50 protein-coding genes and 1 tRNA gene (1 of these 51 cut by a window edge) are annotated in these 56,694 nt (G+C 65.2%); 41 read left to right on the top strand and 10 right to left on the bottom strand.

Going from position 1 to position 56,694, the window contains the following annotated elements:
- The 14 genes from uvrB to V9L21_RS08420 all read left to right on the top strand — a co-directional run.
- Window positions 1–985: the final stretch of an excinuclease ABC subunit UvrB gene (uvrB, locus tag V9L21_RS08355; protein WP_337310854.1), read on the top strand. Its footprint begins 1,133 nt before the window's first position; the window shows 985 of its 2,118 coding nt (coding positions 1,134–2,118); its start codon lies off the left edge, out of view; it ends in the stop codon at window positions 983–985.
- Between the two features lie 232 nt (window positions 986–1,217).
- Complete coding sequence (gene iscR / locus V9L21_RS08360; protein WP_093237517.1) at window positions 1,218–1,754, top strand: Fe-S cluster assembly transcriptional regulator IscR; 537 nt, start codon at window positions 1,218–1,220, stop codon at window positions 1,752–1,754.
- A gap of 84 nt (window positions 1,755–1,838) precedes the next feature.
- Window positions 1,839–3,059: an IscS subfamily cysteine desulfurase gene (locus V9L21_RS08365; protein WP_258505813.1), complete on the top strand. Its 1,221-nt coding sequence runs from the start codon at window positions 1,839–1,841 to the stop codon at window positions 3,057–3,059.
- 51 nt (window positions 3,060–3,110) lie between these two features.
- On the top strand, window positions 3,111–3,530 hold the full coding sequence (gene iscU, locus V9L21_RS08370) for a Fe-S cluster assembly scaffold IscU (RefSeq protein WP_153283850.1): 420 nt from the start codon (window positions 3,111–3,113) through the stop codon (window positions 3,528–3,530).
- A gap of 1 nt (window position 3,531) precedes the next feature.
- Window positions 3,532–3,855 (top strand): iron-sulfur cluster assembly protein IscA, encoded by a 324-nt coding sequence (iscA, locus tag V9L21_RS08375; RefSeq protein WP_007828190.1) that lies wholly within the window; start codon window positions 3,532–3,534, stop codon window positions 3,853–3,855.
- A 63-nt stretch (window positions 3,856–3,918) separates the two neighbouring features.
- A complete protein-coding gene (gene hscB / locus V9L21_RS08380) occupies window positions 3,919–4,437 on the top strand; it encodes a Fe-S protein assembly co-chaperone HscB (protein WP_337310859.1) in 519 nt (172 codons plus the stop codon).
- 9 nt (window positions 4,438–4,446) lie between these two features.
- Window positions 4,447–6,306 carry a Fe-S protein assembly chaperone HscA gene (gene hscA, locus V9L21_RS08385; RefSeq protein WP_337310861.1) on the top strand — a complete coding sequence of 620 codons (1,860 nt, stop codon included), beginning with the start codon at window positions 4,447–4,449 and terminating at the stop codon, window positions 6,304–6,306.
- 7 nt (window positions 6,307–6,313) lie between these two features.
- The gene (fdx, locus tag V9L21_RS08390) at window positions 6,314–6,652 is read left to right on the top strand and encodes an ISC system 2Fe-2S type ferredoxin (protein WP_126747248.1); all 339 of its coding nucleotides are present in this window, start codon (window positions 6,314–6,316) and stop codon (window positions 6,650–6,652) included.
- 12 nt (window positions 6,653–6,664) lie between these two features.
- Window positions 6,665–7,372, top strand: coding sequence for a DNA polymerase III subunit epsilon (gene dnaQ / locus V9L21_RS08395; protein ID WP_337310865.1), 708 nt, complete (start codon window positions 6,665–6,667; stop codon window positions 7,370–7,372).
- Window positions 7,373–7,450: 78 nt separating this feature from the next.
- A tRNA-Val gene (locus V9L21_RS08400) sits at window positions 7,451–7,525 on the top strand.
- Between the two features lie 170 nt (window positions 7,526–7,695).
- Entirely contained in the window at window positions 7,696–7,806 is a 111-nt protein-coding gene (locus V9L21_RS08405) for a stereocilin (RefSeq protein ID WP_082517415.1), read from the top strand.
- A 32-nt stretch (window positions 7,807–7,838) separates the two neighbouring features.
- The gene (locus V9L21_RS08410; RefSeq protein WP_337310867.1) at window positions 7,839–8,978 is read left to right on the top strand and encodes an NAD(P)/FAD-dependent oxidoreductase; all 1,140 of its coding nucleotides are present in this window, start codon (window positions 7,839–7,841) and stop codon (window positions 8,976–8,978) included.
- A 108-nt stretch (window positions 8,979–9,086) separates the two neighbouring features.
- Window positions 9,087–9,383: a glycine zipper domain-containing protein gene (locus V9L21_RS08415; protein WP_126747251.1), complete on the top strand. Its 297-nt coding sequence runs from the start codon at window positions 9,087–9,089 to the stop codon at window positions 9,381–9,383.
- Between the two features lie 48 nt (window positions 9,384–9,431).
- Window positions 9,432–10,154: a phage holin family protein gene (locus V9L21_RS08420; RefSeq protein ID WP_337310869.1), complete on the top strand. Its 723-nt coding sequence runs from the start codon at window positions 9,432–9,434 to the stop codon at window positions 10,152–10,154.
- 41 nt (window positions 10,155–10,195) lie between these two features.
- Here the strand turns inward: V9L21_RS08420 and V9L21_RS08425 are convergent, their stop codons facing one another.
- Window positions 10,196–11,275, bottom strand: a complete 1,080-nt coding sequence (locus tag V9L21_RS08425) for a quinone-dependent dihydroorotate dehydrogenase (protein WP_337310871.1) — start codon at window positions 11,273–11,275, stop codon at window positions 10,196–10,198.
- 40 nt (window positions 11,276–11,315) lie between these two features.
- Between V9L21_RS08425 and rpiA the strand changes: the two genes are divergently transcribed.
- Window positions 11,316–12,044, top strand: coding sequence for a ribose-5-phosphate isomerase RpiA (gene rpiA, locus V9L21_RS08430; RefSeq protein ID WP_337310873.1), 729 nt, complete (start codon window positions 11,316–11,318; stop codon window positions 12,042–12,044).
- A 48-nt stretch (window positions 12,045–12,092) separates the two neighbouring features.
- Here the strand turns inward: rpiA and V9L21_RS08435 are convergent, their stop codons facing one another.
- The 5 genes from V9L21_RS08435 to V9L21_RS08455 all read right to left on the bottom strand — a co-directional run bounded on the left by V9L21_RS08435 (window position 12,093) and on the right by V9L21_RS08455 (window position 18,935).
- Window positions 12,093–12,737, bottom strand: a complete 645-nt coding sequence (locus V9L21_RS08435; protein WP_337310875.1) for a glutaredoxin family protein — start codon at window positions 12,735–12,737, stop codon at window positions 12,093–12,095.
- A gap of 30 nt (window positions 12,738–12,767) precedes the next feature.
- Window positions 12,768–14,828, bottom strand: coding sequence for a M3 family metallopeptidase (locus V9L21_RS08440; RefSeq protein ID WP_337310877.1), 2,061 nt, complete (start codon window positions 14,826–14,828; stop codon window positions 12,768–12,770).
- 5 nt (window positions 14,829–14,833) lie between these two features.
- On the bottom strand, window positions 14,834–15,685 hold the full coding sequence (folD, locus tag V9L21_RS08445) for a bifunctional methylenetetrahydrofolate dehydrogenase/methenyltetrahydrofolate cyclohydrolase FolD (protein WP_337310879.1): 852 nt from the start codon (window positions 15,683–15,685) through the stop codon (window positions 14,834–14,836).
- A gap of 80 nt (window positions 15,686–15,765) precedes the next feature.
- Window positions 15,766–16,398: a response regulator transcription factor gene (locus tag V9L21_RS08450; protein ID WP_012747279.1), complete on the bottom strand. Its 633-nt coding sequence runs from the start codon at window positions 16,396–16,398 to the stop codon at window positions 15,766–15,768.
- Window positions 16,395–18,935, bottom strand: coding sequence for a PAS domain-containing sensor histidine kinase (locus V9L21_RS08455; protein WP_258505829.1), 2,541 nt, complete (start codon window positions 18,933–18,935; stop codon window positions 16,395–16,397). Before V9L21_RS08455 ends, V9L21_RS08450 begins: the two co-directional genes overlap by 4 nt.
- Before the next feature lie 216 nt (window positions 18,936–19,151).
- On the opposite strand from V9L21_RS08455, the gene aceE reads away from it, so the two are divergent.
- Genes aceE through lpdA (V9L21_RS08475) form a run of 4 tightly spaced genes read left to right on the top strand, consistent with a single transcriptional unit; the run spans window position 19,152 to window position 26,014 of the window.
- Entirely contained in the window at window positions 19,152–21,866 is a 2,715-nt protein-coding gene (gene aceE / locus V9L21_RS08460; RefSeq protein ID WP_337310881.1) for a pyruvate dehydrogenase (acetyl-transferring), homodimeric type, read from the top strand.
- 49 nt (window positions 21,867–21,915) lie between these two features.
- Complete coding sequence (gene aceF, locus V9L21_RS08465; protein ID WP_337310883.1) at window positions 21,916–23,604, top strand: dihydrolipoyllysine-residue acetyltransferase; 1,689 nt, start codon at window positions 21,916–21,918, stop codon at window positions 23,602–23,604.
- On the top strand, window positions 23,601–24,194 hold the full coding sequence (locus tag V9L21_RS08470) for an MFS transporter (protein ID WP_337310885.1): 594 nt from the start codon (window positions 23,601–23,603) through the stop codon (window positions 24,192–24,194). The genes aceF and V9L21_RS08470 overlap by 4 nt, the downstream gene beginning before the upstream one ends.
- Entirely contained in the window at window positions 24,191–26,014 is a 1,824-nt protein-coding gene (lpdA, locus tag V9L21_RS08475; protein ID WP_337310887.1) for a dihydrolipoyl dehydrogenase, read from the top strand. The genes V9L21_RS08470 and lpdA (V9L21_RS08475) overlap by 4 nt, the downstream gene beginning before the upstream one ends.
- An 89-nt stretch (window positions 26,015–26,103) precedes the next feature.
- Here lpdA (V9L21_RS08475) and V9L21_RS08480 read toward each other — a convergent pair whose 3' ends face one another.
- Window positions 26,104–26,688, bottom strand: a complete 585-nt coding sequence (locus V9L21_RS08480; RefSeq protein WP_337310889.1) for a C40 family peptidase — start codon at window positions 26,686–26,688, stop codon at window positions 26,104–26,106.
- A 274-nt stretch (window positions 26,689–26,962) separates the two neighbouring features.
- On the opposite strand from V9L21_RS08480, the gene V9L21_RS08485 reads away from it, so the two are divergent.
- Window positions 26,963–28,060, top strand: a complete 1,098-nt coding sequence (locus V9L21_RS08485; RefSeq protein ID WP_337311051.1) for a PQQ-dependent sugar dehydrogenase — start codon at window positions 26,963–26,965, stop codon at window positions 28,058–28,060.
- Between the two features lie 9 nt (window positions 28,061–28,069).
- Here the strand turns inward: V9L21_RS08485 and V9L21_RS08490 are convergent, their stop codons facing one another.
- Window positions 28,070–28,876, bottom strand: a complete 807-nt coding sequence (locus V9L21_RS08490; RefSeq protein WP_337310891.1) for an alpha/beta fold hydrolase — start codon at window positions 28,874–28,876, stop codon at window positions 28,070–28,072.
- A gap of 75 nt (window positions 28,877–28,951) precedes the next feature.
- Between V9L21_RS08490 and V9L21_RS08495 the strand changes: the two genes are divergently transcribed.
- The 7 genes from V9L21_RS08495 (at window position 28,952) to V9L21_RS08525 (ending at window position 39,217) form a co-directional block, all read left to right on the top strand.
- Window positions 28,952–29,554: an isochorismatase family protein gene (locus V9L21_RS08495; protein ID WP_337310893.1), complete on the top strand. Its 603-nt coding sequence runs from the start codon at window positions 28,952–28,954 to the stop codon at window positions 29,552–29,554.
- A 117-nt stretch (window positions 29,555–29,671) separates the two neighbouring features.
- A complete protein-coding gene (locus tag V9L21_RS08500; RefSeq protein ID WP_337311053.1) occupies window positions 29,672–31,624 on the top strand; it encodes a propionate--CoA ligase in 1,953 nt (650 codons plus the stop codon).
- 178 nt (window positions 31,625–31,802) lie between these two features.
- Window positions 31,803–34,679 carry a 2-oxoglutarate dehydrogenase E1 component gene (locus V9L21_RS08505; RefSeq protein WP_337310895.1) on the top strand — a complete coding sequence of 959 codons (2,877 nt, stop codon included), beginning with the start codon at window positions 31,803–31,805 and terminating at the stop codon, window positions 34,677–34,679.
- A gap of 55 nt (window positions 34,680–34,734) precedes the next feature.
- Window positions 34,735–35,997 carry a 2-oxoglutarate dehydrogenase complex dihydrolipoyllysine-residue succinyltransferase gene (gene odhB, locus V9L21_RS08510; RefSeq protein ID WP_337310897.1) on the top strand — a complete coding sequence of 421 codons (1,263 nt, stop codon included), beginning with the start codon at window positions 34,735–34,737 and terminating at the stop codon, window positions 35,995–35,997.
- Window positions 35,998–36,010: 13 nt separating this feature from the next.
- Window positions 36,011–37,441, top strand: a complete 1,431-nt coding sequence (lpdA, locus tag V9L21_RS08515; protein ID WP_157613537.1) for a dihydrolipoyl dehydrogenase — start codon at window positions 36,011–36,013, stop codon at window positions 37,439–37,441.
- 4 nt (window positions 37,442–37,445) lie between these two features.
- Entirely contained in the window at window positions 37,446–38,546 is a 1,101-nt protein-coding gene (gene zapE, locus V9L21_RS08520; RefSeq protein ID WP_337310899.1) for a cell division protein ZapE, read from the top strand.
- On the top strand, window positions 38,543–39,217 hold the full coding sequence (locus V9L21_RS08525; protein WP_337310902.1) for a hypothetical protein: 675 nt from the start codon (window positions 38,543–38,545) through the stop codon (window positions 39,215–39,217). The genes zapE and V9L21_RS08525 overlap by 4 nt, the downstream gene beginning before the upstream one ends.
- Before the next feature lie 37 nt (window positions 39,218–39,254).
- Here the strand turns inward: V9L21_RS08525 and V9L21_RS08530 are convergent, their stop codons facing one another.
- Entirely contained in the window at window positions 39,255–40,025 is a 771-nt protein-coding gene (locus tag V9L21_RS08530; protein ID WP_258505841.1) for a PP2C family protein-serine/threonine phosphatase, read from the bottom strand.
- A 106-nt stretch (window positions 40,026–40,131) separates the two neighbouring features.
- On the opposite strand from V9L21_RS08530, the gene V9L21_RS08535 reads away from it, so the two are divergent.
- Together V9L21_RS08535 and V9L21_RS08540 are read left to right on the top strand one after the other, a co-directional pair.
- Complete coding sequence (locus V9L21_RS08535) at window positions 40,132–40,335, top strand: DUF465 domain-containing protein (RefSeq protein WP_307700527.1); 204 nt, start codon at window positions 40,132–40,134, stop codon at window positions 40,333–40,335.
- Window positions 40,332–42,398, top strand: a complete 2,067-nt coding sequence (locus tag V9L21_RS08540; RefSeq protein WP_337310907.1) for an ATP-dependent DNA helicase — start codon at window positions 40,332–40,334, stop codon at window positions 42,396–42,398. Before V9L21_RS08535 ends, V9L21_RS08540 begins: the two co-directional genes overlap by 4 nt.
- A gap of 77 nt (window positions 42,399–42,475) precedes the next feature.
- Here V9L21_RS08540 and V9L21_RS08545 read toward each other — a convergent pair whose 3' ends face one another.
- Window positions 42,476–43,285: an outer membrane protein assembly factor BamD gene (locus V9L21_RS08545; protein ID WP_126747276.1), complete on the bottom strand. Its 810-nt coding sequence runs from the start codon at window positions 43,283–43,285 to the stop codon at window positions 42,476–42,478.
- A gap of 128 nt (window positions 43,286–43,413) precedes the next feature.
- Between V9L21_RS08545 and V9L21_RS08550 the strand changes: the two genes are divergently transcribed.
- The 12 genes from V9L21_RS08550 (at window position 43,414) to der (ending at window position 56,626) form a co-directional block, all read left to right on the top strand.
- The gene (locus V9L21_RS08550; protein ID WP_443304521.1) at window positions 43,414–44,325 is read left to right on the top strand and encodes an RluA family pseudouridine synthase; all 912 of its coding nucleotides are present in this window, start codon (window positions 43,414–43,416) and stop codon (window positions 44,323–44,325) included.
- Window positions 44,326–44,454: 129 nt separating this feature from the next.
- Window positions 44,455–45,381, top strand: coding sequence for an SMC-Scp complex subunit ScpB (gene scpB / locus V9L21_RS08555; RefSeq protein ID WP_337310909.1), 927 nt, complete (start codon window positions 44,455–44,457; stop codon window positions 45,379–45,381).
- Window positions 45,378–47,192: a pseudouridine synthase gene (locus V9L21_RS08560; RefSeq protein WP_337310911.1), complete on the top strand. Its 1,815-nt coding sequence runs from the start codon at window positions 45,378–45,380 to the stop codon at window positions 47,190–47,192. Before scpB ends, V9L21_RS08560 begins: the two co-directional genes overlap by 4 nt.
- Before the next feature lie 152 nt (window positions 47,193–47,344).
- Window positions 47,345–47,770, top strand: coding sequence for a nucleoside-diphosphate kinase (ndk, locus tag V9L21_RS08565; RefSeq protein WP_157613544.1), 426 nt, complete (start codon window positions 47,345–47,347; stop codon window positions 47,768–47,770).
- Window positions 47,771–47,791: 21 nt separating this feature from the next.
- Window positions 47,792–48,943 (top strand): 23S rRNA (adenine(2503)-C(2))-methyltransferase RlmN, encoded by a 1,152-nt coding sequence (gene rlmN / locus V9L21_RS08570; RefSeq protein ID WP_258505847.1) that lies wholly within the window; start codon window positions 47,792–47,794, stop codon window positions 48,941–48,943.
- A 4-nt stretch (window positions 48,944–48,947) separates the two neighbouring features.
- Entirely contained in the window at window positions 48,948–49,802 is an 855-nt protein-coding gene (gene pilW / locus V9L21_RS08575) for a type IV pilus biogenesis/stability protein PilW (RefSeq protein WP_337310915.1), read from the top strand.
- Window positions 49,795–50,781: a helix-turn-helix domain-containing protein gene (locus V9L21_RS08580; protein WP_337310917.1), complete on the top strand. Its 987-nt coding sequence runs from the start codon at window positions 49,795–49,797 to the stop codon at window positions 50,779–50,781. Before pilW ends, V9L21_RS08580 begins: the two co-directional genes overlap by 8 nt.
- Window positions 50,778–52,055 carry a flavodoxin-dependent (E)-4-hydroxy-3-methylbut-2-enyl-diphosphate synthase gene (ispG, locus tag V9L21_RS08585; RefSeq protein ID WP_337310919.1) on the top strand — a complete coding sequence of 426 codons (1,278 nt, stop codon included), beginning with the start codon at window positions 50,778–50,780 and terminating at the stop codon, window positions 52,053–52,055. Before V9L21_RS08580 ends, ispG begins: the two co-directional genes overlap by 4 nt.
- Before the next feature lie 15 nt (window positions 52,056–52,070).
- A complete protein-coding gene (hisS, locus tag V9L21_RS08590) occupies window positions 52,071–53,381 on the top strand; it encodes a histidine--tRNA ligase (RefSeq protein WP_337310922.1) in 1,311 nt (436 codons plus the stop codon).
- Between the two features lie 5 nt (window positions 53,382–53,386).
- Complete coding sequence (locus V9L21_RS08595; protein WP_337310924.1) at window positions 53,387–54,079, top strand: YfgM family protein; 693 nt, start codon at window positions 53,387–53,389, stop codon at window positions 54,077–54,079.
- 12 nt (window positions 54,080–54,091) lie between these two features.
- On the top strand, window positions 54,092–55,234 hold the full coding sequence (bamB, locus tag V9L21_RS08600) for an outer membrane protein assembly factor BamB (RefSeq protein ID WP_337310926.1): 1,143 nt from the start codon (window positions 54,092–54,094) through the stop codon (window positions 55,232–55,234).
- A 48-nt stretch (window positions 55,235–55,282) separates the two neighbouring features.
- Entirely contained in the window at window positions 55,283–56,626 is a 1,344-nt protein-coding gene (gene der, locus V9L21_RS08605; protein WP_126747287.1) for a ribosome biogenesis GTPase Der, read from the top strand.
- Window positions 56,627–56,694: the final 68 nt, after the last annotated feature.

Raw genomic sequence — 56,694 nt, forward strand, 5'->3', positions numbered from 1 at the left:
GTACAACGGCGACCGGGCGCGCAAGACCACGCTGGTCGAATACGGCTTCCGGCTGCCGAGCGCGCTGGACAACCGGCCGCTGAAGCTGGAGGAGTTCGAAACGCGCATGCGCCAGTGCATCTTCGTTTCGGCCACCCCGGCGCAGTACGAAAAGGACCATGCCGGCAACGTGGTCGAGCAGTTGGTGCGCCCAACCGGCCTGATCGACCCCGAAGTGGAGGTGCGCCCCGCCACGCACCAGGTGGACGACGTTCTGGGCGAGATCCGCATCCGGGTCGAAAAGAACGAGCGTGTGCTCATCACAACGCTCACCAAGCGCATGGCCGAGCAGCTCACCGACTACCTGGGCGACAACGGCGTGAAGGTGCGCTACCTCCACAGCGACGTCGACACGGTGGAGCGGGTCGAAATATTGCGCGACCTGCGGCTGGGCACTTTCGACGTGCTGGTGGGCATCAACCTGCTGCGGGAAGGCCTGGACATTCCGGAGGTGTCGCTCGTCGCCATCCTGGACGCCGACAAGGAAGGTTTTCTGCGCGCCGAGCGTTCGCTGATCCAGACCATCGGCCGCGCGGCCCGAAACCTGAACGGCAAGGCCATCCTCTATGCCGACCGGATGACCGATTCGATGAAAAAGGCCATCGACGAAACCGAGCGCCGCCGCGCCCGGCAAATTGCCCACAACGAGGCCAACGGCATTACCCCGCGCAGCATCGTCAAGCAGGTGCGCGACCTGATCGACGGCGTGTACAGCGAAAAGACCGGCAAGGAAATGGCCAAGCTCGACCTGGAACGCGCCAAGGTCGAGGACATGAGCGAAAAAGACATTGCCCGGGAGATCAAGCGGCTCGAAAAGCTCATGCTCGAGCACGCCCGCAACCTCGAATTCGAGAAGGCGGCGCGGGTGCGCGACCAACTGGCGCTGTTGCGGGAGCAGGCTTTTGGCGCCTCCGGCGGCGACAACATCGCGGTTCTGCCGTCGTAGGCCGGAGCGCCGGTTTCTTCAAGCGGTTTGCGCTGGGGTTTACCCGAGCAGAGTCCAGGGGCTTCTGCTATACTTGACCGAAACACTCAACAACAAAAAAAGAACTTCGCGATGAAGGACCGATCCCACTGGCTGGTTCACCAGCGTCAGGGGTCGGGCAGGGCGGAGACGAAGTCACCGCGGCCCCGGGCCATGGTGTCATTTCAACGGTAAGCACTTGAAGGAGCTTGCGATGCGTCTCACTACCAAAGGCCGTTTTGCGGTCACAGCAATGATCGATCTGGCGCTGCGTCAGAACACCGGTCCGGTCACGCTGGCTGCGATCAGCCAGCGGCAGCAGATTTCGTTGTCGTATCTCGAACAGCTTTTCGGCAAACTGCGCCGCCACGAGCTGGTCGAGTCGACCCGCGGCCCCGGCGGCGGCTACAGCCTCGGCCGCAAGGCTGCGGATATCACCGTCGCAGACATCATTGTTTCCGTCGATGAGCCCATCGATGCCACGCAGTGCGGCGGCAAGGAAAACTGCCTGGGCGAAGCCGGCCGCTGCATGACGCACGAGCTCTGGGCCTCGCTCAACCAGCGCATGGTCGAGTTTCTCGACTCCGTCACCCTGCAAAAGCTGGTCGACGACCAGATCGCCAAGGGCGTGCAGATCGAGAACAAGCCGGTCGTCAAGCGCGCCATTTCTGCGCAGCCGGTGGTCAAGCCGATTCGCGTGAACGCGCCGAACTCGGTCTTTGCCCTCGGCAACGTGTTCGCGAAGTCCTGATGTCCTGAGTGGTGGAGCGCCCGCGGGCGCTGCCACCAGAAGCGCAGATCAAAGAAACAACCCCCACGCCAGCCCGAGCCAGCCATGGACGTAACTCCTCATTTCCCGATCTATCTCGATTACGGCGCCACCACGCCGTGCGACCCGCGCGTGGTCGACGCCATGATTCCCTGGTTGCGCGAGCATTTCGGCAACCCGGCGTCGCGTAGCCATGCCTGGGGCTGGGAAGCCGAAGAGGCAGTCGAGAAGGCGCGCGGCCAGGTGGCCGAGCTGATCAACGCCGACCCGCGTGAAATCGTCTGGACGTCGGGCGCCACCGAGTCGATCAACCTGGCGCTCAAGGGTGCGGCCCACTTCTACAAGGGCAAGGGTAAGCACCTGATTACCCTGAAGACCGAGCACAAGGCCGTGCTCGACACCATGCGCGAACTCGAGCGCCAGGGCTTCGAAGTGACCTACCTCGACGTCGAGGAAAACGGCTTGGTCGACCTCGACAAGTTCAAGGCTGCGATCCGCCCCGACACCATTCTGGCAAGCGTGCTGTTCGTGAACAACGAAATCGGCGTGATCCAGGACGTGGTCGCGCTGGGCAACGCCTGCCGCGAAAAAGGCGTGATCTTCCACGTCGACTCGGCCCAGGCCACCGGCAAGGTAGAGATCGACATCACGAAGCTGCCCATCGACTTGATGAGCCTGGCTTCGCACAAGACCTACGGCCCGAAGGGCATCGGCGCACTTTACGTGCGCCGCAAGCCGCGCATCCGCCTCGAGGCGCAAATGCACGGCGGTGGCCATGAGCGCGGCATGCGCTCGGGCACCTTGCCCACGCACCAGATCGTGGGCATGGGCGAGGCCTACCGCATTGCCAAGCTCGAAATGAAGGACGACATCGCCCATGCACGCCGCCTGCAGAAGCGTCTGCTCGACGGCCTGAAAGACGTGGAGCAGGTGTTCATCAACGGCGACCTCGAGCAGCGTGTGCCGCACAACCTGAACATGAGCTTCAACTACGTCGAAGGCGAGTCGCTGATCATGGGCATCAAGGGCCTGGCGGTGTCGTCGGGTTCGGCCTGCACCTCGGCCAGCCTGGAGCCCAGCTATGTGCTGCGCGCCCTCGGCCGCAGCGACGAACTGGCCCACAGCAGCCTGCGCATGACCATCGGCCGTTTCACGACCGAAGAAGAAATCGACTACGCCATCTCGACCATCAAGCACAACGTTGCAAAGCTGCGCGAGCTGAGCCCCCTGTGGGAGATGTTCCAGGACGGCGTCGACATCAGCACGATCCAGTGGTCGGCCCACTGACGCCGGACCGCACCAGGCTCCACGATTGAACAAAAGTTTGAGAGGTACACCATGGCATATTCATCCAAGGTCATCGACCACTACGAAAATCCCCGCAACGTCGGCTCCTTCGAAAAGGGCGACGACTCGGTAGGCACCGGCATGGTCGGCGCGCCGGCCTGCGGCGACGTCATGAAGCTGCAGATCAAAGTCAACCCCGAAACCGGCGTGATCGAAGACGCACGCTTCAAGACCTACGGCTGCGGTTCGGCCATTGCCTCGTCGTCGCTCGTGACCGAATGGGTCAAGGGCAAGACGCTCGACGAAGCGGCGGCGCTCAAGAACGCGCAGATCGCCGAAGAACTGGCGCTGCCGCCGGTCAAGATCCACTGCTCGATCCTCGCGGAAGACGCCATCAAGGCGGCCGTGAGCGACTACAAGGCGAAGCACGGCGTGAAGACCGAGTCGACCGCCGAAGCTGCTGTTCACTGAAATGGCCGTCACGCTGACCGAAGCCGCTGCGCGCCACGTCACCCGCTACCTCGGCAAACGGGGCAAGGGCGTGGGCGTGCGGCTGGGCGTGAAGACCACCGGCTGCTCGGGCCTGGCCTACAAGCTCGAGTACGTGGACGAGTTCACGCCTGAAGACGTGGTGTTCGAAGACCACGGCGTGAAGGTGCTGGTCGACCCCAAGAGCCTGGCTTATATCGACGGCACGCAGCTCGACTTTGTGCGCGAGGGCTTGAACGAAGGCTTCAAGTTCATCAACCCGAACGAACGCGACCGTTGCGGTTGCGGCGAAAGTTTTCGCATCTGATGCGCCGTCGCTGACCGCGACAACAGCCGCCACCATGTCATGTGCTGGCGGTTTTTTCATGCCATGAACCTCAACGACACCGACTTTGAACTGTTCGCCGTCCCGGCGACTTTCGCGCAGGACCGCGCCGCGCTCGACGCGCGCTGGAAAGAGCTGCAGCGCGAAGCGCACCCGGACCGCTTTGCTGCGCAAGGTGCCGCGGCGCAGCGCGTGGCCATGCAGTGGTCGGTGCGCATCAACGAGGCTTATCAGCGGCTGAAAGACCCGATCCGTCGCGCGAGCTACATCTGCGAGCTGAACGGCGCGCCGCTCAACGCCGAGAACAACACGGCGATGCCGCCCGATTTCTTGATGCAGCAGATGGAGTGGCGCGAGGCGCTTGACGACGCCGACGACGCCGACGCGGTTGAAAAGCTCCAGGCGGAGGTCGAAGCCGGCCGCGCGCGCGCACTGTCGTCGCTGGACTGGCTGATCGACGAGAAGGGCGACTATCCCGCCGCCGCGCAGCAGGTGAGAGCCCTCATGTTCATTGAGCGTTTCGGCCAGGACGTCGAGGCCAAATTCGATCAGTTGGGACAATAGGCCGCATATATGGCTCTTCTACAGATTTCAGAACCCGGCCAGGCGCCCGACCCGCATCAGCGCCGCATTGCCGTGGGCATCGACCTGGGCACCACGCATTCGCTGGTGGCGGCGGTGCGCAACGGCGTGGCCGAATGCCTGCCTGACGACCAGGGCCGCGTGTTGCTGCCTTCGGTGGTGCGCTACCTCGACGGCGACCGCCGGCAGATCGGCTTCGATGCCGTGGCGGCGCGCGGGGGAGACCCCGCCAATACGATCACGTCGGTCAAGCGGCTCATGGGCCGCGGGCTGGCCGACATCTCGAACCGCGAATCGATGTCGTACCGCATCGACAGCAGCGACGGCGGCATGGTGAAGGTGCAGACCCTCGCGGGCGAAAAATCGCCGGTCGAAATCAGCGCCGAAATCCTGGCGACGCTGCGCTACCGCGCCGAAGACACCTTCGACGACGAGCTCTATGGCGCGGTCATTACCGTGCCGGCGTATTTCGACGAAGGCCAGCGCCAAGCCACGAAGGATGCCGCGCAATTGGCGGGGCTCAATGTGCTGCGCCTGATCAGCGAGCCGACGGCCGCTGCGATTGCCTACGGCCTCGATAACGCCAGCGAAGGCGTCTATGCGGTGTATGACCTGGGCGGCGGCACCTTCGACATCTCGATCCTGCGGCTCACGCAGGGTGTGTTCGAAGTGATTGCCACCGGCGGAGACTCGGCGCTCGGCGGCGATGACTACGACCACGCGCTTGCCGAATTCGTGCTCGCGCAGACCGGCGCACACGCCGAGAGCGATGGCGACAAGGCTGCATTGCTGGTTGCCGCGCGTGCCGCAAAAGAAGCGCTGACCGATTCCGAATCGACCACTTTCCGCGCGGAGGTCGCGGGTCAAGCGATTCAATTCGAAGTGACCCGCGCGCAATTCGACGCCGCCACCAAGCCGCTCACCGACCGCACCATTGCCGCTGTGCGCAAGGCGCTGCGCGACGCAAAGCTCAAGCCCGACGAACTGCAGGGCATTGTGCTGGTGGGCGGTTCCACCCGCATGCCGCAGGTGCGCCGCGCCGTTGCCGAATTCTTCGGCCGCGAGCCGCTCGTCAACCTGAACCCCGACGAAGTCGTGGCGCTCGGCGCCGCGATCCAGGCCAATCAGCTGGCCGGCAACAACGGCGCGGGCGATCTGCTGCTGCTCGACGTGATTCCGCTGTCGCTCGGCATCGAAACCATGGGCGGGCTGGTCGAGCGCATCGTGCCGCGCAATCAGACCATCCCCACCGCGATGGCGCAGGACTTCACCACCTACCAAGATGGCCAGACAGCCCTTGCGTTGCACGTGGTGCAGGGCGAGCGCGACCTGGTCGCCGATTGCCGGAGCCTCGCGCGCTTTACGCTGCGCGGCATTCCGCCGATGGCCGCGGGTGCGGCGCGCATCCGCGTGACCTTCACGGTCGATGCCGACGGACTGCTGAGCGTCAGCGCCAAGGAGCAGGGCAGCGGCGTCGAGGCCAGCGTCACCGTCAAGCCGTCGTACGGGCTTTCGGACGACCAGATCGCGACCATGCTGCAGGAGAGTTTTTCCACCGCGCAGCAGGACATGCAGGCCCGTGCGCTGGTCGAGGCGCGCGTCGATGCCGAGCGCATGCTGCTGGCCACGCAGAGCGCGCTCGATGCCGATGGCGATTTGCTGACCGAAGAAGAGCGCACCGTCATCGATGTGTCGATGGCGAAGCTGCGCGAGGCCGCAAACGGCAATGAAGCCGCGGCCATCGAAGGGGCCACCAAGGCGCTGGCCAACGATACCGAGGCCTTCGCCGCCCAGCGCATGAACGCGGGCATTGCGCGTGCTTTGTCGGGCCGCAAGGTCGAATCCCTCTAAGAACAACATGCCCACCATCAAGATATTTCCGCATCCCGAGTACTGCCCGCAGGGTGCAGAAATCACAGCGCCGGCTGGTACCTCGATTTGCGAGGCGCTGCTCGACAATCACATCAACATCGAGCACGCGTGCGAGATGAGCTGCGCCTGCACCACCTGCCACGTCATCGTGCGCCAGGGGTTCAATTCGCTGAACGAAGCCGAGGAGGGCGAAGAAGACCTGCTCGACCGCGCCTGGGGCCTGGAGCCACAATCGCGACTCAGTTGCCAGGCCATCCTGGCGCAGGAAGATGTGACTGTCGAGATTCCCAAGTACTCGATCAACCACGCCAAAGAGAACCATTGAAAGAGCCACTGTATGTCGCGCCAGATCGTCCTCGACACTGAAACCACCGGCCTTTCCGCCGAGAACGGCGACCGCGTCATCGAGCTCGGTTGCGTGGAACTGTTCGCGCGCAAGCTCACGGGCAACGACCTGCACATCTACTTCAACCCCGAGCGCGAGAGCCATGAAGACGCGCTCAAGGTGCACGGCCTGACGACCGACTTCTTGCGCGACAAGCCGAAGTTCGCCACGCTGGCCAACGACATCGTCGAGTACCTGCGCGGCGCCGAGCTGATCATTCACAACGCGGCCTTCGACGTCGGCTTTCTCAACAAGGAACTCGAGCTGGCTGGCCTGCCGCCGCTGCGCACCTTTGTCGGCGAAGTGACCGACACGCTGGCCATGGCCAAGCAGGTGTACCCGGGCAAGCGCAATTCGCTCGATGCACTGTGCGACCGCTTCGGCGTCGACCGCTCGAACCGCACCTTCCACGGCGCCAAGCTCGACGCGCAACTGCTGGCCGACGTGTACATCAATCTCACGCGCGGCCAGGACGCGCTGCTGATCGACGTGTCGTCGAACGAGCCGGCGCAGGGCACCACGGTGGTTGCCATCGACCTGAGCCAGTTCGACCTGCCGGTGATCACGGCGGGCGAGCAGGAGCTTGCGGCACACGAGGCCGTGTTGTCGCAACTCGACAAATCCAGCAACGGACGCACGCTGTTTCGGCAAAACGCCTGAAATGCTGTGGCATAATCGAAGGCTTCGCGCAACGCGATTAATTCAACGGCACTGATACACGGCGCCAGAGAATTGACAGGGCGGTTAGCTCAGGGGTAGAGCACAGCATTCACACTGCTGGGGTCGGAGGTTCGAAGCCTCCACCGCCCACCAAATTCCTCAAAACGAAATCAGCGACTTGGATTGTCCAAGTCGCTTTTTGTTTTGTGCGCCGCTTTCAGGCCGCCGCACGCAACTGTCGACTCATGCTGACGCCAGCTCCCGGTTTGCACCGGCTCAATTTACGGGCCGAGGGCGTACAACCACCGGGAAGGAGACCGATCATGGCCACTCATCCCGACATCCCGCCCGACCTGCCCGTGGAACCCGACGAAGGGCCGAGCACGCCGCCGGACGATCCGACCGATCCCGAACCTCCTCCCACCACCTCGTGAATCTGGCGCGCGAGCCGCGATAAGCTCGCGCCATGGATGAACTTGATTGCGCCGTCATCGGCGGGGGTGTGGTGGGCCTGGCAGTGGCGCGCGCATTGGCGCTCGCGGGCCGGGAAGTGGTGGTGCTAGAGGCGGAAGGCGCCATTGGCACCGGAACCAGTTCTCGCAACAGCGAGGTGATTCACGCGGGCATCTACTACCCGCAGGGCTCGCTCAAGGCGCGCTTGTGCGTCGAGGGCAAGCGGGCACTTTATGAATATGCCGCGGAGCGCGGCTTGCCGCACAAGCGCTGTGGCAAGCTCATCGTGGCGACCTCGCCCGAACAGGTGGCGCAACTCGAAGTCATTCGCGCCAAGGCTGCGGTCAATGGCGTCGACGACCTCGTGCTGCTGACCGCGGAGCAGGCCGTTGCCATGGAGCCGCAACTGCATTGCGTGGCCGCATTGCACTCGCCGAGCACCGGCATTGTCGACAGCCATGCGCTGATGCTGAGCCTGCTGGGGGACCTGGAGAACGCAGGCGGAATGCTGGCGTTGAAATCGCCCATTGCAAGCGCTCAATGCGGCGCCGACGCTATCGTCCTGGTAGCGGAAGACGGCACGGCGCTGCGCTGCAACACCGTCGTCAACGCGGCGGGGCTCAACGCGCCCGAACTGGCCAGGCGGTTCGAAGGCCTGCCCGCGGCGGCCATACCGACAGCGTACTTTGCCAAGGGCAACTACTTCACCCTGTCTGGGCGTGCGCCTTTCACCCGGCTGATCTACCCGGTGCCCGAACCGGGCGGCCTGGGGGTGCACCTGACGCTCGACTTGGGCGGGCAGGCCAAGTTCGGACCCGATGTGCAATGGGTGGAGTCGGCCAACGACCTGGTGGTGGACCCGGCGCGCGGCGACGGCTTTTACGCCGAGGTGCGCAAGTATTGGCCGGCATTGCCCGACGGGGGATTGATTCCGGGCTACGCCGGCTTGCGCCCCAAGATTTCTGGGCCCGGCGAGCCGGCGCGCGACTTCATGATCGAGGGGCCCGAATCGCATGGGGTAAGAGGCCTAGTCAACCTCTTCGGCATCGAATCGCCGGGGCTCACGAGCAGCCTTGCCATCGGAGGCTACGTGGCTCGCTTGCTGAAAGCGCCTGACGGATGCCGCGCAGCCCCTTTGTGTGCAGAAGTCTGAAGAACTGCCGCGCATGAGGGGCTTTTGTGCCTGTAACATGACACCACGCCATTTGCTGGCGTGAAGCCGCCGGCGCGGTGCCGGTGTCATCACGGAGGAAAGATTCCAATGAGTGCATCCAACAACATCGAGGCAGCAGCCGAAGACATCGCGAGCGACGTGCGCGGCGTGCTGGCCAGCAAGGACCTGGATTCGGTTCCCCACATCAAGGCGCTGCGCCAGCGCATCGACACCAAGCTCGCCATTGCACGCGAGCTGGCGGCGGAGAAGAGCAAGATCGCAGCTCAAAAGGCTCGCGAGGCGGCCAACACCGCCAACGCCTACGCCCACGACGAACCGTGGCAGATTGCCGGCGCAGCCTTGGCAGTCGGTGTGCTGGTGGGTTTGCTGCTTGGCCGCCGCTGACCTGAGCGCACACCGCCGCGTCGTCCTTCGCCGAGCAGGAGCCGGCGCATGAGGTTGCTGTCCCTGTTCGGGCTCAATGCCCGTTTGCGGCGGCTTCGCATTGCCGCGGCCGAAGGCGCGCTGGCCGCCGAAGACCGGGTGCAACTTCTGCGCATGGCGTGGGAGGACGAGAAGCAGCGCCTCAAGCTGATGCTCGTGCTGGTGGTGGCCGTGCTCGGGCTCACCACGGTGGCGGTCGCGTTGCTGTCAATGGCGGTGGTGGTGCATTTCTGGGAAACGCCGCATCGCGTCGCAGCTGCGTGGGCGGTGGCGGGTGTCTGGGTCGTGCTTTGGCTGGGGGCTGCGCTGGGCCTGTTTCTGACGCTTCGCAATGCCTCGAACAGCTTCATGCCGGCGCGCCATGAATTCGAACGCGACTGGACCTGGGTTCAGGACCGTTTCGGGCTCGGCAAGGACCCCGACCAGGACGAAGAAGCGCCGCGTCCCCCGCGGCCCGCCACGCGCGAAGAACTGCTGGCCCGCATGGACCGTCAGCGCGAACGCATTGCCACCATGCAGGGCGGCCCGCGCAAGCCGCAGCCCGCCGGTGCGGCAGCGGCTCCTGAAGCACCGCCCGCCGACGAAACGGCATCCGCCGCTGCGCTGCGCATTGCGCGGGAGCATCCGGTGGCCACGGGCGTCGTCGCTGCGGTGGCCTTGGTGGTGATTCGTCCCAAGCGGCTGTTGCGCTGGGCAGCGGTCGTTGCGCCGGTGCTCTGGCGCATGCGATGAAGACTAGCGCCGAAAACCAGCGCTGAAAAAAGCGAGAAGGCTCAGGCTGCGCTGCGAACTTGCAGCAACGCCTGAGCCGCTTCGCGCACGAGGGTCGGGCCGCGATAGATGAGACCGGTGTAGATCTGCACCACGTCGGCACCCGCGGCAATCTTGGCCTTGGCGTCGGCCCCACTCAGGATGCCGCCCACCCCGATGATCGGAAAACCTGTTCCCAGCGCCGCGCGCAACTGGGCGATCACGCGGTTGCTCGCCTCGCGCACGGGGGCACCTGAAAGCCCGCCGGCTTCGTCGGCATGCGGCAGGCCCGCGACCGCGTCGCGCGCCAGGGTGGTGTTGGTGGCAATCACGCCGTCCATGCCGTGGCGCTGCAGCGTGGCGGCGATGACCGCAACCTGGCTTTCGTCGAGATCGGGCGCGATCTTCACGAACAGCGGAACGCGCTTGCCGCCGCGGTCGGCAAGCACCTGCCGCCGCTCGGCGATGGCACCCAGCAACGCGTCGAGCGCTTCGTCGCTCTGCAGCGTGCGCAGATTGGCCGTGTTGGGGCTCGAGATATTGATGGTCACGTAGTCGGCATGCGCATACACGCCGTCCAGGCAGGCCACGTAGTCGTCCACAGCCCGCTCGATGGGGGTGCTCGCGTTCTTGCCGATGTTGAGGCCGAGCAGCATCGGCTTCTTGCCCGCGCTGCTGCCGTTCTTGCGGAAGCGCGCCTTCTGCACGTTGGCCAGAAAGGCGTCGAGTCCCTCGTTGTTGAACCCGAGCCGGTTGATCAGCGCGTCGCGCTGGGGCAGGCGGAACATGCGCGGCTTGGGATTGCCCGGCTGCGCCTTCGGCGTGACCGTGCCGACCTCGACAAAGCCGAAGCCCATGGCGGAAAAAGCGTCGATGCAGCGGGCGTTCTTGTCGAGCCCGGCCGCCAGGCCGACGCGATTCGGGAACTGCAGCCCCGCGAGGGTGACCGGGTCCTCGACCCGCGAAGCAGCGTACGCGCAGGCCAGCGGCGTGTTCTGGGTGCGGGCCAAGCCGTCGAGGGTCAGTTCGTGGGCATGCTCCGGGTCGAAGCCGAACAGAAAGGGCCGGGCCAGGCCGTAGAGCGAAGAGGGGAGCAGGGGCATCGGATAATTCTCGACTTCAATGAGCCAAGGATTCTCCGCGATGACTGCACCCGTTTCCCCTTCTTCCGCTCCCGGCGCCGGCGCCACCAGCGCAATCTCCCAGGACGAGCTCAAGGCCCAGGTTGGCCGGGCTGCGTTGGCCTACGTAGTGAAGGGTGAAATCGTCGGCGTGGGCACCGGCTCGACCGTGAACAAGTTCATCGACGCCCTGGCCACCATCAAGGACGAGATCAAGGGCGCGGTGTCGAGCTCGGTCGCCTCGACCGAACGCCTGCGCGCGCTGGGCATTCCGGTGTTCGACAGCAACGAGGTTGAGGAACTCGGCGTCTACATCGACGGTGCGGACGAAATCGATCATCGCGGCTTCATGGTGAAGGGCGGCGGTGCGGCGCTCACACGCGAAAAGATCGTGGCGGCGCAGTCGCGGCGCTTTGTGTGCATTGCCGACGCATCCAAGCTGGTCGACACGCTCGGCGCATTTCCGCTGCCGGTGGAAGTGATTCCAATGGCGGCGCGCCGCGTCATGCGGCAGTTCGAAGCCATGGGCGGCATCGCGCAGGTGCGGGAAAAAGACGGCGTGGCGCTGGTGACCGACAACGGGCAGCACATTGTCGACGTCACAGGGCTGCGGATCAGCGACCCGCTTGCCTTCGAATCCGAGGTGAGCCAGTGGCCAGGCGTGGTCACCGTCGGCGTGTTCGCTCACCAGAAGGCCGACGTGTGCCTGCTGGGCACCCCTTTGGGTGTGCGGACGATGACGTTCGAGTGAAGAGACAAGCGGCTGCCGGCTTCAACCGGCTGCCCGCTCAGGAACCGCTCAGAACTTGATGCCTGCGGGGTTGCTGGGAGTCGGCCCGCTGGGAGCAGGCGCAGGCTGCTGCGGAGCAGGAGCGGCCGGCGCGGGTTCGCGCGCCACGGGGGCCGCCTGCACGGCAACCAGCGGTCGGGCCGGCGGATTGCGGTAAGTCGCAGGCAGGCTGTTGCTCTTCGGATAGCCCGCGGCGTCCAGGTACTGCGACCATTCAGTGTCGGAAAAGCCCTTGAGCTGCTGCGAACCGATCGTCAGCAACGGCAGCGAGGCCTGGCTGCTCATTCGCTGCAGCGCCTCCACGTCCTGGTTGCTCTTGATGGTGCGTTCTTCAAAAGGAATGCCGCGCGTGGTGAGCAGCGAGCGGGCGGCGCCGCACGGCGCGCATTCTTCGCCCGTGTACAGCGTCACGGGGTAGCGCTGTGCCACCTGGCGCAGTTCATACGGCAAGCCGGCATTGGCCGGCGGCGTGATGCCGGCTTGCGGCCCCGTGGCGGGCTCGGTGCTGGCGGTGGGGGCCCGGTCCGAAAAAGTGACCTTGCCGTTCTTGTCGACGTTGCGATAGATCGGCTGGGCCATGGCACCTGCTGCAACGAGCAGCAGGGCGAAGCCGGACAGGCAATGCAAGGAGGTTTTCTTTTGGATCGAATGCATTGCCTGAGTATCGCAAGCTTCAGGCCCGCTTCAAACGGGCTGGGCCTGCGCCATGCCCTGGTGTCGCAGCAGCGCATCAAGCTGCGGCTCGCGGCCGCGGAAAGCCTTGAACGAATCCATTGCGCTGCGGCTGCCGCCCGCTTCGAGGATGGCCTGGCGGTACCTGCGGCCGGTCTCGATGTTCGGCTGGCCGTCGGCGCCCACGGTCTCCTCGAAGGCGGCGTAGGCATCGGCGCTCAGTACTTCGGCCCACTTGTAGCTGTAGTAGCCAGCCGCGTAGCCGCCCGAGAAGATGTGGCTGAAGGTGTTGGGCGTGCGGCTGAAAGGCGGCGCGGGCATCACGGCCACCTCGGCGCGCACCTTGCCCAAGAGCGCGAGCACGCCGCCCGGCTGCGCGTTGCCGGCCTGGTATTCGGTGTGCAGCAGCATGTCGAACAGCGAGAACTCGATCTGGCGCAAGGTCTGCAGTCCGCTCTGGAAGTTCTTGGCGGCGGTCATCTTGTCGAACAGCGCGCGCGGCAGCGGCTCGCCGGTGTCGACGTGGGCGGTCATGTGCCTGAGCACGTCCCATTCCCAGCAGAAGTTTTCCATGAACTGGCTCGGCAGCTCGACGGCGTCCCATTCGACACCGCTGATGCCGGACACGTCGCGCTCGTTCACCTGCGTGAGCATGTGGTGCAGGCCGTGGCCGAATTCGTGGAAGAGGGTGGTCACGTCGTCGTGGGTGAGCAGCGGCGGCTTGCCGTCCACGCCGCTCGCAAAGTTGCACACCAGCTGCGCCACCGGCGTTTGCAGGGTGCCGTCGTCGGGCCGCAGCCAGCGTGCGCGCACATCGTCCATCCAGGCGCCGCCGCGCTTGGCGGCACGGGCGGAGGGGTCGAGATAGAACTGGCCGACCTTCTGCACGCCGCCAGCCGTCTGGCGCTCGATGCGATAGAACTCCACGCTCGGGTGCCAGGTGGGGGCGCTGTCGCGCCGGATGGAAACCTCGAACAGCGTTTCGACGATCTTGAACAGGCCGGCCATCACCTTGGGCGCCGGGAAGTACTGCTTGACCTCCTGCTCGCTGAAGGCATAGCGCGCTTCCTTCAGCTTTTCGCCGATGTAGCTCCAGTCCCAGGCTTGCGGATCGGCAATGCCCAACTGCTCCGATGCGAACACGCGCAGGTCGGCGAGGTCGCGCTCGCCATATGGTTTGGCCTTGGCCGCAAGATCGCGCAGGAACTTGACCACCTGCTCGGGCGATTCGGCCATCTTGGGCACGACCGAGAGTTCGCCGAAATTCTTGTAGCCGAGCAGCCTGGCTTCTTCTTCGCGCAGCGCAAGGATCTCGTTGATGAGCGCGGTGTTGTCGAAAGCCGGATCGCCGAGTTCGCTGGCGCGCGTGACATACGCGCGGTAGAGCGTTTCGCGCAACGCGCTGCTCTTGGCAAACTGCATCACGGGCAGGTAGCAGGGCATCTTGAGCGTGAGCTTGTAGCCTTGCTTGCCCTCGGCTTCGGCGGCCGCGCGGGCGGCGCCAATCACGTCTTCAGGCACGCCTTCGAGTTCGCCAAGCGCTGCGTAGTATGAGAAAGCGTCGGTGGCGTCGAGCGCGTTCTCGCTGAATTTCTGACTCAGCTCGGCCTGGCGTTCCTGGATGTCGGCAAAGCGCTTCTTTGCGTCGCCCTGCAGTTCCGCGCCGCCGAGCACAAAGTTGCGCACGGCGTTGCGATGCGCCTGGCGCTGCTCGGGGTTGAGGGTGGCCGCGTCAATGGCCTTGTACTTGGCGTACAGGCGCTCATCGGAACCCAGGCGGGTCCAGAACGCGGTGACGCGGGGCATGGCCTCGTTGTAGGCGGCGCGCAGTTCCGGCGTATCGGCCACGGCGTTGAGATGGCCCACGGCGCCCCATGCGCGGCTGAAGCGCTCGGACGCGACGTCGAGCACCTTCGAAATTGCATTCCAGTCGGCCGGAAAGTCAGCCGCCGTGACGGTTTGCAGCGCCGCCTCGGCATCGGCCAGCAAGATATCGACCGCGGGCGCGACGTGCTCGGGCTTGATGCGGTCGAACAGCGGGAGATCGGCGAAGTCGAGGAGGGGGTTGGTCATGGAAATCACTTTGCGGCGCGTTCCGCAGCTTCAAGAGTGTTGGCGAGCAGCATTGCGCGCGTCATGGGGCCGACGCCGCCGGGCACGGGGGTGATCCAGCCGGCCACTTCCTTGACGCCGTCGAAATCGACGTCGCCGGCCAGCTTGCCGTCTTCCTTGCGGTTCATGCCCACGTCGATTACCACGGCGCCCGGCTTCACCATGTCGGCCGTCAGCAGGTTGCGCTTGCCCACGGCCGCAACGATCACGTCGGCCTGCCGGGTGATGGCGGCCAGGTCTTGCGTGGCGCTGTGGCAGATGGTGACGGTGGCGTTCTTGGCCAGCAGCATCATGGCCATGGGCTTGCCGACGATGTTGCTGCGGCCGATGACCACTGCGTGCTTGCCGCGCAGGTCGTAGCCGATGGATTCGAGCATCTTCATGCAGCCGTGCGGGGTGCAGGGCCAGAAGCCCGGCTGGCCGACCATCAGCGCGCCGGCGCTGGCCACATGGAAGCCGTCGACGTCCTTGGCCGGAGAGATGGCTTCGATGACGCGGTGGCTGTCCATGTGCTTGGGCAGCGGCAGCTGCACCAGAATGCCGTGCACCCGGGGGTCGTCGTTGAGCGCCTCGATGCGGGCCAGCAGTTCGGGCTCGGTCATGCTGGCGGAATGGCGTTCGAGATGCGCGGTGAGCCCGGTCTGGCTGCTGTCGTTGACCTTGTGCTTCACGTAGACCTGGCTCGCCGGATCTTCACCCACCAGGATGATGGTCAGCGTGGGTTCCACGCCGCGCGCCTTCAGGGCGGCAATGCGGCCGGCAACATCGGCGCGGATTTTCTGGGCCAGCGCATTGCCATCGATCAATTGAGCGGTCATCGGTTTCGATTTTCCAAGTAAAAACGCCCGCTTGCGCAGGCGTGGGGAACATTCGTCGCTATCGGGGAGATAGCTGGTTTTCAGGCCTTGGCTGCGGGCGCCGCCTGCCCGAGCGCGATCTTGAGCAGATCGGCCACGGTGTTGGCGTTGAGCTTTTCCATGATGTTGGCGCGGTGCGCCTCGACGGTCTTGATGCTGATGCCCAGGTCGTCGGCAATCTGCTTGTTCAGGCGGCCGGCGACGATGCGCTCGAGCACCTGGGCTTCGCGGCCGGTGAGCTTGGACAGCAGCGCGTCGCGGCTGGCCGACTGCTGGTGCTGTGTGAAGGCGCCGCGCGCGTGTTCGAGCATGCGCTCGACCAGCGTGACGAGCTCTTCGTCGTTGAAAGGCTTCTGGATGAAATCCATGGCGCCTTTCTTCATGCTGTCGACCGCCATCGGCACGTCGCCGTGGCCGGTGATGACCACGATGGGCAGCGGGGAGCGCCGCTCGATCAGCCGGTCTTGCAGCTCGAGCCCGGTCATGCCGGCCATGCGGATGTCGACGATCAGACAGGCGACTTCGCGCGGGTCGTATCGGGAAAGAAAAGACTCGGCTGAATCGAAGCAGCGAACCCTGTAGTCCTTGCCCTCGAGCAGCCATTGCAGCGAATCTCGTACGGCCTCGTCGTCATCGACGACATAGACAGTGCCCTTCTTCGGAATCAAACTCATGCAGGTACCTTTGCCTCGTCGCTTGCTACGGAACTGGGAGCGTCCAACACCGGAATCCAGAAGGAAAAGCGGCATCCGATCACATCCGGGCCATTGTAGATGTTCTCCGCCTGCATCCGTCCACGGTGCGACTCGACGATGGTGCGGCACAGATTCAGCCCGATACCCATGCCTTCGGGCTTGGTGGAGAAGAAGGCCTCGTAGAGCCGGTCCATCACTTCGGGCGCCAGGCCCTTGCCGGTGTCCTGCACCGAGAACTCGATGGCATTGTGGCCCTCGATCACCTTGGGCAGCACGCGCAACTCCACGCTCCGGCGGGCCAGGGGGCGCTCTGCAATGTCGATTGCCTCGGCAGCGTTCTTCAGCAGGTTGACCATCACCTGCTCGATCAGGATGGGGTCCACGCGCACCACGGGCAGCCGCGCCGCAACGTAGTGGTTGAGCCGCACATTGCGCCGCCGCAGTTCGATGCCCGCGAGTTCGACCGCCTCGCTCACCATGGTGGCAACGTCGGCGGGCGTGCGGTTGGGCTCGCTGCGTTTCACGAAGGAGCGGATGCGCTGGATGATCTGGCCCGCCCGCTGCGCCTGCTTGGAGGTTTTTTCCAGTGCCGCGAGCAGCGCCTCGGTGTCGATCGACTGCCCCTTGATGCGGGACATCATCCCGTTGCAGTAGTTGGTGATGGCCGTGAGCGGCTGGTTGAGCTCGTGCGCCACGCTGGAGGCCATTTCGCCCATCGTGATCAGGCGGCTCGCGGCCTGGGCGCGGTCGGCCTGCGCGGCCGCCTGCTCCTCGGCGTCGCGCCGCGGCGTGATGTCGGTGGCAATCACCAGCTGGGCGAGCCGCCCGTCGACCCAGGTGAGATAACGCGAACGCACTTCGAGCCACTTGCCCAGGTGCGGCACGAAGATCTCGTTGTTGGCGGTCTGGGCGGCGGTCAGGGTATCGATCGGCAGGCCGGCGTAGGGGTCGACGTCGTCCAGGCCCTCGTCGTGCGCATTGGAGGCCGGCACACCGGCCTGCGCCACCATGCCCAGGTGGCCCACGGTGTCGGAGCCGAACCAGAGCCGGTATAGCTTGTTGGCGAACAGCAGCTCCTCGCTGCCGATGGGGGCCACCGACACCGCGGCGTCGAGGGCCTCCAGCACGGTGGTGAAGCGCTCGTAAGAAGCCGACAGCTGCTCGCGGATGCGCGTGGGCTCGGTGATGTCGGTCATCGACGTCATCCAGCCGGTCTGGTGGCCGCGCGCGTCGATTAGCGGCGACACATACAGCCGCGCATTGAACACGCTGCCGTTCTTTCGCTTCACGCGCACCTGAAAGCCGCCCGGCAGGGCGCGCCCATGCAGTTCTTCCTCGAGCCGCTCGTTCATGACTTCGCGGTCCGACTCCAGCCAGTAGGGGAAGGGCGGCGTCTGGCCCACCAGTTCGGCTTCGCTCCAACCCGTCATCGCGCAGAAAGCAGCGTTCACGTAGGTGATGCGCCCCTGCAGGTCGAGCACGCGCATGCCGGTGAGCATGGAGTTTTCCATCGCGCGCCGGAAGTTGGTTTCGGCAACCAGCCGCTGCTGCGCCTGCTGGCGCCGCCGGGTGTGCCGCCAGGTGCCGATCAGCATCCAGCTGGTGAGCACGCTGAGCGCGCAAACCAGCCAGAACAACCCGTTGCCCACCACCCCCTGCGAGGTGCGGTAGGCCTGGGCCCGCAGCACCAGCGCATTGCCGACGGGCGACACCGGCACTTCGTATTCGTTGGTTCTTTCGGACCATGGCAGGAGGCGCGTGCCGCCTTCCCTGGGGCTCACGGTGTTGCCTGCAATCGGATTGCCCTTGGCGTCTAGCAGCGACACCGCATAGCGCGCCTGCACCTCCGATGGCATGCCATAGCGCAGCAGGCCGTCGATCGAAAACTCGCCCAGCACCACGCCCGCGAACAGGCCCTGGTCGAAAAGCGGAATGTGCAGCTGCAGCATGGCTGTGGGGTCACCGCCCGCCATGGGCTGGGAGAACACCGGTTGGCGCAGTTCGCGTGCCAGCGCGTAGTTGCTCTCGATATCGCCTGGCCGCAGCACGTCGCCGATAAGGTGCTGCTGCGCGGGGTGCACGCTCGGCGCGGAATAACCGGCCTTGAAGCGGCGTCGGTCGTCGATCCAGGTGACCGTTTGCAGTTCGGGGAACTGGCTCACCAGCGATTCCGCGCGGCTCGCGAACTCGACCGGATCGATCTCCCGGTTCGAGGCGTCTCGTGCGATGCGCATCAACTGCTCCTGGCGCTCGAGCAGGCGCAGGCGCATGCGCTGCTGGGCGTATTCGACGTCCCGCCGCACCGATTCCTGCTCGCGCTCGACTTCTTCGGTGCGCAAGTACCAGAACGCAGAAACGATGGCGGCAAGGAACAGCAGCACCGCCGCAATGGGTGCGAGCATGGCGACAGCGTCCTGCAGCACCGGCGTTTGCCGGCGCCACCAGCGGCGCCACCAGGACAGAGGGGACGCATTCACGGCGCTGCGGGCCACCGCCAGCGGAGAGGAAAGAGGCATCTTCCGAGTTTAGGGGATGCTCCCCGGCGAAGCGCGCCAAAGGCCCGGTGCCATTGGTTCCGGCGCGGTTGCAGCCAGAACAACTCGGACCACGAATATCACATTAAGAAATTAATATGCGCCATTTGAAATAGAAGCATTTCTATGCGAAACTCGCCCGCGTTTATCGAAGACCGCACTTAAATTACAGCCACAGCCCCAATAGGAGAGACAAGCATGTCGGCAAATCCCGAGAACCTGTTCGGCTCGGCCGCGAATGACGCGGACGCCCAGGAGACCCGTGAATGGATGGATGCACTGTCCTCCGTTATTCAGAGCGAGGGGCCTGAGCGGGCTCACTTCCTTCTAGAGCAGTTGCTCGAGCATGCGCGGCAGCACAGCATCGACAAGCCTTTCTCGGCCAACACTGCCTACGTCAACACCCTGGAACCCGACCAGGAAGAGCGTTGCCCCGGCAACCTCGAGATCGAGGAGCGCCTGCGCGCCTACATGCGATGGAACGCCATGGCCATGGTGGTCAAGGCCAACCGCCATCATCCGCCCGAAGGCGGCGACCTGGGCGGCCACATCGGCTCCTTCGCTTCGCTGGCCAACATGTTCGGGGCCGGCTTCAACCACTTCTGGCACGCCGAGAGCGAAAACCACGGCGGCGACTGCCTCTACATCCAGGGCCACGTGTCGCCCGGCATCTATGCCCGCGCCTACCTGGAAGGCCGCCTGACCGAAGAGCAACTGCTCAACTTCCGCCAGGAAGTCGACGGCAAGGGCCTGTCGAGCTACCCGCATCCGAAGCTGATGCCCGAGTTCTGGCAGTTCCCCACGGTGTCGATGGGCCTCGGCCCGCTGATGGCCATCTACCAGGCCCGCTTTCTCAAGTACCTGCATGCCCGCGGCATTGCCAACACCGAGAACCGCAAGGTCTGGGTGTTCTGCGGCGACGGCGAAATGGACGAAGTCGAATCGCTTGGCGCCATCGGCTTGGCCGCGCGCGAGGGCCTCGACAACCTGATCTTCGTCATCAACTGCAACCTGCAGCGCCTGGACGGCCCGGTGCGCGGCAATGGCAAGATCATCCAGGAGCTCGAAGGCGAATTCCGCGGTTCGGGCTGGAACGTCATCAAGCTGATCTGGGGCAGCGGCTGGGACCAGCTGCTGGCGCGCGACAAGGACGGTGCGCTCCGCAAGATCATGATGGAGACCAACGACGGCGACTACCAGGCCTTCAAGGCCAATGACGGCGCCTACGTTCGCAAGCACTTCTTCGGCCGCGATCCGCGCACGCTCGAGATGGTGTCCAAGATGAGCGACGACGACATCTGGCAACTGCGCCGCGGCGGCCACGATTCGCAAAAGGTCTACGCGGCCTTCGATGCGGCCGTGAAGCACAAGGGCCAGCCCACGGTGCTCCTGATCAAGACGGTCAAGGGCTTCGGCATGGGCAAGATCGGCGAGGGCAAGAACAACGTCCACCAGACGAAGAAGCTCAGCGACGAGGACATCATGGCCTTCCGCGACCGCTTCAATATTCCGATTCCGGACAGCAAGATTGCCGACCTGCCGTTCTACAAGCCGGCCGACGACACACCGGAAATGAAGTACCTGCACGAGCGCCGCAAGGCCTTGGGCGGCTACCTGCCGCACCGCCGCACAAAGGCGGACGAGAGCTTCACGGTGCCTTCGCTCGACACCTTCAAGTCGGTGATGGAGCCCACGGCCGAAGGCCGCGAGATCTCGACCACGCAGGCCTACGTGCGCTTTCTCACGCAGCTTCTGCGCGACAAGGCGCTCGGACCGCGTGTGGTGCCCATTCTGGTGGACGAGGCCCGCACCTTCGGCATGGAAGGGTTGTTCCGCCAGATCGGCATCTACAACCCCGCAGGCCAGCAGTACACCCCGGTCGACAAGGACCAGGTCATGTACTACAAGGAAGACAAGGCCGGCCAGATCCTGCAGGAAGGCATCAACGAAGCCGGCGGCATGTCCAGCTGGATTGCCGCGGCCACGTCGTACAGCACCAACAACCGCATCATGGTGCCGTTCTACGTGTACTACTCGATGTTCGGCTTCCAGCGCATCGGCGACCTGGCCTGGGCGGCGGGCGACATGCAGGCGCGCGGCTTCCTGCTGGGCGGCACGTCGGGGCGCACCACGCTCAACGGCGAAGGCCTGCAGCACGAAGACGGCCACAGCCACATCCTGGCCAACACCATTCCCAACTGCGTGAGCTACGACCCGACCTTCGCGCACGAAGTGGGCGTGATCCTGCACCACGGCCTCAAGCGCATGGTCGAGAAGCAGGACAACGTCTATTACTACCTGACGCTGCTCAACGAGAACTACGCAATGCCCGGCCTGCAGCCCGGCACCGAAGAGCAGATCATCAAGGGCATGTACCTGTCGAAGCAGGGCCCCGCGCTCAAGGCCAAGGCACCCACGGTGCAACTGCTGGGCAGCGGCACCATCCTGCGTGAAAGCTTTGCCGCGCAAGAGCTGCTCGAGAAGGATTGGGGCGTGTCCGCCTCGGTGTGGAGCTGCCCGAGCTTCAACGAGTTGACGCGCGACGGCCAGGACGCCGACCGCTGGAACCTGCTGCACCCCGACCAGACGCCGCGCGTGCCTTTCGTGGCCGAGCAGCTCGCGCCTACCGCCGGCCCGGTGATCGCGTCGACCGACTACATGAAGGCCTACGCGGAGCAGATCCGTCCCTTCATTCCGAAGGGCCGCAACTACAAGGTGCTGGGCACCGACGGCTTCGGCCGCAGCGACTTCCGCAACAAGCTGCGCGAGCACTTCGAAATCAACCGCCACTACATCGTGGTGGCCGCGCTCAAGGCGTTGAGCGAAGATGGCACCGTGCCCGTAGCCAAGGTGGTGGAAGCGATCAAGAAGTACGGCATCAATGTCGACAAGGTCAACCCGCTTTACGCCTGAACATCAACAACCAACGAACGAACGGCGCCTCACGGCGGGAGACAACGATATGGCAGCAGTGGAAGTGAAGGTGCCGGACATCGGCGATTTCGATGAAGTCGCGGTGATCGAGGTGCTTGTGAAGGTGGGCGACACGGTCAAGGCCGAGCAGTCGCTCATCACCGTCGAATCGGACAAGGCGTCGATGGAAATTCCGTCGTCGACCGCCGGTGTGGTGAAGGAAATCAAGGTCGAAGTCGGCGGCAAGGTGAAAGAGGGCTCCGTGGTTCTGGTGCTCGAGGCCGAAGGGGCTGCGGCAGCGCCGACACCGGCGCCTGCAGCGGCTCCTGCTCCTGCGGCTGCCGCCCCGGCGCCCGCAGCCGTGGCGCCAGCTCCGGCTGCCGCGCCTGCGGCTTCGGGACCCATCGAGATCAAGGTGCCCGACATCGGCGATTTCAAGGATGTCGCGGTCATCGAGTTGCTGGTGAAACCCGGCGACACCATCGCGGCCGACCAGTCGCTGATCACCGTCGAATCGGACAAGGCCTCGATGGAAATTCCGTCGTCGGCTGCGGGCGTGCTCAAGGAGCTCAAGGTCAAGGTGGGCGATACGGTCAATATCGGTGACCTGATTGCCGTGCTGGAAGGTTCGGCCGCCGCCAGCCCCTCACCCCAACCCTCTCCCCAGAGGGGCGAGGGAGCCAGTCCGGCCGCGGCAGCTGCTCCGGTTTCCTCTCCCTCTCCCGCCCCTGCGGGAGAGGGCCGGGGTGAGGGTGCACCCGCACCGGCACCGCACGAACCCACTGTGGCGCCCACCGGCAAGCTGCCGCATGCGTCCCCCTCGGTGCGCAAGTTCGCCCGCGAACTCGGCGTGCCGCTCGAAGAGGTCAAGGGTTCCGGTCCCAAGGGTCGCATCACCCAGGAAGACGTCCAGAGCTTCACCAAGGCCGTGATGAGCGGCCAGGCCAGCACGAAGGCATCCGCAGCCAAGGCACCCGCCGGTGGCGGCAGCGCGGACGGCGCGGCACTGGGCCTCATTCCGTGGCCGAAGGTCGACTTCGCGAAGTTCGGCGCAGTCGAGCGCAAGGACCTGTCGCGCATCAAGAAGCTCAGCGGTGCCAACCTGCACCGCAACTGGGTGATGATTCCGCACGTCACCAACAACGACGAAGCCGACATCACCGAGCTCGAAGCTTTCCGGGTCTCGACCAACAAGGAAAACGAAAAGTCGGGCATCAAGGTCACGATGCTGGCCTTCGTGATCAAGGCAGTGGTTGCGGCGCTGAAGAAATTCCCTGACTTCAACGCCAGCCTCGATGGCGACCAACTCGTCTACAAGCAGTACTACAACATCGGCTTTGCGGCCGACACGCCCAATGGACTCGTGGTGCCGGTGCTGAAAGATGCCGACAAGAAGGGCATTCTGCAGATCAGCGCGGAGATGGGCGAACTCGCCAAGAAAGCGCGTGACGGCAAGCTCGGCTCGGCCGACATGCAGGGCGGCTGCTTCTCGATCAGCTCGCTCGGCGGCATCGGCGGCACGCATTTCACGCCCATCATCAATGCCCCCGAAGTGGCCATCCTCGGCCTCTCCAAGGGCCAGATGAAGCCGGTGTGGGACGGCAAGCAGTTCGTACCGCGCCTGACGCTGCCGCTGTCGCTGTCCTACGACCACCGCGTGATCGATGGAGCCCTGGCTGCGCGCTTCAACGCCTACCTGGGCCAGGTGCTCGCGGATTACCGTCGAATCCTGCTATGACCACCGTAGTGGCCGTCCGCAAAGGCGGCCAGGTCACGATGGCGGCAGATTCCCTGGTGACCTTCGGCGACACGCGGCTTTCGCACCGCGCCGAGGCCAACCAGAAGATCTTCACCATCGACGATGCGGCGGGGCAGAGCCTCTTTGCCGTGGCCGGGGCTGCTGCGCACTTCCTGGTGCTGCAGCATGCGCTGGCCGCGCAGCCGCGCGAGGCGCTGCTGTTCGGCAGCAAGCACGAGATCTTCCGCACCTTCACTCTGCTGCACCCGGTGCTGAAAGACTCGTTCTTCATGCAGACCAAGGAAGACGAGCATGAGCCCTACGAGTCGAGCCAGTTCACGATGCTGATGGCCAACCAGAGCGGCATCTACGGCATCTACAGCTACCGCGAGGTGTTCGAGTTCAAGCAGTTCTGGAGCATCGGCTCGGGACGCAGCTTTGCGCTCGGCGCCATGCATGCGGCCTATGACATCAAGTCGCGCACCGCGCGCGACGTGGCGGAGGCGGGAATCGCCGCCGCCTGCGAATTCGATCGCAATTCGGCCCCACCGGTCGACGTTCTCACACTCAAACTGAAAGTGTCCAAATGAGCGAACAACAAATCAAAGTGCCTGACATCGGCGACTTCGACGAAGTCGCGGTGATCGAGGTGCTGGTCAACGTCGGCGACACGGTCAAGGCCGAGCAGTCGCTGATCACGGTCGAGTCGGACAAGGCTTCCATGGAAATTCCATCGTCGGCTGCCGGCGTGGTGAAGTCGCTCGCCGTCAAGGTGGGCGACAAGGTCAAGGAAGGCTCCGTGGTGCTGACGCTGGAGGTGGACGGTGCCGCAGCGCCCGCGCCCGCAGCAGCCGCTCCAGCGCCAGCCGCCGCGGCGCCCGCTCCCAAGGCGGCTCCTGCGCCCGCTCCGGCCGCGGCGCCCGTCGCTTCCACCTACGGCGGAAAGGTCGATGTCGAATGCGACGTCGTCGTGCTCGGCGCCGGCCCTGGCGGCTACTCGGCCGCATTCCGCGCTGCCGATCTCGGCCTGAAGGTGGTGCTGATCGAGCGCTACGCCACGCTTGGCGGCGTTTGCCTCAACGTGGGCTGCATTCCGTCGAAGGCGCTACTGCACGTGGCGTCGGTCATGGACGAGGTCAAGCACTTCGCCGACCTGGGCGTGAGCTTTGCAGCCCCCACAGTCGACCGCGCCAAGCTGCTCGGCCACAAAAACAAGGTGGTAGGCAAGCTCACCGGCGGCCTCACGGCCATGGCCAAGATGCGCAAGGTGACGGTGCTGCGCGGCGTCGGCAACTTCATCGACCCCTATCACTTGGAAGTGGACGAGACGTCCGGCGCCAGTTGGGACACCACCGGCAAGAAGCAGACCGTCAAGTTCCGCAACGCGATCATCGCGGCCGGTTCGCAGGCCGTGAGCCTGCCGTTCATGCCGAAGAACGATCCGCGTGTGGTGGATTCGACCGGCGCGCTCGAGATGGGAACCGATCCCAAGCGCATGCTGATCCTGGGCGGCGGCATCATCGGCCTGGAAATGGGCACGGTGTATTCCACGCTGGGCGCGCGCCTCGACGTGGTCGAAATGCTCGACGGCCTGATGCAGGGCGCCGACCGCGACTTGGTCAAGGTGTGGCAGAAGATGAACGCGCCGCGCTTCGACAACATCATGCTCAAGACCAAGACGGTCGGCGCCGAAGCCACGAAGGAAGGCATCAAGGTCACCTTCGAGGGCGAGAACGCACCGAAGGAGCCGCAGGTGTATGACCTGGTGCTGCAAGCCGTGGGCCGCAGCCCCAACGGCAAGAAGATCGGCGCCGAGAAGGCGGGCGTGACGGTGAGCGACCGCGGCTTCATTCCGGTCGACATCCAGATGCGCACCAACGTGCCCCACATCTTCGCCATCGGCGACATCGTGGGCCAGCCCATGCTGGCGCACAAGGCGGTGCACGAGGCGCACGTGGCGGCCGAGGTGATTGCCGGCGAACAGAAGGGCGACAAGGAGCTTTCGAGCGCCGCCTTCAACGCCCGGGTGATCCCGAGCGTGGCCTACACCGACCCCGAAGTGGCATGGGTCGGCCTTACCGAAGACCAGGCCAAGGCGGAAGGCATCAAGATCAAGAAGGGCCACTTCCCGTGGAGTGCTTCGGGCCGCGCCATTGCCAACGGCCGCGACGAGGGCTTTACCAAGCTGCTGTTCGACGCCGAAACGCACCGCATTCTCGGCGGCGGCATCGTGGGCACGCATGCAGGCGACATGCTCGGCGAGATTGCGCTGGCCATTGAAATGGGCGCCGACGAGATCGACATCGGCAAGACCATTCACCCGCACCCGACGCTGGGCGAAAGCATCGGCATGGCGGCCGAGGTGGCGCACGGTACCTGTACCGACCTGCCGCCTGCAAAGAAGGCCTGACGAGCCGGTTGAGCCGCTCCGGATAATCGGAGCGGCCATAAAAAAATCCCGCCGCGGCGGGATTTTTTATGGCTTGAAGGGCGGGCGGCTCAGTCGCCGGAGCGGATCGCGGCTGTGGCCGCGGCCTTGACCTCGTCATTGGGCGCGCCGCCAAGCACGCGGCGGGCTCCGTCGAAGCGGCGGCTCCAGTAGCTGCCGTTCATGTCTTCCACCCGCACCTGGGCGCCGGTGCGCGGCGAATGGATGAACTTGCCTTCGCCGACATAGATGCCAACATGGCTGAAGGCGCGGCGCATGGTGTTGAAGAAAACGAGATCGCCGGGCTTGAGCTGGCTGCGGTCGATCTTTTCGGTGGCCGCGGCTTGTTCTTCGGCGCGGCGGGGCAGCAGGTGGCCGACCGTCTGGTTGTACATGGCGCGAACGAAGCCGCTGCAATCGAACCCGGATTCCGCCGAGTTGCCGCCGCGGCGATACGGAACGCCCAGGAAGCCGATGGCGGTAACCACCAGATCGGAAGTCCGTTCGGTGACGGTTTGGCGAACCTGCTGGAGTTGTCCGATCAGGCCCTTGTCGGCAAGGAGGCGGGCCAGTTCGTCATCGGTTCGGTCCTGTTGAGGAGCGGCCTGGACGGCGACGGCAAACAGGAGGGAAGCGGGTAGGACGAAAAAACGCATGGCGCGTAGGATATTGATGACGCGCGGTTATGTCAACCTCATCCGAATTGGCGAATGTATCTGCAAATCCTTGATCTGGTTGAAATTTTCCGATTTGGTCGAAGAAAAAATGTAACGGCCGACCTTTATGAACCATAAGCGATTGCGCGCGAATGAGCCTCGGCACCAAGGGTCAATCTGCTAATGGTGCGGGTTTGATCGACAAAATCTCGCAACATTGCTGCAACTCCCCGCAAAAGCCATGAACTTGCAAATTGGATCGAACTTTCGGCTTATGAGCCGCGCGGCTGTCTTCGCTGGGTTGGCGCTTGCGGGCACCGTTGTAGCGCAAATACGCCCTGAGACCATTTCGTCCGGTCTCGAGAATCCATGGGGCGTCGCCTTCTTGCCGGATGGCCGTTTTGCAGTGACCGAGCGTGCCGGCCGGTTGCGGGTGATTGCCGCGGACGGAAAAATCAGCCCGCCAGTAACCGGGCTGCCCGCGATTGCGGCGGGCGGCCAGGGCGGCCTGCTCGACGTGCTGGCGGATTCAGCCTTCGACAAGAACCGCACGCTGTATTTCTGCTTCTCCGAGCCGGCGGCCGGGGGCTCGGCCAACAGCACCGCGCTGGCTCGCGCACAGCTTTCGGAAGACGGCTCGAAGCTGGAGAACCTGCGCATCATCTTCAGCCAGCAACCCAAGGTGTCCAGCCGCAATCACTTCGGCTGCCGCATCGTCGAGGCGCGAGACGGCACGCTGTTTCTCACGCTCGGCGACCGGTACAGCCGCAAGGAAGACGCGCAGAAGCTCGACAGCCATATCGGGAAGGTCGTGCGCATCGCGAAAGACGGAACCGTGCCCAAGGACAACCCGTTCGTCGGCAGGGCGGGTGCGCTGCCCGAAATCTGGAGCTACGGCCACCGCAATGGCCAAGGCGCGGCGCTCGCACCCGACGGGCGTTTCTGGATGACGGAGCATGGTCCGCAAGGCGGCGACGAAATCAATGTGCCGCAGGCCGGCCGCAACTACGGCTGGCCGGTGATCACCTATGGCGAAAACTATGGCGGCGGCAAGATCGGCGACGGCATCACCTCCAAGGACGGCCTGGAGCAGCCGCTGCACTACTGGGTGCCGTCGATTGCGCCGTCGGGCATGGTTTTTCTGACCAGCGACCGCTACGGCGCTGGGTGGAAGGGCAACCTCTTCGTCGGTTCGCTCAAGTTCGGCTATCTCGACCGCATCGAGCTGAAGGATGGCAAGGTGGCTGCCGAGCACAAGCTGCTGGCCGACGGCAGGGCACGCGTTCGCGATGTGAAGCAGGGGCCGGACGGCTTGCTCTATGTACTGACCGACGAATCCGACGGCAAGCTGCTGCGCCTGCGGCCGAATTGAGTTTGCTTTTCAGCCGGGGCAGCCCGGCAGAGGCAGCGTCGGCAGCATGCGGCGCCAGAGTCGCATCCACTCGGGCCAGTCATGGCCGCCCTCGGTCGTGAACACGCGCCCCTCGGGCAGCGCAGCGGCCAGCAGCCGGTGGCTGAAAGCAAACCGGTCGTCGATGCCGTAGCCCAGGTAAAGCGGCGGGCGCGCGCCGAATGTGGCGCTGTGGCCGACGTAGCCCCGCAGCCATTGCCAGAGCTGCGTTTCGTTCGGTGTTCGCAGGTCGCTGCCCGGCGGAGCCTCAAGCGGCCCGGTCCACCGGGCCACGCCGCCCGCATTGGCGATGTCCAGGCTGAGCGCGCGTTCCCCGAGGTAGGGCGCGATGGTCACGAGGCCGGCCAGTTCGCCGGGGTGGGTTTGCGCATAGAGGAGCCCGCCGAAACCGCCAACCGAGATGCCGACGATCCAGATCGACTTGTAGCCCTTGCTGCGTGCCGGCGCCATCACATCCTTGCTCAGGCGGTCGAGGATGGTCTTGTTGTTGTAGTAGCCGAGGTGCGCATCGGCCAGCATTGCGTCCACCGCGAGCCTGTTGACGCCCAGCGCCTTGACGAAACCTTCGCGCGTGAATTCGTCCGGGTGCGAATATGCGCCGGGCAGCAGCACCAGCAGCGTGTCGGCATTCGGTGTGCAACTGCTCTTTTCGAGCGTGCTCTTCAGCGGTGCATTGGCCGTTCGCAGCCCGCCGCAGCCGGCGACCAGGAGCACGGCGCAAAGGCCGAGCAGCGAGAGAGGGCGCCGCGCCGAAAGGCGTCGTGAAAAGATCCGCATCCGGCGGAGTCTAGGTGCACGGCTTTTCGGTGGTACGGTCTAGCCCAATCAATTTTCATCTGAAAGAATCAGTTCATGCTGCTCGACGCCTCGCAATCCCAACTCGTTTTGATCGACTACCAGGCGCAACTGATGCCTGCGATCTTCGAGGCCGATGCCGTGGCGCAGAACGCCGTGCGACTGGGCAAGATGGCGCGCCTGTTCGAAGTGCCGGTCTGGGGCACCGAGCACAACCCGTCGAAGCTCGGCGAAACGGTGCCCGACATTCGCGCGCTGTATCAGCGAACCTTGCCCAAGATGCATTTCAGCGGCATGGAGGAGGGCCTTGGCGAATGGCTGCGCGTTCCGCCCAAGGCGCCGCAGGGCAATGCCCGCAGCCTGCCGAAGCGCCTGCAGAAGCCCGCTGGCGCGGCCGAAGAGCGCAACACCATCGTGATTGCCGGCTGCGAGGCCCATGTGTGCCTGCTCCAGACGGCGCTCGATCTGCTGGAAGACGAATTCGAGGTGTGGGTGGTGACCGACGCCTGCAGCTCTCGCACCGAGCGCAACCGCGACGCTGCCTTCGACCGGTTGGCCGGCGCGGGCGCCGAGCTGGTGACCACCGAGATGGTTGGGTTCGAGTGGCTGCGCACAGCCGAGCACCCGGCGTTCCCCGAGTTGCTGAAGATCGTTCGATAGTCTTGCGATCGGCCCGCGGCAGCGCCGGACTTGCGCGGGCGACACCTGATTGTCCGGCGCGTCAGCTTGCTGCAAGATCGATCTCCATAATTATGAATTCAGTTTTAGGCGGCGCTGATCGCCGGAGCTGATTTCCATAACCAGGAGACATCGCAGATGAGCCGCTACGAAGAGTTCTATCGCCGGTCGGTGGATGCGCCAGAAGCGTTCTGGGCCGAGCAAGCCAAGCTGATCGATTGGAAGACGCCTCCAACTCAGGTTCTGGACGCCAGCCAGCCGCCATTTGCCCGCTGGTTCGTGGATGGAACCACCAACCTGTGCCACAACGCGGTCGACCGGCACCTGGCCGCACGTGGCGATCAGCCTGCGTTGATCTTCGTGTCGACCGAAACCGGCACTGAAAAAACCTACAGCTTTCGCGAGTTGCATGCCGAGGTGCTGCGCACCGCGGCCAGCCTGATCGCGCTCGGGGTGGGCAAGGGCGACCGCGTGCTCATCTATATGCCGATGATTCCGGAGGCCGCATTCGCCATGCTGGCCTGCGCACGGATCGGCGCGATCCATTGCGTGGTTTTCGGCGGCTTTGCCAGCGGCTCGCTGGCGGCGCGCATCGAGGACGCAGAACCCAAGGTGGTGGTGAGCGCCGATGCCGGCTCGCGCGGCGGCAAGGTCATTGCGTACAAGCCGCTGCTCGACGAGGCCATCCGGATTTCGAAGCACAAGCCGGCGGCCGTGCTGCTGACCGATCGCGGCCTGGCCCCCATGGCGCTCACCGCCGGCCGCGACCATCTGGCTGCCGAGCTGAACCTGAAGCACGGCGGCACCGAGGTGCCGTGCACCTGGCTGGCCGCTACCGACATCAGCTACACCATCTACACGAGCGGCACCACCGGCAAGCCGAAGGGCGTGCAGCGCGATGTCGGCGGCTATGCGGTGGCGCTGGCCGCCAGCATGAAGCACATCTTTGACGGACGGCCGGGCGAAACCTATTTTTCGACCAGCGACATCGGCTGGGTGGTGGGGCATAGCTACATCGTCTACGGGCCGCTGATCGGCGGCATGGCCACCCTGATGTACGAGGGCCTGCCCACGCAGGGCATCGACAAGCAGCCCGACGGCGGCATCTGGTGGCGCCTGGTCGAAAAGTACAAGGTGACGGTGATGTTCAGCGCGCCCACCGCGGTGCGCGTGCTCAAGAAGCAAGACCCGGCGCTGCTGAAAAAGTACGACCTGTCGAGCCTGCGCGCGCTGTTCCTGGCGGGCGAACCGCTCGACGAGCCCACCGCGCGGTGGATTGCCGTCGGGTTGGGCGTGCCGATCATCGACAACTACTGGCAGACCGAATCGGGCTGGCCGATCATCACCATTGCCAACGGCGTGGAGAAAAAGCCGAGCAAGTTCGGCAGCCCCGGCGTGCCGATGTACGGCTTTCGCGTGAAGATCCTGCACGAGTCCACCGGCGAGGAGCTGACCGGCGCCAACGAGAAGGGCGTGGTCGTGATCGAGGGCCCTACGCCGCCGGGCTTCATGCAAACCGTGTGGAAAGACGACAAGCGCTTCGTCGACACCTATTGGAAATCCATACCCGGCAAGATGGTCTATTCAACCTTCGATTGGGGCATTCGCGACGAAGACGGCTACTTCTACATCCTAGGCCGCACCGACGACGTGATCAACGTGGCCGGCCACCGCCTCGGCACGCGCGAGATCGAGGAAAGCATCTCGGGCCACGCAGGCGTGGCAGAGGTGGCGGTGGTTGGCGTGGCCGACGCGCTCAAGGGGCAGGTGGCCATGGCGTTTGTCGTGCCCGGAGACGGCGGGGCGGTTACCAATGCCGATGCGGCGCTGAAGCTCGAGGGCGAGATCATGAAAGTGGTGGCCGACCAGCTCGGCGCCCTGGCACGGCCGGCGCGCGTGCGCTTTGTGAACGGGCTACCCAAGACCCGCAGCGGCAAGCTGCTGCGGCGGGCCATCCAGGCTGTGTGCGAGCAGCGCGACCCCGGCGACCTGACCACCATCGACGACCCCGCCACGCTGCAACAGATCAAACAACTACTTTCTTCTGACTGAATGAGCAAGGCCTATCTTGCGAAGTTGCGTCGAGCCGTCATATGTCTGACGTGGCACAATGCCAAGGTACTCAGGCCCTTCCCCAGCCACAGTCGCATCCGCCAACCGGTTCAGCCGTGTCGCGGAAGGTTTCTTAACCAGCTAGTGCTTCCTTCAGGGAAGCGAAGGTCAGCGGAATATGAGCGATTCATCTACGCCATCGGCGTACACCGCCTATCAAGGCAACACCTACCTCTTCGGCGGCAATGCGCCCTATGTCGAGGAGATGTACGAAAACTACCTTGCCAACCCCGGCAGCGTGCCCGACAACTGGCGCTCGTATTTCGATGCGCTGCAGAACGTACCCGCCGTCGACGGCACCAATGCGCGCGACGTGCCGCACCAGCCGGTCATCAACGCCTTTGCCGAGCGTGCCAAGCAGGGCACCACCCGCGTGGTCCAGGCCAGCGGCGCAGACTCCGAACTCGGCCGCAAGCGCACCGCCGTCCAGCAGCTGATTGCCGCCTACCGCAATGTCGGCGCCCGCTGGGCCGACCTCGACCCCCTCAAGCGCGCCGAGCGCCCGGCCATTCCGGAACTCGAGCCCTCGTTCTACGGCTTTACCGACGCCGACCTCGAGACGGTGTTCAACACCAGCAACACCTTCTTCGGCAAAGAGACCATGTCGCTGCGCGACCTGCTCAATGCCCTGCGTGAAACGTACTGCGGCACCATGGGCGCCGAGTACATGTACACCACCGACCAGAACCACAAGCGCTGGTGGCAGCAAAAGCTCGAAAGCGCCCGCACCAACCCCAAGCTGACGGCCGAGCAGAAGAAGCACGTGCTGAACCGCCTGACCGCGGCCGAAGGCCTCGAGCGCTTTCTGCACACCAAGTACGTGGGCCAGAAGCGCTTCTCGCTCGAAGGCGGTGAGAGCTTCATCGTCTCGATGGACGAGCTCATCAACCAGGCCGGCATCAAGGGCGTGCAGGAAATCGTGATCGGCATGGCCCACCGCGGCCGCCTGAACGTGCTGGTCAATTCGCTGGGCAAGCTCCCGGCCGACCTGTTCGCCGAGTTCGACCACACCGCCCCTGAAGACCTGCCGAGCGGCGACGTCAAGTACCACCAGGGCTTCAGCTCGGACGTGACCACCCCTGGCGGCCCGGTGCACCTCAGCCTTGCGTTCAACCCGTCGCACCTCGAAATCGTGAACCCCGTGGTCGAAGGCTCCGTGCGTTCGCGCATGGACCGCCGCGCCGACCCGCACGGCAAGCAGGTGCTGCCCGTGCTGGTGCACGGCGACGCCGCCTTCGCAGGCCAGGGCGTCGTGATGGAAACGCTGGCGCTGGCCGAAACGCGCGGCTACTTCACCGGCGGCACGGTTCACATCGTCATCAACAACCAGATCGGCTTCACCACCAGCGACCCGCGCGACAGCCGCTCAACGCTGTACTGCTCGGACATCGTCAAGATGATCGAGGCGCCGGTGCTGCACGTGAACGGCGACGACCCGGAAGCCGTGGTGCTGGCAACCCAGCTCGCCCTCGAATTCCGCATGGAATTCCAGAAGGACGTGGTTGTCGACATCGTCTGCTTCCGCAAGCTGGGCCACAACGAGCAGGACACCCCCTCGCTCACGCAGCCGCTCATGTACAAGAAGATCGCCCAGCACCCCGGCACGCGCAAGCTGTACGCCGACAAGCTGGCCGCTCAGGGCCTGGGCGACACGCTCGGCGACGACATGGTCAAGGCGCAGCGCGCCGCTTTCGACGAAGGCAAGAACACCATCGACCCGGTGCTCACCAACTTCAAGAGCAAGTACGCGGTCGACTGGAGCCCTTACCTCAACAAGAAGTGGACCGACGCCGGCGACACCGCGATTCCGTCGAGCGAGTGGAAGCGCCTGGCCGAGAAGATCACCACGGTGCCGGCCGGCTTCACGGTACACCCGCTCGTGAAGAAGGTGCTGGACGACCGCGCCGCCATGGGCCGCGGCGACGTGAACGTCGACTGGGGCATGGGCGAGCACATGGCGTTTGCCTCGCTGGTGGCCAGCGGCTACCCGGTTCGCCTGTCGGGCGAAGACTGCGGCCGTGGCACGTTCACGCACCGCCACGCCGTGCTGCACGACCAGAACCGCGAGAAGTTCGACGAAGGCACCTACACGCCGCTGCAGAACGTGGCTGAAAACCAGGCACCGTTCGTCGTCATCGACTCCATCCTGTCGGAAGAAGCCGTGCTCGCGTTCGAATACGGCTACGCCTCGAACGACCCGAACACGCTCGTCATCTGGGAGGCCCAGTTCGGCGACTTCGTGAACGGCGCGCAAGTGGTGATCGACCAGTTCATCGCCTCGGGCGAAGTGAAGTGGGGCCGCGTGAACGGCCTGACCATGATGCTGCCGCACGGCTACGAAGGCCAGGGTCCGGAGCACAGCTCGGCACGCCTGGAGCGCTTCATGCAGCTGAGCGCGGACGCCAACATGCAGGTGGTGCAGCCGACCACGGCCAGCCAGATCTTCCACGTGCTGCGCCGCCAGATGGTGCGCAACCTGCGCAAGCCGCTCGTCATCCTCACGCCCAAGTCGCTGCTGCGCAACAAGGACGCAACGTCGCCGCTGTCCGAGTTCACCAAGGGCAGCTTCCAGACGGTCATTCCGGACAGCAAGGGCCTGAAGGCGGAGAAGGTCAAGCGCCTGATCGCCTGCTCGGGCAAGGTCTACTACGACCTGTCCAAGAAGCGCGAAGAGCAGGGCAACGAGGACGTGGCCATCATCCGCGTCGAGCAGCTCTACCCGTTCCCGCACAAGGCTTTTGCCGCCGAGATCAAGAAGTATCCGAATCTCGTCGACGTGGTCTGGTGCCAGGACGAGCCGCAGAACCAGGGCGCCTGGTTCTTCGTGCAGCACTACATCCACGAAAACATGCAGGAAGGCCAGAAGCTTGGCTACTCCGGCCGTGCCGCTTCGGCATCGCCCGCGGTGGGCTACTCGCACCTGCACCAGGAACAGCAGAAGGCGCTGGTCGATGGCGCATTTGGCAAGCTCAAGGGCTTCGTGCTGACCAAGTAATCAAAAGCCTCTTTTCACACGAACACCCTCAAGAACAAAACGGAGCTCACTCCAAATGTCTATCGTAGAAGTCAAAGTCCCCCAGCTTTCCGAATCCGTGGCCGAAGCCACCATGCTCACCTGGAAGAAGAAGGCCGGCGAAGCCGTCGCCGTCGATGAAATCCTGATCGAGATCGAAACCGACAAGGTCGTGCTCGAAGTGCCCGCGCCCTCGGCCGGCGTGCTGGCTGAAATCGTGCAGCCCGACGGCGCCACCGTGGTGGCCGACCAGCTGATCGCCAAGATCGACACCGAAGGCAAGGGCGCGGCCGCCGCACCCGCGGCAGCGCCCGCTGCCGCCCCGGCGCCTGCCGCTGCACCGGCCCCCGCGGCCGCTGCCGCAGCCGCCGGCGGTTCGAAGTCCGACGTTGCCATGCCCGCCGCCGCCAAGCTGCTGGCCGACAACAACCTGAAGACCAGCGACGTGGCCGGCACCGGCAAGGACGGCCGCGTGACCAAGGGCGACGTGCTCGGCGCCGTGGCTTCGGGCGCCAAGCCCGCCGCCACCGTGGCCGCACCGGCTGCCAAGCCCGCGCTGCCGCAGGTTTCCGCACCCAGCAGCGCGGCCGACCTGGGCGAACGCCCAGAGCAGCGCGTGCCGATGAGCCGCCTGCGCGCCCGCATTGCCGAGCGCCTGCTGCAATCGCAATCGACCAACGCCATCCTCACGACCTTCAACGAAGTGAACATGGCGCCCGTGATGGAACTGCGCAAGCGCTTCCAGGACAGCTTCACCAAGGAACACGGCGTGAAGCTCGGCTTCATGAGCTTCTTCGTGAAGGCCGCGGTGCATGCGCTGAAGAAGTACCCGGTGATCAACGCATCGGTCGACGGCAACGACATCCTGTACCACGGCTACTTCGACATCGGTATTGCCGTCGGTTCGCCGCGCGGCCTGGTGGTGCCCATCCTGCGCAATGCCGACCAGATGAGCTTTGCCGACATCGAGAAGAAGATCGCCGAATACGGCAAGAAGGCGCAAGACGGCAAGCTCGGCATCGAAGAGATGACCGGCGGCACGTTCTCCATCTCGAACGGCGGCACCTTCGGCTCGATGCTCTCGACCCCGATCATCAACCCGCCCCAGTCCGCGATCCTCGGCGTGCACGCCACCAAGGACCGCGCCGTGGTCGAGAACGGCCAGATCGTCATCCGCCCGATGAACTACCTTGCCATGAGCTACGACCACCGCATCATCGACGGCCGCGAAGCCGTGCTGGGCCTGGTCGCCATGAAGGAAGCGCTGGAAGATCCGTCGCGCCTCTTGTTCGACATCTGAGGAGGCTGATCAGATGGCAAACAAACAATTCGACGTCATCGTCATCGGCGGCGGCCCCGGCGGCTACATTGCCGCCATTCGCGCGGCGCAACTCGGCTTCAACGTCGCGTGCATCGACGAGTGGAAGAACGGCAAGGGCGGCCCGGCACCGGGCGGCACCTGCACCAACGTGGGCTGCATTCCGTCGAAGGCGCTGCTGCAATCGTCCGAGCACTTCGAGCAGGCCGGCCACCACTTTGCCGACCACGGCATCAAGGTCGAGGGCCTGGGCCTCGACATCGACAAGATGCTGGCCCGCAAGGACCAGGTCGTGAAGCAGAACAACGACGGCATCCTGTACCTGTTCAAGAAGAACAAGATCAGCTTCTTCCATGGCCGCGGTTCGTTCGTGAAAACCGACGAAACCGGCTACGAGATCAAGGTGGCGGGCGCCGCCGAAGAATCGATCAGCGGCAAGCACATCATCGTGGCCACGGGCTCCAACGCCCGCGCATTGCCCGGTACGCCTTTCGACGAAGAGAACATTCTCTCGAACGACGGCGCGCTGCGCATCGGCGCGGTGCCGAAGAAGCTGGGCCTGATCGGCTCCGGTGTCATCGGCCTGGAAATGGGCTCGGTGTGGCGCCGTCTTGGCGCCGAAGTCACGGTGCTGGAAGCGCTGCCGACTTTCCTCGGCGCGGTGGACGAGCAGATCGCCAAGGAAGCCAAGAAGGCCTTCGATAAGCAGAAGCTCAAGATCGAACTCGGCGTCAAGGTCGGCGAGATCAAGTCGTCCAAGAAGGGCGTGAGCGTTGCCTGGACCAACGCCAAGGGTGAAGCCCAGACGCTCGAGGTCGACAAGCTGATCGTCTCGATTGGCCGCGTGCCCAACACCATCGGCCTGAACGCCGAAGCCGTGGGCCTGAAGCTCGACGAGCGCGGCGCCATTGCCGTGGACGACGACTGCAAGACCAGCCTGCCCAACGTGTGGGCCATCGGCGACGTGGTTCGCGGCCCGATGCTCGCGCACAAGGCCGAGGAAGAGGGCGTTGCGGTTGCTGAGCGCATTGCAGGCCAGCACGGCCACGTCAACTTCAACACGGTTCCGTGGGTCATCTACACCAGCCCCGAGATCGCGTGGGTCGGCCAGACCGAGCAGCAGCTCAAGGCCGCGGGCCGCGCCTACAAGGCTGGCACCTTCCCGTTCCTGGCAAACGGCCGCGCACGCGCACTGGGCGACACGACCGGCATGGTCAAGTTCCTGGCCGATGCCGCAACCGACGAAATCCTCGGCGTGCACATCGTGGGCCCGCAGGCCAGCGAACTGATCTCCGAAGCCGTGGTGGCCATGGAGTTCAAGGCCAGCGCCGAAGACATCGCACGCATCTGCCACGCGCACCCGTCGCTGTCGGAAGCCACGAAGGAAGCGGCACTTGCCGTGGACAAGCGCACGCTGAACTTCTGATCCATTGACCAGCGTTAAAGAGGCCTATGAGGCGGAACTCGCGGTGCGCGGGTTCCAGAGCGATCCCGCGCAACTGCGCGCCGTCGAGGCGCTGGATCGCTGCGCGCGGGAGTGGGCCGACTACAAGGCCCAGCGCTCCAATGCGCTGAAGAAGTTCATCAACCGGCCTGACCTGCCGCGCGGCGTCTACATGTATGGCGGCGTCGGGCGGGGCAAGAGCTTCCTGATGGACCTCTTCTTCAACGCCGTGCCGCTGCGGCGCAAGACGCGCCTGCACTTTCACGAGTTCATGCGCGAGGTGCACCGCGAGTTGCGCGAGCTGCAGGGCACGGTCAATCCGCTCGACGAGCTTGGATTGCGTATTTCCAAGCGCTACAAGCTGATCTGCTTCGACGAGTTCCACGTGGCCGACATCACCGACGCGATGATTCTTCATCGGCTGCTGGTGTCGCTGTTCGAGAACGGCGTGGGCTTTGTCACCACCTCCAATTTCAGGCCCGACGACCTTTACCCCGGCGGGTTGCATCGCGACCGCATCCTGCCTGCGATTGCACTGCTGAACGAGAAGCTCGAAGTGCTGAGCGTGGACAACGGCACCGACTACCGGCGCCGCACGCTCGAGCAACTGCGCATGTACCTCACGCCCAACGATGCGGCGGCCGAGAAGGAAATGCGCAAGGCTTTCGACAAGCTGGCCGAAACGGCCGACGAAAACCCGATCCTGCACATCGAGCAGCGCGAGATCCGCGCAAGGCGCAAAGCGGGCGGCGTGGTCTGGTTCGACTTCAAGACGCTGTGCGGCGGACCCCGCTCGCAGAACGACTATCTCGAAATTGCCAGCCAGTTCCACACCGTGCTGCTCTCCGACGTGCCGCACATGCCGGTGCGCATGGCTTCCGAGGCACGCCGTTTCACCTGGCTGGTCGACGTCTTGTATGACCGGCGAGTCAAGCTCATCATGTCGGCTGAGGTACCGCCGGAGGCGTTGTATACCGAGGGTCCGCTTGCGCATGAATTCCCGCGCACGGTGTCCAGGTTGACCGAAATGCAATCGAGCGAATTCCTCTCCCTGGAGCGCCGGATCGTCGACACTCGACTGACATGAAAAATATCGTTTTCGCCGTGCTGATGAGCTTGGGCAGCCTGCCGCTTTGGGCGCAGTCCAATGCGGCCGCGGGCAGTACCGACTTCGAAGCCGAACGCAGCAGGCTGGCCGCCGAGCGCGCCGCCATCGAGACACGCTTCGAAAAGGAGCGTGCGGCCTGCTACCAGAAGTTCGCTGTCGAAGACTGCCTGCGCGACAGCCGCAGGCGCCGCCGTACCGAAACCGATCACATCAAGCGCCAGGAAACGGCCATCAACGACATCGAGCGCCAGCGGCGCGGTGCGGCTGAACTCGAAAAGCTCGATCAGAAGGCCGCCACGCGGCGCCCGCAAGACACGCCCGAAAAGCAGGACGAGTCCCGCCAGGCGCAAAAAGACCGCGAGCAGCGCGCTGCCGACCACGCGGCGAGCCGTGCCGCCACCGCTGCCGAGGCGGACGAGCGCCGGCGCCAGCTCGAGGCCAAGCAAAGGGCAAACGCCGAGGACCAGGCCAAGGCTGCCCAGCGCCGTGCCGAAGCACCGGCGGAGGTCGAGCGCTTCGAAAGCAAGCAGCAGAAGGCCGCGGAGCGCCGGGCCAGCCGCGAACGGCAGAACGCCGACCGCAGCAAGCCGCGTGGGGCGCCTTTGCCCCCGCCGCCACCGGCATCGCCGGCGTCGTCGCCTTCTCGTTGAGCGCTAGGGGCGAGCGAGCACCGCTCGGCGTCGAAGGTCAGGCTTCGGCTGGAAGCGCTTCGAGTTTCAACACCGCAATGGAGATGTTGTCGCCCGTACCCCGGGCGCGGCGGCGCGCCTCGCCCACGAGGATTTCAACCGCGTCGCGCGGTGGCTCCGCATACAGCACGCTGGCCAGTTCCTCGGGGCTGAAGTAATGCCAGAGCCCGTCGCTGCACGCCATGAGCAGGTCGCCAGGCTGCATTGCGGGAATGTAGTGCGGCTCTATCGGCGGCGGAGTCGTTGTCATCCCCAGGCAGCCCAGGAGAATGTTGCCCTTCGGATGGACGTTGGCCTCGGCCTCGCTGATTTCGCCGCGGTCGATGAGCACCTGCACATACGAGTGGTCGCGCGTGCGCGTGACGAGCTCGCCGTCCTGGAAGTGATAAATGCGGGAGTCGCCCGCGTGAATCCAGGCGCAGTCGCCCCTGGGGTTCATGAGAAAAGCCGCCAGCGTGCTGTGCGGCTCCTGTTCGCTCGACAGGGCCGTGAGCTTGATGACCGTGTGCGCGTCTTCCAGCAATTGCCGCAGCACGGCCGTGGAGCTGTCGCGATCGGGGTGGTAGCGGGTGAAGAGCTGGCGCGCCGTCATCAGCACCTGGTCGGACGCCTTGCGCCCGCCGCTGCGCCCGCCCATGCCGTCGGCAATGACGCCCAGCATGCAGCCCGGCACGCGCGGGTGGCTCATCATCAGCACCTGGTCCTGCTGGTAGGGGCGGTCTCCCTTGTGGAGGCCGGTGGCGGCGGCAAGTCGAAAGCCTAGGGTCATGAGCGCAATGCGCCAATGGCGCGCTTTCTGTCTTCTCGTGAATTCGTGTCAGGACGTATTATCGAGTGAACACGAGTGCGCGCGGAATAAGCTCGCATCGCCCACGTTGGACTCCAATCTCCACTCCCTTTCCCGCCAATTGATCGAGTTGCGCATCGAGCATGCCGACCTTGATGCCACCATCGACCGCCTGGCCGAGGCTTTGCCGCAAGACGAACTCCTGCTGCGGCGGCTGAAGAAGCGCCGCCTCGGGTTGCGCGACCAGATCGTGCGGCTCGAAAACATGCTCGATCCGAGAGAACCCGCGTGACCGACACACTCGAGCACAAGGTGCGCGACGCCTTCGCGCACGGCGGTGCGCTTTCCCATGCCGCCGAGCAGTTTCGCGAACGTTCGGGACAAACCGAAATGGCGCTGGCCGTGGCACGCACCATCGAAAACGGCGGCGTGCTGGTGGTGGAGGCCGGCACCGGTGTGGGCAAGACCTTTTCGTATCTGGTGCCGGCGTTGCTGAGCGGCGAGCGCGTGCTGCTTTCGACCGCCACCAAGACCCTGCAAGACCAACTGTTCGGCCGCGACTTGCCGCGCCTGGTCGAAGCGCTCGAACTGCCGGTGCGAACAGCGCTGCTCAAGGGCCGCGCGAGCTACCTGTGCCTGCACCGGCTCGACCTTGCGCGCCACGACGCATCGCTGCCCGAGCGCGGCAGCCTGCGAACGCTCGCCAAGATCGAGCAATGGTCCAAGGCCACGCGAACGGGCGATCTTGCCGAGTTGCCCGGGCTGGACGAGCGCTCGCCGCTCATTCCGCTGATTACTTCCACGCGCGAGAACTGCCTGGGCGCGCAGTGTCCGCAGTTCAAGCCATGCCACGTCAACCTGGCGCGGCGCGAGGCGCTGGCCGCCGATGTCGTGGTCATCAATCACCACTTGTTCTTTGCGGATCTCGCCGTGCGCGAGACCGGCATGGCGGAGTTGCTGCCGACCGTGAGCGTGGTCGTGTTCGATGAGGCTCATCAGCTCAACGAAACCGGTGTGCAGTTTCTCGGGGCGCAACTCGGCAGCGGCCAAGCGCTCGATTTCGCGCGCGATCTGCTTGGCGCCGGCCTGCAGCATGCGCGCGGACTGGTCGATTGGCAGCAGCTGGCAGCGGCCGTGGAGCGTGCAGCGCGCGAGCTGCGCCTTGCGGTCGGCAAGCAGTGGCCTGGCACCAAACTGCGTTGGGTAGGGCCCTCTCCGGAAGGCATCGATCCGGACATATGGCAGGGCGCGCTCGACGACTTCCAGCACGCATTCGAAATGGCGGCCGAAGGGCTCGATACGGTCAGCGAGATATCGCCCGACTTCGTGCGCCTGTACGAGCGGGCGCAGCAACTCGCCAAGCGCGCGGCGCGGTTCGCGCTGCCTTGCGAGGTCGAATCGGTCCGCTGGGTCGACGTGGGCACGCAATTGCGCCTGGTCGAGTCGCCGCTCGACATTGCCGAGGCGATGCGCACGCGCGTGCTCAAGATCGGCCATGGCGAGCCTGAACTCGATGCCTATGGCGAAGAACAGGAAGACAGCCGCCCGGCGCCGGAAGACAGCGGCCGCGCCTGGATCTTTACTTCTGCCACGCTGGGCGATGAGCCCACGCTACGCTGGTTCACCGAGCCGTGCGGCCTGGGCGATGCCGAAGTGCTGCGGGTGCATAGCCCGTTCGACTATGCCGCCCAAGCGGGGCTCTATGTCCCGCGGGCTTTTCCGAAGCCCAACGATGCTTCTCACAGCGCGCGGGTTGCGCAACTGGCTGCGCGGGGCGCCAGTGAACTCGGCGGGCGCACGCTGGTGCTGACGACCACGCTGCGTGCCTTGCGCACTATCGGCGACGAGATGAAGCAGCAGTTCGAGCGGCTCGAAGCCGACGTGCGGCCCGAGGTGCTGGTGCAGGGCGAACTGCCCAAGCGCGTGCTCATGGACCGCTTTCGCGAAGGCGCGCAGGGCGGCCGTGCGGGTTGCGTGCTGGTGGCGTCGGCATCGTTCTGGGAAGGCTTCGATGCACCGGGCGACGCGCTGCAGTTGGTGGTGATCGACAAGCTGCCGTTTCCTCCGCCCAACGATCCGCTGGTCGAAGCGCGGTCGCAGCGGCTCGAAGCCCAAGGCCGCAGTTCGTTCAGCGACTACTCGCTGCCCGAGGCGGCCGTGGCGCTGAAGCAGGGCGCGGGGCGGCTGATTCGTCGCGAAACGGATTGCGGGGTGCTTGCGATCTGCGACACCCGCCTGGTGGCGATGGGCTATGGCCGGAGGTTGCTGTCCGCATTGCCGCCCATGCGCAGGCTGGAGAGCGAAGCGGATTTCGAGGCCGCCATCAGCGACCTGAAGAATTCGCTATCGGCCTGAAAGGGGGCGCGGAGGGGCAGGGGCCTGCCCTCGTCCTGACGAAGAAAAAGCCCCGAAGGGCTTTGTTCTCTATCGAATTACCAGACTTTCCACCACGGATCGTCCTTGCCCTTGAAGCCACGGGCCAGGTACTCGCTTTGGGGATAGTTGGTGGTCAGCACGCGTTGGGCGTCGTCGCGCAGGTCCTTCATGCCGAGCGCGTCGTAGGAGCGCACGATGATGTACAGCGCTTCTTCGAGTGCGGGCACTTCGCGGTAGTCGGACAGCGCAAGCTGTGCCCGGTTGATGGCCGCGAGGTAGGCGCCGCGCGAGTAGTAGTAGCGTGCCACGTGCACTTCGTACTGCGCGAGCGAGTTGACGATGTAGTTCATGCGCTGGCGCGCGTCGGGGGCGTAGCGCGATGCGGGGAAGCGCGTCACGAGTTCCTTGAACGACTCGAACGATTCCTTGGCCGCCTTCTGGTCGCGTTCGGACAGGTCTTGCCGTGTCAGGAACGAGAACATGCCGAGGTCGTCGTTGAAGTTGATCACGCCCTTGAGGTACAGCGCGTAGTCGAGCGCCGGGCTCGCCGGGTGCAGCTTCATGAAACGGTCGAGCGTGGAAACGGCGTTCGCCTTTTCACCGGCCTTGTACTGCGCGTAGGCCTTTTCGAGCTGGGCCTGTTGAGCGAGCGGCGTACCGGCGGCGCGGCCTTCGAGCTTCTCGTACAAGGGCACGGCCTTGTCGTAGGCGCCGGAGCCGGCTTCGTCCTTGGCTTCGGCGTAAATGCGGTTGGGGCTCCAGCTGGCCGTCTTGTCGGCGGTGGGAGTGGAGGAGCAGCCGGCTGCAAGCAGCGCTGCTGCGCTGAGCGCGATCCAGGAGGGGACCGATAATTTGGCGCGAAACATCACATACGGCTTTCGTGAAACAGTTGCCTTCAATTATATCGACCGACCCCCTGGACCTGGTGGCTGAAACAGCCGAGGGCGAGGAGGGCGCCGATCCGGCCGAATCGAGCGAGCTGCGGCCCTTTGCCATGGGGGCCGCCGAGCATGGCCAGCGGCTGGACCGCGCACTGGCGGCCCTGGTGCCCGAATTTTCTCGCAACTATCTGCAACAGCTGATCGAAGCCGGGGCGGTGGAACTGGAGGGGCGCACGGTCCTGAAGGCATCGGCCACGGTGCGGGCGGGGCAGGCCGGCCGCATCGAACTGCGGCCGACACCGCAAAGCCAGGCGTTCCGGCCCGAGGCCATGGACATCGTGACGGTGCACGAGGACGAGCACCTTCGGATCATCGACAAGCCGGCGGGCCTGGTGGTGCACCCGGCACCGGGCCATTGGAGCGGCACGCTCCTGAACGGGCTGCTGGCGCTCGACCCCAAGGCTTCGCTGCTGCCGCGCGCGGGCATCGTGCACCGGCTCGACCGGGACACCAGCGGGCTGATGGTGGTGGCGCGCACGCGGGCCGCCATGGATGCGATGGTGGCGCTGATTGCAGCGCGCGAGGTCAAGCGGCAATACCTGGCCGTCGGGCACAAGCCCTGGGCGGGCGCAGCCGCCCGGCAGGTCGATGCGCCCATTGGCCGCGATCCGCGCAACCGTTTGCGCATGGCGGTCGTCGATCTGGAGCGCCACGCCGGCAAGACGGCCCGTACCCTCATAGAGCGGCTGGACAGCAATGGGCAGGGCTGTGCCGTGCGGTGCACGCTCGAAACCGGCCGTACGCACCAGATTCGGGTGCACATGGCGTCCATCGGGCATTCGCTGGTCGGCGATGCGCTCTACGGAGGCGCGCCCGCCGCCGGGCTCGAGCGGCAGGCGCTGCATGCCTTCAGGCTGGCGTTCGTGCACCCGGTCACGCAGGCGCCAATGGAGTTCCGTTCCCTTCCGCCGGCCGATCTTGTTCATGCGCTGCAGACCTGGGGGCTGGATTACAATCGCGCCTGACGGCCCGAGGGCCGCGCCGGCCACTCGATGCCGGCCTTGCGTTGCACTCGCCGCGTGCCGGCAACGCCTACTCCTTCCATCCCTGTGAGCCAGCGTCCAACAGACGCCTTTTCCCGGATAACGCGAACCATGAATACGGCGGATGCCAAGCGCATTCTAGAAACCGCCTTGATCTGTTCGAGCCAGCCGCTGCCAGTGCGCGACATGCGCGTGCTGTTCGACGACGAGCTGGGCGTGGACACCATCAAGGTGCTGTTGCTTGAACTGCAGGAAGACTGGGCGCAACGCGGCCTGGAGCTGGTGAACGTCGCCAGCGGCTGGCGCTTTCAAAGCCGGCCCGAGATGCGCGACCACCTCGATCGCCTGCACCCAGAGAAGCCGCCGCGCTACACGCGGGCCGCCCTCGAAACCCTGGCCATCATTGCCTATCGCCAACCGGTCACGCGCGGCGACATGGAAGACATTCGCGGCGTCACCATCAATTCCCTCATCTTGAAGCAGCTCGAGGACCGCGGCTGGGTCGAGGTGATCGGCCATCGTGAAACCGTGGGCCGGCCGGCGCTCTACGCCACCACGCGGCAGTTTCTCGACGATCTCGGCCTGGCCTCGCTGGACCAGTTGCCGCTGATCGAAACGCCGGCCCAGCAGGCCGCATTGGTCGACGCGCTCGACCAGGCCTCGGGCAACCAGCCCGGCCTGCCGATGGAAATCGCCGGCGAGTCCGAGTCCGATGCCGACGCTTCCGCTGCGACGGATGCGGCGCTGGAAGCAGAATTGACCTTGCCCGGCGCCGACGGTCCCGAGGCAACGGAAAACCAGGCGCAAGACGAGTTGCAGGCCGCCGAGGCGCACGCCGAAGTGCTCGATGCGGCTGAAGCCATCGAAGCGGTCGACGCCGCCGCCGCGCAATTTGCCGAAAACGCGGCCCTGCCCGAAGAGCCTTCGGAAATCCCCGCCCTCCAGGAAATCGAGCCTCCCGTTGCGCTCGAGTCCGAAGAAGTCCCGTCGCCCGACGAGACCGATCCCCACGCTGTTTCTCCCGGAAAAACCTCATGAGCCCCTCCGACACCGACGACGCGGCAATCGTGCCGGTCCAGCCCGAATCCGATAAAAAAGAGGCGGTCACGGCAGTGTCCGGCCCTGCTTCGGATGCCGATGCTGGCGCATCCGCTCCAGCCGCCGGCGAGGGGGAAGCTCCCAAGAAAAAGCGTGCTCCGCGCCGCAAGAAGACCGTAGAACCGGCTGCAGAGGGCGAAGCCGCAGCAGCACCTGCGGAAAGTTCCGAGCCGGTGATCGAAGCCGCTGCTGAAGCAGCCCCCGCAGCAGCTCCCGCTTCGGCGCCAATCCCTGCCGCCCCCCTCAAGGCTCCCGCCCCGGTTGCAGCGGCTGAACAGCGCGAAGAGCGTCGCGAGGAAGAGGGCGCTCGAGGCCAGTACGACGACGAAGAAGAGGAAGACGAGCCCGACGAGGAAGAGGACGACCTCGACCGCGCACGCCGTGCCGCCGAGCGCGAGCAGCGCAATGCGCTGCCGCCCGAGCCGATCCGTTTCGCGGACGTCATTTCAGGCCAGTTCGACGCCGACGAGGAGAGTCCCGAAGTCCCGCCGCTCAAGCGCGTGCTGCTGCCGGAGGCCGACTCGCCCAAGCTGCACAAGGTTCTGGCGCAGGCGGGCCTCGGTTCGCGGCTCGAAATGGAAGCGCTGATTCTCCAGGGCCGCATTTCGGTCAATAACGAACCGGCCCACATCGGCCAGCGCATCCAGTACGGCGACCAGGTCAAGATCAACGGCAAGCCCATTCGCTACCGCATCGCGCCGCCTCCGCCGCGCGTCATCGCGTACCACAAGCCCGTGGGCGAGGTCGTGACCCACGACGATCCGCAGAACCGCCCCACGGTGTTCCGCAAGCTGCCGCGCCTGCAGCAGGGCAAGTGGCAATCGGTCGGCCGGCTCGACCTGAACACCGAAGGCTTGCTGCTGTTCAGCAGCTCCGGCGATCTGGCCAACCAGTTGATGCATCCCCGCTTCGGCCTGGAGCGCGAATACGCCGTGCGCGTGCTCGGTGCGCTCAGTGCCGACGAAAAGAAGAAGCTGCTCGAAGGCGTGCGCCTCGACGATGGCATGGCCCAGTTCGGCACCATCGAAGAGGGCGGCGGCGAAGGCTCGAACTGCTGGTACCGCGTCACCATTTCCGAAGGCCGCAACCGCGAGGTGCGGCGCCTGTTCGAATCGGTCGGTCACGCGGTCAGCCGCCTGATCCGCATCCGCTACGGCGCCATGGTGCTTCCGCGCGGGCTGAAGCGCGGCGCCTGGATGGAGCTCGACGAGCGCGACATCAGCGCTTTGTTCCAGGCATCGGGCGGTGGCGCACCGCGCCCGCAGCAGCAACGCGGGCCGGGGGGGCAAGACGGTCCCGGTGCCGGAGGCGGCCGCAACGGGCGCAACAAGAAGCGCCGCGGCAACAACCGCAACGCCGGCGGCGCACAGCAGCAGCCCCGCGACATGCGCGATGACGGCCGCGAGGCGCCCATTCCGAATCCGCTCGGCGAAGGCCGGCCGCCGCGCGGAGAGCGCGGGGGGCGCGGCAATCGAGGTGGTAGTGGCGGCGGCAACGCTGGCATGCCGCCGCAAGGCCGCCGTGGCAACAACAACAACAACCGTGGCAATCGCCAGGGCGAGGAGCGTCCCCCAAGCGGCGCGAATCAGCCCGATCCGATGAAGACCTCGCTCGGGTACATCGGCGCCGACAGCTTCTCGCGCCAGCGCAAGGAGCAGCGCCAGGGCCCTGGCCGCCGTGGCGGCGGTCCGGCAGGCGGCGGCTTCGGCGGGCAGGGCGGCCCGGGCGGAAACCGCCGCCGCGGGCGCTGAAAGCCAGCTTGCCAAGCGCAGCCTTTCGCGGGGTTTTCACCAAGGCCCCGGGCTGCGCCGGTTAAAATCAGAGGCTTTGTCGCCGTAGAGTGCAACATATTCGTTGCAGCCGTGACAAAACACTTCAAAATCAAAGCTCAGGAAGCACTTCAATGGCTATCGAACGTACCCTCTCCATCATCAAGCCCGACGCCGTTGCAAAGAACGTCATCGGCAAGATCGTTTCCCGCTTCGAAGCTGCCGGCCTCAAGATCGTCGCCGCCAAGCTGGTGCACCTCTCGCGCAACGAAGCCGAGCAGTTCTACTCGGTCCACAAGGAGCGTCCTTTCTTCAAGGACCTCGTCGAGTTCATGATCTCCGGCCCCGTGTTCGTGCAAGTGCTCGAAGGCGAGAACGCAATCGCCAAGAACCGCGACCTGATGGGCGCCACCGACCCGAAGAAGGCCGCCCCCGGCACCATTCGCGCCGACTTCGCCGACAGCATCGACGCCAACGCCGTGCACGGTTCGGACGCTCCGGAAACCGCAGCGAACGAAGTGGCCTTCTTCTTCGCCGGCCTCAACGTCTACGCGCGCTGAAGCCGTATCCCGGCTGATTTCATGACCACGGCCAACCTGCTCGAATTCGATCTCGAGGGGCTGGCTGCGTTCTGCGAAAAGCTCGGCGAGAAGCGATTCCGCGCCACGCAGCTGTTCCGCTGGATCCACCAGCGTGGCGCCAGCGACTTTGCCCAGATGACCGATCTGGCCAAGTCGCTGCGCGAGAAGCTCGCCACAACCGCTCGCGTCGAGGCCCTCGCGGTTCTCACGCAGCACGAATCCAAGGACGGCACGATCAAGTGGCTGTTCGACGTCGGCGACGGCAATGCCGTCGAAGCCGTATTCATTCCCGAAGACGACCGCGGCACGCTGTGCGTGTCGTCCCAAGCCGGCTGTGCGGTGGGTTGCCGCTTTTGCTCCACGGGGCACCAGGGCTTCAGCCGCAACCTGAGCACGGGCGAAATCGTCGCCCAGCTGTGGTTTGCCGAGCACTTCCTGCGCAAGCACCTGAAACGCGACGAGCGCGTCATTTCCAACGTGGTGATGATGGGCATGGGCGAGCCGCTGCAGAACTATTCGGCGCTGGTGCCGGCGCTGCGCACCATGCTCGACGACAACGCCTATGGGCTGTCGCGCCGCCGGGTGACCGTCTCGACCTCCGGCGTCGTGCCGATGATCGACCGTCTGGGCGCCGATTGCCCCGTAGCCATGGCCGTGTCGCTGCACGCACCCAACGATGCCCTGCGCGACGATCTCGTGCCGCTCAATCGCAAGTACCCCATCGCAGAACTGATCGAGGCCTGCAAGCGCTACCTGGCGCATGCGCCGCGCGACTTCATCACCTTCGAGTACTGCATGCTCGACGGCGTGAACGACCAGCCCGAGCATGCGCGGCAACTGGTGGAGCTCGTTCGCACGCATGGCATTTCGTGCAAGTTCAACCTGATTCCATTCAACCCGTTTCCGGCCTCGGGCCTGCTGCGTTCGCCGCAGCCGCGGGTGCTGGCGTTTGCCAAGACGCTGAGCGAGGCCGGCCTCGTGACCACCGTGCGCAAGACGCGCGGCGACGACATCGACGCGGCCTGCGGACAGCTGGCCGGCGACGTGAAGGACCGCACGCGCGCCGCCGAACGCATGGCCCAGCGCCGTGCCGTGTCGGAGCGCCCTGTCGTTTTGCATCCGGTTCGAAAGACCACCCCCCAGGAGCACTGATTCAATGAGCATGGCCTTTCCGATGACCACCGCGAGCGCGCAGCGGCTGCTGGCTGCAAGCTTTGCCGGTGTGGCCGTGGCGTTTCTGCTCGGGGGCTGCGTCAACACGCGGACCACCACCACCAGCCTGGCCGACACCAGCTCGGGCAAGGGCGCGGAGATCGTCACCGAGTCGGATGAAAGCAGCCGCCAGCGCCGCGCGCGGCTGCGGCTGGAGTTGGCCTCCGGCTACTTCGAGCACGGTCAGAACACCGTTGCGCTCGACGAAATCAAGCAGGCACTGGTCGCCGACCCCAATTACGCGGATGCCTACAGCCTTCGGGGCCTCGTCTACATGCGGCTCGAGGACGCCGGCATGGCCGAAGACAGCTTCCGCCGCGCCATTGCCATCAACCCGCGCGATCCCAACGTGCGGCACAACTACGGCTGGCTGCTGTGCCAGCAGAACCGCTACGGCGACGCAGCCCAGCAGTTCAGCGCCGCGCTCGCGGTGCCGAGCTACACCGACCGGGCCAAGACGCTCATGACGCAGGGCGTTTGCCAGCTCAAGGCCGGCCAGCGTCCGGAGGCGGAGCGCAGCCTCATGCAGGCCTATGAGATCGACGCCGGCAATCCGGTGGTCGGATTCAATCTGGCCTCGCTGCTGGCGCAGCGCGAAGAATGGTCGCGCGCGCAGTTCTACATTCGCCGCGTCAACAACAGCCCCTCGGCCAGTGCCGAGACGCTGTGGCTCGGCATCAAGATCGAACGACGGCTCAACAACCGCGAGGCAGTTGCGCAGTTGGGAGGGCAACTGCAACGGCGCTTTCCGCAGTCCCGGGAGGCAATAGCGTACGAGCGCGGGAATTTCAATGACTGAACGGGTTTCGGAGTTCGGCACTTCCGCGGCACTGCCGCTCGAGGAAGGCGACATCACGCACAAGACGGCCGGCGACATGCTTCGCGAGGCGCGCGAGGCCCATGGCCTGCATATCGAAATGGTGGCTGCGGCGCTGAAGGTGCCGCCGCAGAAGCTTATGGCGCTGGAGGCGGACGATATCGATTCGCTGCCCGATCCGGTCTTTGCACGCGCGCTGGCAAGCAGCGTCTGCCGCGCCTTGCGTATCGATTCCGCTCCCGTGCTGGCAAAGCTGCCGGGAGCGCAGCGCGCACCGCTGGCAACGGCCGACCGCACGCTCAAGAGCAACATCGTTTCCGGCACGCCGCGCTGGAACGGCAGCCGCTCCAACGGCCTTCCATCGCGCGCATTGCTGATCGTCGTCGCCTTGCTGCTGGTTGGGGCAGCGGTGCTGTTCTGGCTGCCGCAATCGGCTTTCGACCAGATCGGGGCTGCCGTTTCGCGATGGACCGCGCGCGGCGAAACCGAAACAGGCTCGGTCACCGAGGCGCCTGCAGTCGCAGCGGCTCCAGGCGGAGCATCCGTCATCGAGAACGCGCCGGTGTCGCCTGTACCGCCTGCGGCAACTGGCCCGGCAACTGCGGCGCCCGGAGCGCCTGCGGCAGCACCTGCCGTACCGGGTGCGCCATCCGCCACGGCCTTGCCCGCGGCCAATGCGGCTGCCACCGTTGCGGCGCCATCTGCCGCTGCCGGCGGCGGCCAGCCGCTGGTTTTCGTCGCGCGCGAAGACTGCTGGATCACAGTGACCGAGGCGGGCGGCAAGCAGTTGCTGCGCCGCATCGTGCAAGCCGGCGAAACCGTGGGGTTGTCCGGCGCGCTGCCGCTGTCAGTGGTGGTCGGGCGCGCTTCGGCGGTCGATGTGCAAGTGCGCGGAAAGCCCTACGATCTGAAGCCGGTCACGCGCGGCGGCGGCGTGGCGCGTTTCGAGGTGACATCTTGACCGACTGCACTCCTCAACCCATTGAATCGGCGGCGCCCAAGGCGCGCCGCTCGCGCCAGGCCCAGGTGGTCTGGGGTGCGCGCACCGTCACGGTTGGCGGCGACGCGCCCGTGCGCGTGCAATCCATGACCAACACCGACACGGTCGATGCCATCGGCACGGCCATCCAGGTGAAGGAGCTCGCCACCGCGGGTTCGGAAATGGTGCGCATCACGGTCAACACGCCCGAGGCCGCGGCCCAGGTGCCCTACATCCGCGAGCAGCTCGACCGCATGGGCATCGACGTGCCGCTGATCGGCGACTTTCATTACAACGGGCACCGCCTGCTGACCGACTATCCGGCATGCGCCGAGGCGCTCAGCAAGTACCGCATCAATCCCGGCAACGTGGGCAAGGGCGACAAGCGCGACCGCCAGTTCGGCCAGATGATCGATGCCGCCATGCGGTGGAACAAGCCCGTGCGCATCGGTGTGAACTGGGGCAGCCTCGACCAGGAACTGCTTGCCAGCCTGATGGACATCAACAGCCAGCGCGCCGAACCTTGGGACGCCAAGCAGGTGATGTACGAGGCGCTGATCACCTCGGCCATCGAATCCGCCAAGCTGGCCGAATCGATGGGTATGGCCGGCAACCAGGTCATCCTGTCGTGCAAGGTGAGCGGTGTGCAAGACCTGATCTCGGTCTACCGCGAACTTGCCCGTCGCTGCGAATACCCGCTGCACCTGGGGCTTACCGAAGCCGGCATGGGCACCAAGGGCACGGTGGCCTCGGCCACGGCGCTTTCGATCCTGTTGCAAGAAGGCATCGGCGACACGATTCGCGTGTCGCTCACGCCGCAGCCGGGCGAGTCGCGCACGCAAGAGGTGCTGATCGCCAATGAAATTCTCCAGGCACTGGGCCTGCGCGTGTTCGTGCCGAGCGTAACGGCCTGCCCGGGCTGCGGCCGCACCACGAGCACCACTTTCCAGGAACTCGCCAAGCAGATCGACGACTACCTGCGCATGCAGATGCCGGTGTGGCGCAAGAAATATCCGGGCGTCGAAACCATGAAGGTGGCCATCATGGGCTGCATCGTGAACGGCCCCGGCGAAAGCAAGCACGCCGACATCGGCATCAGCCTGCCCGGCACCGGCGAAGCACCCGCGGCACCAGTGTTCATCGACGGCGAAAAGGCCCTCACGCTGCGCGGCGACAATATCGCCAACGAGTTCCATCAGCTCGTCGAAAACTACATCGAAAAGCGCTTTGGCGGCGAGCACGCCGCCGTGGCCTGACACCTCCGCAGACTCATGGCTGAAAAATTGAATGCCGTCAAAGGCATGAACGACATATTGCCGCCCGAATCGGCGCGCTGGGAGTGGCTGGAGGCCACCGTGCGCGACCTGATGGGGCGCTTTGCATACCGCAACGTGCGTACGCCGATCCTGGAGCGCACGGCCCTGTTCGTGCGCGGCATCGGCGAAGTGACCGACATCGTCGAGAAGGAGATGTACTCCTTTGAAGATCGCGCCGACAAGCACGGCAAGTTCGAGCATCTGACCATGCGCCCCGAAAACACCGCAGGCCTGGTGCGCGCGGTAATCGAGCACAACATGCTGTACGAAGGCCCCAAGCGGCTCTGGTACACCGGACCGATGTTCCGCCGCGAGAACGTGCAGCGCGGGCGCTTCCGCCAGTTCCACCAGATCGGTGCGGAAGCCCTGGGCTTTACAGGCCCTGACGTCGATGCGGAGCTGATCCTGCTGGCCAACGCGCTCTGGAAGGCCATTGGCTTGATCGACGTGCGGCTCGAACTCAACAGCCTGGGCCAGCCCGCCGAGCGTGCACTGCACCGCGCTCAGCTCATTGCCCATTTCGAGAAGCATGCCGACAAGCTCGACGAGGACGGCAAGCGCCGCCTGCACAGCAATCCGCTGCGCATTCTCGACACCAAGAATCCGGCAATGAAGGACGTGGTCGAATCGGCGCCGAAGCTGATCGACTTTCTCGGGGCTGAATCGCTTGCGCACTTCGAGGGGCTGCAAGCCATCCTCAAGGCCAACGACATCGCATTCACGATCAACCCGCGTTTGGTGCGCGGGCTCGACTACTACAACCTCAGCGTGTTCGAGTTCGTGACCGACCGGCTAGGTTCGCAGGGAACGGTGTGTGCCGGCGGCCGCTACGACGACCTGATTGCGCAAATCGGCGGCAAGCCGGCGCCGGCCGTGGGATGGGCTATGGGCGTCGAGCGCGTGCTCGATCTGCTGAAGGAGCAGGGCGCCGAGGTTTCCGCGCCCGCACCCGATGCCTATGCCGTAGTGCCAGACGCTGCGTCGATGCCTGTGGTGTTGCGTACCCTGCAGCAGCTGCGGGAGTCGGGTGTCAGCGTGCAGATGCATGCGGCTACTGCGGACGGCCTGAGCAGCTTCAAGGCGCAGATGAAGAAAGCCGATGCCAGCGGTGCCACCTATGCGCTGATTTTCGGCGCCGATGAACTTGCGCGCGGCGAAGTGACTCTCAAGTCGTTGCGCGACGGAAGCGGTGCGCAGAGCGCCCGCGCTCTTGCCGAAGTGGCCACCTGGGCCGCCACCCTACAATCGCCGGCTCCCAACATCTGATACGCATGGCAACCCATCTCGATCTCGACGAACAGGAACAGCTCGACCAGCTCAAGCATTTCTGGAACACCTACGGCACCCTGATCACCTGGGTGGTATTGCTTGCGGCCGGCGCCTTCGTGGCCTGGAACGGCTGGCAATATTTCCAGCGCAGCAAGGCGGCGCAAGCCGCTGCGCTCTACGACGAGGTCGAGCGCAGCGCGCAGTCCGGCGACGTGGAACGCATCCAGCGCGTGCTGGGCGACATGAAAGAACGCTTCGCCAAGACGGCCTATGCGCAGCAGGCCGGCCTTCTCGCAGCCAAGGCGCTGTACGAGAAGGGCAATCTGGACGCTTCGCGCGCAGCCCTTGGCTGGGTCGCCGAAAGCGCTGTCGACCCGGGCTACAAGGCGGTTGCCAAGCTCCGGCTGGCGGCCGAGCTGCTCGACAGCAAGTCGTACGACGAAGCGCTCAAGCAACTCACCGGCGACGTGCCCAAGGAATTCGAGCCGCTCGTGGCCGATCGCAAGGGCGATATCTACATGGCCCAGGGCAAGCGCAACGAAGCGCAAGCCGAATACCGCAAGGCATGGACCGGCCTTGGCGCGACGTCCGACTACCGGCGTCTCGTCGAATTCAAGCTCAATGCCTCCGGCGTCGATCCGAAGAGCCTGGCACCCGTGATCACGGTCACGCCGGCAGCCCCCCAAAAATCCTGATCGCATCGCACTATGAATTTCAAGCGTTTCATGCCTGAGTCGTCTGTCCTGCGTGCGGGTTCGGCTATTGTCTTGGTAGCAATGCTGGCCGCTTGCTCCGGCACCGGCAAGCCCAAGCCGGCCGAACTGCCTCCGAATCCCGCCTTGTTCGGGGTGCGCCAGGCCTGGAACGTGCGCATTCCCGCCGTGAGCTTCCCGCTCGCGGTCGATGTCAGCGGCGACATCGTGACCGTGGCAGGCACCGACGGGACCGTGGTAGCGATCGATGCCCGTGCCGGCCGCGAAACCTGGCGCGGCAACGTCGGCGCCAAGCTGGCGGCAGGCGTCGGCAGCGACGGTTCGCTGGCCGCAGTCGTCACCGCTGACAACGAACTGGTCGCCATCGAAGGCGGCAAGGTCCTCTGGAAGCAGCGCCTCTCGGCCCAGGCCTTTACCGCGCCGCTGGTGGCGGGCCGGCGTGTCTTCGTGCAAACGGCCGACCGCAGCATCAGCGCCTGGGACGGCCAGAGCGGCCGCCGCCTCTGGCTGCAGCAGCGCACCGCCGAAAACCTCGTGCTCAAGAAGTCGGGCGTGCTGATCGCGGTGGGCGACACGCTGGTGTCGGGCATCGGCGGCCGCCTGGTCGGCATGAATCCCGGCAACGGCACCTCGCGCTGGGAAGCGCCGATTGCCGCACCCCGCGGCACCAACGACGTCGAGCGCCTGGTCGACCTGACCGGCAGCGTGAGCCGTGTCGGCGACACCGTTTGCGCCCGGGCTTATTACGCCAACGTCGGATGCGTCGACACCGTGCGCGGCCAGTTGCTCTGGACCAAGCCCGCTTCCGGCGCTGAAGGCGTGAGCGGTGACGATAGCTTTGTGTACGGCACCGAATCGGACGGCAGCGTCACGGCGTGGCGCCGCGCCGATGGCGAGCGCGCCTGGCAATCGACCCGCTTCAAGAACCGCGTCCTGACCGGCCCGCTGGCCGTGGGGCGTTCGCTGGTCATCGGCGAAAGCACCGGCACGCTGCACTTCGTCTCGCGCGAAGACGGCTCGTTGCTCAATCGGGTCACGCCCGACGGCTCCGCCATCGGCGTAACCCCGGTGATGGCCGGCAATACGGTTGTCGTCGTGACGGCCAACGGCGGTGTGTTTGGCTATCGCCCTGAATAACTTTTTCGAAGGCCCGCCCATGAAAACCGCGCCAATGAAAGGCCGGCCATGAAGCCGGTCGTGGCCCTGGTCGGGCGTCCCAACGTCGGCAAGTCGACCCTTTTCAACCGCCTGACGCAGACGCGCGACGCCATCGTCGCCGACTTTGCGGGGCTCACGCGCGACCGCCACTACGGCAACGGCCGCCTGGGCAAGCACGAGTTCATCGTGATCGACACCGGCGGTTTCGAGCCCGATGCCGGCAGCGGCATCTACAAGGAAATGGCCAAGCAGACGCGGCAGGCCGTGGCCGAGGCCGACGTGGTGATCTTCGTGGTCGACGCGCGCGAAGGCCTTTCGGCGCAAGACCACGACATTGCCAACGAATTGCGCAGGCTGGGCAAGCCGTGCGTGCTGGCGGCCAACAAGGCCGAAGGCATGCATGACGGCACCAAGCTCGTCGACTTCTACGAGCTGGGCTTTGGCGACGTGCACGGCGTTTCCGCCGCGCACGGGCAGGGCATGCGCGACCTGGTCGAACTGGCGCTCGCGCCGCTCAACCTGCCCGATCCCGAAGACGACACCGACGAAGACGACGTCAACAAGCCGATCAAGCTGGCCGTGGCCGGACGGCCCAACGTGGGCAAGTCCACGCTGATCAACACCTGGCTTGGCGAAGAGCGCCTGGTGGCCTTCGACATGCCTGGCACTACCCGCGATGCCATTTCGGTGCCGTTCGAGCGCAACGGCCAGCGCTTCGAGCTCATCGACACGGCCGGCCTTCGCCGCAAGGGCAAGGTGTTCGAGGCGATCGAGAAGTTCTCAGTGGTCAAGACGCTGCAGGCCATCGAGTCGGCCAACGTGGTGCTGCTGCTGCTCGATGCCACCCAGGGCGTGACCGACCAGGACGCGCACATTGCCGGCTACATCCTCGAAAGCGGACGGGCGGTGGTGATTGCCATCAACAAGTGGGACGCGGTCGACAGCTACCAGCGCGAGCAGATCCAGCGCCAGATCGAAACCCGCCTGCCGTTCCTCAAGTTCGCATCGCTGCATTTCATCTCGGCCATCAAGCGCCAGGGCCTCGGCCCAGTGTGGCAGGCGATTGCGCAGGCCCACAAGTCGGCCACCCGCAAGATGTCCACGCCCGTGCTGACGCGGCTGCTGCTGGAGGCGGTGCAGTTCCAGTCGCCCAAGCGCGCTGGCATGTTCCGCCCCAAGCTGCGCTATGCGCACCAGGGCGGCATGAACCCGCCGGTGATCATCATCCACGGCAATTCGCTGGAGCACGTGACCGAGGCGTACAAGCGCTTTCTCGAAGGGCGCTTCCGCAAGGAATTCGACCTTGTGGGCACGCCCTTGCGCATCCAGTTCAAAAGCTCGCAGAATCCATTTGCGGACAAGGACGACTGAGCGCGCTTGGCGACCGATGGCAGCCAATGAACTGCGGCTGCGCCGGAAGTTCCGCCTTTTGAGAGACG

This window comes from Variovorax sp. CCNWLW235, assembly GCF_037204085.1.
Classification (GTDB): domain Bacteria; phylum Pseudomonadota; class Gammaproteobacteria; order Burkholderiales; family Burkholderiaceae_C; genus Variovorax.

What these genes read in the sequence shown, in the direction of transcription:
- iscR (WP_093237517.1), top strand. Translation starts at nt 1,218, where the DNA reads ATGCGTCTCACTACCAAAGGCCGTTTTGCGGTCACAGCAATGATCGAT.
- V9L21_RS08365 (WP_258505813.1), top strand. Translation starts at nt 1,839, where the DNA reads ATGGACGTAACTCCTCATTTCCCGATCTATCTCGATTACGGCGCCACC.
- iscU (WP_153283850.1), top strand. Translation starts at nt 3,111, where the DNA reads ATGGCATATTCATCCAAGGTCATCGACCACTACGAAAATCCCCGCAAC.
- iscA (WP_007828190.1), top strand. Translation starts at nt 3,532, where the DNA reads ATGGCCGTCACGCTGACCGAAGCCGCTGCGCGCCACGTCACCCGCTAC.
- hscB (WP_337310859.1), top strand. Translation starts at nt 3,919, where the DNA reads ATGAACCTCAACGACACCGACTTTGAACTGTTCGCCGTCCCGGCGACT.
- hscA (WP_337310861.1), top strand. Translation starts at nt 4,447, where the DNA reads ATGGCTCTTCTACAGATTTCAGAACCCGGCCAGGCGCCCGACCCGCAT.
- fdx (WP_126747248.1), top strand. Translation starts at nt 6,314, where the DNA reads ATGCCCACCATCAAGATATTTCCGCATCCCGAGTACTGCCCGCAGGGT.
- dnaQ (WP_337310865.1), top strand. Translation starts at nt 6,665, where the DNA reads ATGTCGCGCCAGATCGTCCTCGACACTGAAACCACCGGCCTTTCCGCC.
- V9L21_RS08405 (WP_082517415.1), top strand. Translation starts at nt 7,696, where the DNA reads ATGGCCACTCATCCCGACATCCCGCCCGACCTGCCCGTGGAACCCGAC.
- V9L21_RS08410 (WP_337310867.1), top strand. Translation starts at nt 7,839, where the DNA reads ATGGATGAACTTGATTGCGCCGTCATCGGCGGGGGTGTGGTGGGCCTG.
- V9L21_RS08415 (WP_126747251.1), top strand. Translation starts at nt 9,087, where the DNA reads ATGAGTGCATCCAACAACATCGAGGCAGCAGCCGAAGACATCGCGAGC.
- V9L21_RS08420 (WP_337310869.1), top strand. Translation starts at nt 9,432, where the DNA reads ATGAGGTTGCTGTCCCTGTTCGGGCTCAATGCCCGTTTGCGGCGGCTT.
- V9L21_RS08425 (WP_337310871.1), bottom strand. Translation starts at nt 11,275, where the DNA reads ATGCCCCTGCTCCCCTCTTCGCTCTACGGCCTGGCCCGGCCCTTTCTG.
- rpiA (WP_337310873.1), top strand. Translation starts at nt 11,316, where the DNA reads ATGACTGCACCCGTTTCCCCTTCTTCCGCTCCCGGCGCCGGCGCCACC.
- V9L21_RS08435 (WP_337310875.1), bottom strand. Translation starts at nt 12,737, where the DNA reads ATGCATTCGATCCAAAAGAAAACCTCCTTGCATTGCCTGTCCGGCTTC.
- V9L21_RS08440 (WP_337310877.1), bottom strand. Translation starts at nt 14,828, where the DNA reads ATGACCAACCCCCTCCTCGACTTCGCCGATCTCCCGCTGTTCGACCGC.
- folD (WP_337310879.1), bottom strand. Translation starts at nt 15,685, where the DNA reads ATGACCGCTCAATTGATCGATGGCAATGCGCTGGCCCAGAAAATCCGC.
- V9L21_RS08450 (WP_012747279.1), bottom strand. Translation starts at nt 16,398, where the DNA reads ATGAGTTTGATTCCGAAGAAGGGCACTGTCTATGTCGTCGATGACGAC.
- V9L21_RS08455 (WP_258505829.1), bottom strand. Translation starts at nt 18,935, where the DNA reads ATGCCTCTTTCCTCTCCGCTGGCGGTGGCCCGCAGCGCCGTGAATGCG.
- aceE (WP_337310881.1), top strand. Translation starts at nt 19,152, where the DNA reads ATGTCGGCAAATCCCGAGAACCTGTTCGGCTCGGCCGCGAATGACGCG.
- aceF (WP_337310883.1), top strand. Translation starts at nt 21,916, where the DNA reads ATGGCAGCAGTGGAAGTGAAGGTGCCGGACATCGGCGATTTCGATGAA.
- V9L21_RS08470 (WP_337310885.1), top strand. Translation starts at nt 23,601, where the DNA reads ATGACCACCGTAGTGGCCGTCCGCAAAGGCGGCCAGGTCACGATGGCG.
- lpdA (WP_337310887.1), top strand. Translation starts at nt 24,191, where the DNA reads ATGAGCGAACAACAAATCAAAGTGCCTGACATCGGCGACTTCGACGAA.
- V9L21_RS08480 (WP_337310889.1), bottom strand. Translation starts at nt 26,688, where the DNA reads ATGCGTTTTTTCGTCCTACCCGCTTCCCTCCTGTTTGCCGTCGCCGTC.
- V9L21_RS08485 (WP_337311051.1), top strand. Translation starts at nt 26,963, where the DNA reads ATGAGCCGCGCGGCTGTCTTCGCTGGGTTGGCGCTTGCGGGCACCGTT.
- V9L21_RS08490 (WP_337310891.1), bottom strand. Translation starts at nt 28,876, where the DNA reads ATGCGGATCTTTTCACGACGCCTTTCGGCGCGGCGCCCTCTCTCGCTG.
- V9L21_RS08495 (WP_337310893.1), top strand. Translation starts at nt 28,952, where the DNA reads ATGCTGCTCGACGCCTCGCAATCCCAACTCGTTTTGATCGACTACCAG.
- V9L21_RS08505 (WP_337310895.1), top strand. Translation starts at nt 31,803, where the DNA reads ATGAGCGATTCATCTACGCCATCGGCGTACACCGCCTATCAAGGCAAC.
- odhB (WP_337310897.1), top strand. Translation starts at nt 34,735, where the DNA reads ATGTCTATCGTAGAAGTCAAAGTCCCCCAGCTTTCCGAATCCGTGGCC.
- lpdA (WP_157613537.1), top strand. Translation starts at nt 36,011, where the DNA reads ATGGCAAACAAACAATTCGACGTCATCGTCATCGGCGGCGGCCCCGGC.
- V9L21_RS08525 (WP_337310902.1), top strand. Translation starts at nt 38,543, where the DNA reads ATGAAAAATATCGTTTTCGCCGTGCTGATGAGCTTGGGCAGCCTGCCG.
- V9L21_RS08530 (WP_258505841.1), bottom strand. Translation starts at nt 40,025, where the DNA reads ATGACCCTAGGCTTTCGACTTGCCGCCGCCACCGGCCTCCACAAGGGA.
- V9L21_RS08545 (WP_126747276.1), bottom strand. Translation starts at nt 43,285, where the DNA reads ATGTTTCGCGCCAAATTATCGGTCCCCTCCTGGATCGCGCTCAGCGCA.
- V9L21_RS08550 (WP_443304521.1), top strand. Translation starts at nt 43,414, where the DNA reads ATGGGGGCCGCCGAGCATGGCCAGCGGCTGGACCGCGCACTGGCGGCC.
- scpB (WP_337310909.1), top strand. Translation starts at nt 44,455, where the DNA reads ATGAATACGGCGGATGCCAAGCGCATTCTAGAAACCGCCTTGATCTGT.
- V9L21_RS08560 (WP_337310911.1), top strand. Translation starts at nt 45,378, where the DNA reads ATGAGCCCCTCCGACACCGACGACGCGGCAATCGTGCCGGTCCAGCCC.
- ndk (WP_157613544.1), top strand. Translation starts at nt 47,345, where the DNA reads ATGGCTATCGAACGTACCCTCTCCATCATCAAGCCCGACGCCGTTGCA.
- rlmN (WP_258505847.1), top strand. Translation starts at nt 47,792, where the DNA reads ATGACCACGGCCAACCTGCTCGAATTCGATCTCGAGGGGCTGGCTGCG.
- pilW (WP_337310915.1), top strand. Translation starts at nt 48,948, where the DNA reads ATGAGCATGGCCTTTCCGATGACCACCGCGAGCGCGCAGCGGCTGCTG.
- V9L21_RS08580 (WP_337310917.1), top strand. Translation starts at nt 49,795, where the DNA reads ATGACTGAACGGGTTTCGGAGTTCGGCACTTCCGCGGCACTGCCGCTC.
- hisS (WP_337310922.1), top strand. Translation starts at nt 52,071, where the DNA reads ATGGCTGAAAAATTGAATGCCGTCAAAGGCATGAACGACATATTGCCG.
- V9L21_RS08595 (WP_337310924.1), top strand. Translation starts at nt 53,387, where the DNA reads ATGGCAACCCATCTCGATCTCGACGAACAGGAACAGCTCGACCAGCTC.
- bamB (WP_337310926.1), top strand. Translation starts at nt 54,092, where the DNA reads ATGAATTTCAAGCGTTTCATGCCTGAGTCGTCTGTCCTGCGTGCGGGT.
- der (WP_126747287.1), top strand. Translation starts at nt 55,283, where the DNA reads ATGAAGCCGGTCGTGGCCCTGGTCGGGCGTCCCAACGTCGGCAAGTCG.